This window comes from Albidovulum inexpectatum (genome assembly GCF_002927635.1).
Taxonomy (GTDB): Bacteria; Pseudomonadota; Alphaproteobacteria; order Rhodobacterales; family Rhodobacteraceae; genus Albidovulum; species Albidovulum inexpectatum.
Window position 1 is genome coordinate 167,303 of the sequence record NZ_PRDS01000001.1, and the last position, 57,671, is coordinate 224,973.

Annotated in this window: 49 protein-coding genes, 2 tRNA genes and 3 pseudogenes (2 of these 54 running past the window's edge); 29 read left to right on the forward strand and 25 right to left on the reverse strand. The window is 65.4% G+C overall.

Translation table 11 applies throughout. The features are described from left to right. Together LV82_RS00890 and LV82_RS00895 are read right to left on the reverse strand one after the other, a co-directional pair. Positions 1-1,279, reverse strand: partial view of a sensor histidine kinase gene (locus tag LV82_RS00890; protein WP_104068829.1) — the 5' portion only. The gene continues 452 nt to the left of window position 1, outside the view; the window shows 1,279 of its 1,731 coding nt (coding positions 1-1,279); its start codon is at positions 1,277-1,279; the stop codon falls past the left edge of the window. Further along, a complete protein-coding gene (locus tag LV82_RS00895) occupies positions 1,276-1,977 on the reverse strand; it encodes a response regulator transcription factor (RefSeq protein ID WP_104069263.1) in 702 nt (233 codons plus the stop codon). The genes LV82_RS00890 and LV82_RS00895 overlap by 4 nt, the downstream gene beginning before the upstream one ends. 419 nt (positions 1,978-2,396) lie before the next feature. Between LV82_RS00895 and LV82_RS00900 the strand changes: the two genes are divergently transcribed. Continuing rightward, positions 2,397-3,995 (forward strand): phosphoenolpyruvate carboxykinase, encoded by a 1,599-nt coding sequence (locus tag LV82_RS00900; RefSeq protein WP_104068830.1) that lies wholly within the window; start codon positions 2,397-2,399, stop codon positions 3,993-3,995. A 51-nt stretch (positions 3,996-4,046) separates the two neighbouring features. Here LV82_RS00900 and LV82_RS00905 read toward each other — a convergent pair whose 3' ends face one another. Further along, the gene (locus LV82_RS00905) at positions 4,047-4,805 is read right to left on the reverse strand and encodes a sulfite exporter TauE/SafE family protein (RefSeq protein WP_104068831.1); all 759 of its coding nucleotides are present in this window, start codon (positions 4,803-4,805) and stop codon (positions 4,047-4,049) included. A gap of 164 nt (positions 4,806-4,969) precedes the next feature. Between LV82_RS00905 and LV82_RS00910 the strand changes: the two genes are divergently transcribed. Together LV82_RS00910 and LV82_RS00915 are read left to right on the forward strand one after the other, a co-directional pair. Continuing rightward, on the forward strand, positions 4,970-6,664 hold the full coding sequence (locus tag LV82_RS00910) for an acyl-CoA dehydrogenase family protein (protein WP_170063325.1): 1,695 nt from the start codon (positions 4,970-4,972) through the stop codon (positions 6,662-6,664). A 54-nt stretch (positions 6,665-6,718) separates the two neighbouring features. After that, positions 6,719-6,961, forward strand: a pseudogene (locus tag LV82_RS00915) (transposase); the annotation flags it as partial. A gap of 56 nt (positions 6,962-7,017) precedes the next feature. On the opposite strand, the pseudogene LV82_RS00920 reads toward LV82_RS00915, so the two are convergent. Further along, positions 7,018-7,290, reverse strand: a pseudogene (locus tag LV82_RS00920) (transposase); the annotation flags it as partial. 586 nt (positions 7,291-7,876) lie between these two features. Next, positions 7,877-7,966: transfer RNA gene (locus LV82_RS00925), tRNA-Ser, on the reverse strand. Positions 7,967-8,333: 367 nt separating this feature from the next. Here LV82_RS00925 and LV82_RS00930 point away from each other — a divergent pair. Genes LV82_RS00930 through LV82_RS00960 form a run of 7 tightly spaced genes read left to right on the forward strand, consistent with a single transcriptional unit; the run spans position 8,334 to position 14,675 of the window. Continuing rightward, positions 8,334-9,146, forward strand: a complete 813-nt coding sequence (locus LV82_RS00930; RefSeq protein ID WP_245873022.1) for an SPOR domain-containing protein — start codon at positions 8,334-8,336, stop codon at positions 9,144-9,146. A gap of 18 nt (positions 9,147-9,164) precedes the next feature. Further along, the gene (locus LV82_RS00935) at positions 9,165-10,319 is read left to right on the forward strand and encodes a D-alanyl-D-alanine carboxypeptidase family protein (RefSeq protein ID WP_104068833.1); all 1,155 of its coding nucleotides are present in this window, start codon (positions 9,165-9,167) and stop codon (positions 10,317-10,319) included. Positions 10,320-10,342: 23 nt separating this feature from the next. After that, complete coding sequence (tmk, locus tag LV82_RS00940) at positions 10,343-10,954, forward strand: dTMP kinase (RefSeq protein WP_104069265.1); 612 nt, start codon at positions 10,343-10,345, stop codon at positions 10,952-10,954. Further along, positions 10,951-12,075, forward strand: coding sequence for a DNA polymerase III subunit delta' (locus LV82_RS00945; RefSeq protein ID WP_104068834.1), 1,125 nt, complete (start codon positions 10,951-10,953; stop codon positions 12,073-12,075). The genes tmk and LV82_RS00945 overlap by 4 nt, the downstream gene beginning before the upstream one ends. 45 nt (positions 12,076-12,120) lie before the next feature. Further along, positions 12,121-12,927: a TatD family hydrolase gene (locus tag LV82_RS00950; RefSeq protein ID WP_104068835.1), complete on the forward strand. Its 807-nt coding sequence runs from the start codon at positions 12,121-12,123 to the stop codon at positions 12,925-12,927. Between the two features lies 1 nt (position 12,928). Beyond that, positions 12,929-13,729, forward strand: coding sequence for an MBL fold metallo-hydrolase (locus LV82_RS00955; RefSeq protein ID WP_104068836.1), 801 nt, complete (start codon positions 12,929-12,931; stop codon positions 13,727-13,729). Beyond that, a complete protein-coding gene (locus LV82_RS00960) occupies positions 13,698-14,675 on the forward strand; it encodes an AEC family transporter (protein WP_104068837.1) in 978 nt (325 codons plus the stop codon). The genes LV82_RS00955 and LV82_RS00960 overlap by 32 nt, the downstream gene beginning before the upstream one ends. Before the next feature lie 61 nt (positions 14,676-14,736). Here LV82_RS00960 and LV82_RS00965 read toward each other — a convergent pair whose 3' ends face one another. From LV82_RS00965 to LV82_RS01010, 10 genes are all read right to left on the reverse strand, one after another. Then, on the reverse strand, positions 14,737-15,951 hold the full coding sequence (locus LV82_RS00965; protein WP_104068838.1) for an ABC transporter permease: 1,215 nt from the start codon (positions 15,949-15,951) through the stop codon (positions 14,737-14,739). 5 nt (positions 15,952-15,956) lie between these two features. Beyond that, the gene (locus LV82_RS00970; protein WP_104068839.1) at positions 15,957-17,594 is read right to left on the reverse strand and encodes an ABC transporter permease; all 1,638 of its coding nucleotides are present in this window, start codon (positions 17,592-17,594) and stop codon (positions 15,957-15,959) included. A 120-nt stretch (positions 17,595-17,714) separates the two neighbouring features. Beyond that, a complete protein-coding gene (locus LV82_RS00975; protein WP_104068840.1) occupies positions 17,715-18,809 on the reverse strand; it encodes an extracellular solute-binding protein in 1,095 nt (364 codons plus the stop codon). Positions 18,810-18,889: 80 nt separating this feature from the next. After that, the gene (locus LV82_RS00980) at positions 18,890-19,996 is read right to left on the reverse strand and encodes an ABC transporter ATP-binding protein (protein WP_104068841.1); all 1,107 of its coding nucleotides are present in this window, start codon (positions 19,994-19,996) and stop codon (positions 18,890-18,892) included. Between the two features lie 175 nt (positions 19,997-20,171). After that, positions 20,172-20,417 (reverse strand): MoaD/ThiS family protein, encoded by a 246-nt coding sequence (locus LV82_RS00985; protein ID WP_104068842.1) that lies wholly within the window; start codon positions 20,415-20,417, stop codon positions 20,172-20,174. Positions 20,418-20,420: 3 nt separating this feature from the next. Continuing rightward, positions 20,421-22,679 carry a xanthine dehydrogenase family protein molybdopterin-binding subunit gene (locus tag LV82_RS00990; RefSeq protein ID WP_104068843.1) on the reverse strand — a complete coding sequence of 753 codons (2,259 nt, stop codon included), beginning with the start codon at positions 22,677-22,679 and terminating at the stop codon, positions 20,421-20,423. Positions 22,680-22,682: 3 nt separating this feature from the next. Further along, complete coding sequence (locus LV82_RS00995; RefSeq protein ID WP_104068844.1) at positions 22,683-23,159, reverse strand: (2Fe-2S)-binding protein; 477 nt, start codon at positions 23,157-23,159, stop codon at positions 22,683-22,685. Next, on the reverse strand, positions 23,156-24,019 hold the full coding sequence (locus tag LV82_RS01000; RefSeq protein ID WP_104068845.1) for an FAD binding domain-containing protein: 864 nt from the start codon (positions 24,017-24,019) through the stop codon (positions 23,156-23,158). Before LV82_RS01000 ends, LV82_RS00995 begins: the two co-directional genes overlap by 4 nt. 81 nt (positions 24,020-24,100) lie before the next feature. Next, on the reverse strand, positions 24,101-26,131 hold the full coding sequence (locus LV82_RS01005) for an oxidoreductase (RefSeq protein WP_104068846.1): 2,031 nt from the start codon (positions 26,129-26,131) through the stop codon (positions 24,101-24,103). A 90-nt stretch (positions 26,132-26,221) separates the two neighbouring features. Beyond that, positions 26,222-26,458, reverse strand: coding sequence for a sulfurtransferase TusA family protein (locus LV82_RS01010; protein ID WP_104068847.1), 237 nt, complete (start codon positions 26,456-26,458; stop codon positions 26,222-26,224). 156 nt (positions 26,459-26,614) lie between these two features. On the opposite strand from LV82_RS01010, the gene LV82_RS01015 reads away from it, so the two are divergent. Beyond that, complete coding sequence (locus LV82_RS01015) at positions 26,615-28,297, forward strand: NAD(P)H-dependent oxidoreductase subunit E (protein ID WP_104068848.1); 1,683 nt, start codon at positions 26,615-26,617, stop codon at positions 28,295-28,297. Between the two features lies 1 nt (position 28,298). Next, on the forward strand, positions 28,299-31,082 hold the full coding sequence (fdhF, locus tag LV82_RS01020; RefSeq protein WP_104068849.1) for a formate dehydrogenase subunit alpha: 2,784 nt from the start codon (positions 28,299-28,301) through the stop codon (positions 31,080-31,082). 3 nt (positions 31,083-31,085) lie between these two features. Here fdhF and LV82_RS01025 read toward each other — a convergent pair whose 3' ends face one another. The 5 genes from LV82_RS01025 to LV82_RS01045 are packed head-to-tail and all read right to left on the reverse strand — an operon-like array spanning position 31,086 to position 35,784. Continuing rightward, entirely contained in the window at positions 31,086-31,511 is a 426-nt protein-coding gene (locus LV82_RS01025) for a hypothetical protein (protein WP_104068850.1), read from the reverse strand. Further along, positions 31,508-33,586, reverse strand: a complete 2,079-nt coding sequence (locus LV82_RS01030) for a glycosyltransferase family protein (protein ID WP_104068851.1) — start codon at positions 33,584-33,586, stop codon at positions 31,508-31,510. The genes LV82_RS01025 and LV82_RS01030 overlap by 4 nt, the downstream gene beginning before the upstream one ends. Further along, the gene (locus LV82_RS01035) at positions 33,583-34,677 is read right to left on the reverse strand and encodes a glycosyltransferase family protein (RefSeq protein ID WP_104068852.1); all 1,095 of its coding nucleotides are present in this window, start codon (positions 34,675-34,677) and stop codon (positions 33,583-33,585) included. Before LV82_RS01035 ends, LV82_RS01030 begins: the two co-directional genes overlap by 4 nt. Further along, positions 34,677-34,988 (reverse strand): hypothetical protein, encoded by a 312-nt coding sequence (locus LV82_RS01040; protein ID WP_104068853.1) that lies wholly within the window; start codon positions 34,986-34,988, stop codon positions 34,677-34,679. The genes LV82_RS01035 and LV82_RS01040 overlap by 1 nt, the downstream gene beginning before the upstream one ends. A gap of 22 nt (positions 34,989-35,010) precedes the next feature. Beyond that, a complete protein-coding gene (locus LV82_RS01045) occupies positions 35,011-35,784 on the reverse strand; it encodes a hypothetical protein (protein WP_146065111.1) in 774 nt (257 codons plus the stop codon). A 495-nt stretch (positions 35,785-36,279) separates the two neighbouring features. Here LV82_RS01045 and LV82_RS01050 point away from each other — a divergent pair, with 495 nt between their 5' ends. The 4 genes and pseudogenes from LV82_RS01050 to LV82_RS01065 form a co-directional block, all read left to right on the forward strand. After that, on the forward strand, positions 36,280-37,347 hold the full coding sequence (locus LV82_RS01050; RefSeq protein WP_170063326.1) for an efflux RND transporter periplasmic adaptor subunit: 1,068 nt from the start codon (positions 36,280-36,282) through the stop codon (positions 37,345-37,347). Continuing rightward, complete coding sequence (locus LV82_RS01055) at positions 37,344-38,408, forward strand: efflux RND transporter periplasmic adaptor subunit (protein ID WP_104068856.1); 1,065 nt, start codon at positions 37,344-37,346, stop codon at positions 38,406-38,408. The genes LV82_RS01050 and LV82_RS01055 overlap by 4 nt, the downstream gene beginning before the upstream one ends. Then, positions 38,405-41,443, forward strand: coding sequence for an efflux RND transporter permease subunit (locus LV82_RS01060; RefSeq protein ID WP_104068857.1), 3,039 nt, complete (start codon positions 38,405-38,407; stop codon positions 41,441-41,443). Before LV82_RS01055 ends, LV82_RS01060 begins: the two co-directional genes overlap by 4 nt. A gap of 77 nt (positions 41,444-41,520) precedes the next feature. Further along, positions 41,521-42,012: pseudogene (locus LV82_RS01065) on the forward strand (IS5 family transposase); the annotation flags it as partial. An 8-nt stretch (positions 42,013-42,020) separates the two neighbouring features. Here the strand turns inward: LV82_RS01065 and recO are convergent. After that, positions 42,021-42,773 (reverse strand): DNA repair protein RecO, encoded by a 753-nt coding sequence (gene recO / locus LV82_RS01070; protein WP_211289154.1) that lies wholly within the window; start codon positions 42,771-42,773, stop codon positions 42,021-42,023. A 110-nt stretch (positions 42,774-42,883) separates the two neighbouring features. Here recO and LV82_RS01075 point away from each other — a divergent pair, with 110 nt between their 5' ends. From LV82_RS01075 to LV82_RS01110, 8 genes are all read left to right on the forward strand, one after another. Further along, positions 42,884-43,567: a haloacid dehalogenase type II gene (locus LV82_RS01075; RefSeq protein ID WP_104068859.1), complete on the forward strand. Its 684-nt coding sequence runs from the start codon at positions 42,884-42,886 to the stop codon at positions 43,565-43,567. Further along, complete coding sequence (locus LV82_RS01080) at positions 43,564-44,403, forward strand: alpha/beta fold hydrolase (protein ID WP_104068860.1); 840 nt, start codon at positions 43,564-43,566, stop codon at positions 44,401-44,403. The genes LV82_RS01075 and LV82_RS01080 overlap by 4 nt, the downstream gene beginning before the upstream one ends. Next, entirely contained in the window at positions 44,388-45,359 is a 972-nt protein-coding gene (locus LV82_RS01085) for a threonine ammonia-lyase (RefSeq protein ID WP_104068861.1), read from the forward strand. The genes LV82_RS01080 and LV82_RS01085 overlap by 16 nt, the downstream gene beginning before the upstream one ends. A gap of 68 nt (positions 45,360-45,427) precedes the next feature. Next, positions 45,428-46,216: a 3-oxoadipate enol-lactonase gene (gene pcaD, locus LV82_RS01090; RefSeq protein ID WP_104068862.1), complete on the forward strand. Its 789-nt coding sequence runs from the start codon at positions 45,428-45,430 to the stop codon at positions 46,214-46,216. Then, positions 46,209-46,928, forward strand: a complete 720-nt coding sequence (locus LV82_RS01095) for an alpha/beta fold hydrolase (RefSeq protein WP_104068863.1) — start codon at positions 46,209-46,211, stop codon at positions 46,926-46,928. Before pcaD ends, LV82_RS01095 begins: the two co-directional genes overlap by 8 nt. Then, on the forward strand, positions 46,925-48,166 hold the full coding sequence (locus tag LV82_RS01100) for a TCR/Tet family MFS transporter (protein WP_104068864.1): 1,242 nt from the start codon (positions 46,925-46,927) through the stop codon (positions 48,164-48,166). The genes LV82_RS01095 and LV82_RS01100 overlap by 4 nt, the downstream gene beginning before the upstream one ends. Positions 48,167-48,189: 23 nt before the next feature. Continuing rightward, positions 48,190-49,275: a zinc-binding dehydrogenase gene (locus LV82_RS01105; RefSeq protein WP_104068865.1), complete on the forward strand. Its 1,086-nt coding sequence runs from the start codon at positions 48,190-48,192 to the stop codon at positions 49,273-49,275. Between the two features lie 21 nt (positions 49,276-49,296). Continuing rightward, positions 49,297-50,541, forward strand: a complete 1,245-nt coding sequence (locus LV82_RS01110) for a mandelate racemase/muconate lactonizing enzyme family protein (RefSeq protein ID WP_104068866.1) — start codon at positions 49,297-49,299, stop codon at positions 50,539-50,541. An 11-nt stretch (positions 50,542-50,552) separates the two neighbouring features. Here the strand turns inward: LV82_RS01110 and LV82_RS01115 are convergent. The 3 genes from LV82_RS01115 to LV82_RS01125 form a co-directional block, all read right to left on the reverse strand. Next, a tRNA-Arg gene (locus tag LV82_RS01115) sits at positions 50,553-50,629 on the reverse strand. A gap of 47 nt (positions 50,630-50,676) precedes the next feature. After that, the gene (locus LV82_RS01120; protein WP_104068867.1) at positions 50,677-51,156 is read right to left on the reverse strand and encodes a GNAT family N-acetyltransferase; all 480 of its coding nucleotides are present in this window, start codon (positions 51,154-51,156) and stop codon (positions 50,677-50,679) included. 25 nt (positions 51,157-51,181) lie between these two features. Next, entirely contained in the window at positions 51,182-51,493 is a 312-nt protein-coding gene (locus LV82_RS01125) for an ETC complex I subunit (protein WP_104068868.1), read from the reverse strand. A 346-nt stretch (positions 51,494-51,839) separates the two neighbouring features. Between LV82_RS01125 and uvrB the strand changes: the two genes are divergently transcribed. The 5 genes from uvrB to LV82_RS01150 all read left to right on the forward strand — a co-directional run bounded on the left by uvrB (position 51,840) and on the right by LV82_RS01150 (position 56,962). Beyond that, positions 51,840-54,020, forward strand: a complete 2,181-nt coding sequence (gene uvrB / locus LV82_RS01130; protein ID WP_104068869.1) for an excinuclease ABC subunit UvrB — start codon at positions 51,840-51,842, stop codon at positions 54,018-54,020. Positions 54,021-54,036: 16 nt separating this feature from the next. Further along, positions 54,037-54,249 (forward strand): DUF2905 domain-containing protein, encoded by a 213-nt coding sequence (locus LV82_RS01135; RefSeq protein WP_104068870.1) that lies wholly within the window; start codon positions 54,037-54,039, stop codon positions 54,247-54,249. A gap of 135 nt (positions 54,250-54,384) precedes the next feature. Beyond that, the gene (locus tag LV82_RS01140; protein ID WP_104068871.1) at positions 54,385-54,771 is read left to right on the forward strand and encodes an SPW repeat protein; all 387 of its coding nucleotides are present in this window, start codon (positions 54,385-54,387) and stop codon (positions 54,769-54,771) included. Between the two features lie 135 nt (positions 54,772-54,906). Beyond that, positions 54,907-56,556: a Y-family DNA polymerase gene (locus tag LV82_RS01145; RefSeq protein WP_104068872.1), complete on the forward strand. Its 1,650-nt coding sequence runs from the start codon at positions 54,907-54,909 to the stop codon at positions 56,554-56,556. A 58-nt stretch (positions 56,557-56,614) separates the two neighbouring features. Then, positions 56,615-56,962, forward strand: a complete 348-nt coding sequence (locus LV82_RS01150) for a DUF2794 domain-containing protein (RefSeq protein ID WP_104068873.1) — start codon at positions 56,615-56,617, stop codon at positions 56,960-56,962. Between the two features lie 3 nt (positions 56,963-56,965). Here the strand turns inward: LV82_RS01150 and LV82_RS01155 are convergent, their stop codons facing one another. Further along, on the reverse strand, positions 56,966-57,671 hold the 3' portion of the coding sequence (locus LV82_RS01155; protein WP_245873023.1) for a C40 family peptidase. 137 nt of this gene lie beyond the right edge of the window; 706 of the gene's 843 nt are visible here — the last part of the coding sequence; the start codon falls outside the window, past its right edge; it ends in the stop codon at positions 56,966-56,968.

A 57,671-nucleotide genomic window follows, 5' to 3' on the forward strand; every position in this document is an offset into this window, starting at 1 on the left:
GCATCTTGAGAAGATCGAATTCCTCCTCTTCCTCGCGCACCAGTTCGCTGTCCAGACGCGACGCGTTCGAGATATCGCTGACCAGCCGGTCCAGCCGGCGAATGTCATGCTCGATCACTTCCAGCAGGCGCTCGCGCTGATCGTCCCGCTTCGCGACGCGCAGCGTGCCAACGGCCGAGCGCAGCGAGGCAAGCGGGTTCTTGATTTCGTGCGCGACGTCGGCCGCGAATTGCTCGTTGGCCTCGATCCGTTCATAGAGAGCCGCGACCATGCCGCGCATGGCGCCTGACAGACGGCCGATCTCGTCGGGTCGGGCAGTCAGATCGGGGATGCGCACGCGGCTGGGACTCATCTTGCGGGCATGACGGTCGCGACCCAGCTCGGCCGCCGCGGCAAGGTCGGACAGCGGATTGGCAATCGTCGAAGCCAGCACAAGGCTGAGCCCGATCGAGACGATGATCGCGATGACGAACATCTGCAGGATCTGCTCGCGCTCGACCCGAACGAGCTGGTCGATCTCGCCCGCGACCGAGGTCACGGCCACCGCGCCGATAACCTTGCCGTCATGCATGATCGGCGTGGCCGCCGTGAACAGGGCCCGGCCCTGAGCGTCCCGACCGCTACGAATATGGGTCTGGCCCGACAGGGCGCCCGGCACGACCTGCCGCGCGAGGTCTTCGGGGCTCATGCCCTGCGCATTGTCGGTCCTTGGTGCCAGCAGCGCGGCGATCCCCTCCCATACGCCGTTCAGGATGTCGGTGATGACGGTCGATCTTTCGTCGATGGCAAGATCCGGAATCGGGGCAGAGGGCGGAGGCGCCATCCCGACCGTCGAGGCGACGAGATTGCCGTTTGCATCGAAGACAAGCAGTTCGGCGCCATCGGCCCGCTCGATCTGCCGGACAGTGCCAAGCGTGTCGATCCCGTCGCTTGCCGCAAGGTTGACCACCGCCCCGCGCGGCAATTGCGCCTCGAAGATATCGGCAATCAGTCGGGCCTCGGTCACAAGGCCCTTCTCTCGCTGCAGGACAAGACTGTCGCGAAACGGATTCAGGTACAGCACGCCCGCGACCAGAACGACCATCGCCATCAGGTTGAAGGTGATGATCTTGCGGGCCAGCGGAGAGCGGTTCAGCGTGATCAGGCCGCGCCGGGACCGGCCTTCCTGCAATTCGGCATCGACATATTCGTCGGGCTGGGTCCAGTCCTCGCCCAGGACGACGTCGGCGCCGCGTCGCTCACCCCTTCGCCGAAGACTGAAACCGGAAATCACGCTCATTCTTCGTTATAGCGGTACCCGATGCCATACAGCGTCTCGATGGCCGAGAAATTCTCGTCCACGCTGCGCATCTTCTTGCGCAGGCGCTTGATATGGCTGTCGATGGTCCGGTCATCCACATAGACCTGGTCGTCATAGGCGACATCCATCAGCTGATCGCGCGTCTTGACGAAGCCGGGTCGCTGGGCCAGCGCCTGCAACAACAGGAATTCCGTCACGGTCAGGGCAACGTCCTTGCCCTTCCATGTCACCGAATGGCGCAGCGGATCCATGGTCAGCGATCCGCGCACCATGATCTTGCTTTCCTCGGTCGTCCCGACCTCGCCGCTGGCGATCGCCTCCTGCCTACGCAGCAGAGCGCGGATGCGTTCCACCAGCAAGCGCTGGGAAAAGGGTTTCTTGACGTAATCGTCCGCGCCCATGCGCAGGCCAAGGACCTCGTCGATCTCGTCATCCTTGGATGTCAGGAAGATGATCGGAATCGACGTTTTTTGCCGCAGGCGCTGCAGCAGGTCCATGCCGTCCATGCGCGGCATCTTGATATCCAGCACAGCCATGTCGGGCATGCGCTTGTTGAACGCCTCCAGCGCCGACTGGCCGTCATTGTAGGTCTCGACCTCGAAGCCCTCGGCCTCGAGCGTCATCGACACCGAGGTGAGAATGTTCCTGTCATCGTCGACCAGTGCAATACGCGCCATGATCGGTTCCCTTGCTGTATCCGGATCGGTAAACAATTCATGGCGATTTTCTGCCGTCGCAACAATCTTGGCAACCACATTATTGCCCGGCTGCGAAACGCGCGAATCAGCGTTCCCCGAAAGTCGCACCGCACCAGCCGCGCCCGAAGGGCGATGCCGCGCACCGAAGCGGCGGTCTCGCTCTGCACTGCCGCATATCGGAAACCCATGTTTGCGCTAAAGGCCAAATGATAACGCTAACCGTGACAAAGCGTTCTGTTCCAATGATTTTCCTGCGTGTTATAGCGAAAGGGCCAACCCATCGGGGGCTGGCGGGCGACATCCCGCATTCGCTGCGGCGCAATCCTTGTGCCGGGGCGGATCGGGTGATGCCCGGAACGGCAACACTTGCGCCAAATGACGGCACCGGGAGCATCTAAATGACGGACGGACGCGTGAACCCCTCGCAAAGGCTGGAGCATCAGGGCATTTCGGGGCTCGGCAACGTCTATTACAACATGATCGAACCCAAGCTGGTCGAAGAAACCATCCGCCGCGGAGAGGCCCGGCTGGGCCGTGGCGGGGCGGTGCTGGTCACGACCGGCGCGCATACGGGCCGTTCGCCCAAGGACAAGTTCGTGGTCCGCACACCATCGGTCGAAGACACGATCTGGTGGGAAAACAATGCCCCCATGGCACCCGATGCCTTTGACCGGCTTCACCGGGACATGCTGGACCACATGAAGGGGCGCGACTACTTCGTGCAGGATCTCTATGCCGGCGCCGACCCGGAACACCGGCTGGATGTCCGGGTCGTGACTGAACTGGCCTGGCACGGGCTGTTCAGCCGCCACCTGCTGCGCCGCCCTGCGCGCGAAGAGCTGGATGATTTCATTCCCGAATTCACCATCATCAACTGCCCCGGCTTCAAGGCCGATCCGGCGCGTCACGGCTGCCGGTCGGAAACCGTGATCGCAATCAATTTCGACCGCAAGCTGATCCTGATCGGCAACACCGCCTATGCCGGCGAGATCAAGAAATCGGTTTTCACCCTTCTCAACTACATCCTGCCGGGCAAGGGCGTGATGTCGATGCATTGCTCGGCCAACCATGCGATCGGGGACCCCGATGACGTGGCGGTGTTCTTCGGCCTGTCCGGCACCGGCAAGACGACGCTGTCGGCCGACCCCTCGCGCATCCTGATCGGCGATGACGAACATGGCTGGTCCGAAAATGGCACCTTCAACTTCGAAGGCGGCTGCTATGCCAAGACGATCAACCTGAACCCCGAGGCCGAGCCCGAGATCTATGCCACGACCACCCGCTTTGCGACCGTGGTCGAGAACATGGTCTATGACCCCGAGACGCTCGAACTCGACTTCGAGGACAATTCGATCACCGACAACATGCGCTGCGCCTATCCGCTGGACTACATCTCTAACGCCTCGCCCACGGCGCGGGGCGGCCAGCCGCGCAACGTCATCATGCTGACCTGCGACGCCTATGGCGTGCTGCCGCCGATCGCGCGGCTGACACCGGCGCAGGCGATGTATCACTTCCTGTCCGGCTTCACCTCGAAGACACCGGGCACCGAGGTCGGCGTGACCGAGCCGATCCCGACCTTCTCGACCTGCTTCGGCGCGCCCTTCATGCCGCGCCGGCCCGAAGTCTATGGCAAGCTGTTGCAGCAGAAGATCGCGGCGACCGGCGCCTCGTGCTGGCTGGTCAATACCGGCTGGACCGGCGGCGCCTATGGCACGGGCCGCAGGATGCCGATCAAGGCGACGCGCGCGCTGCTGTCGGCCGCACTGGACGGGTCGCTGAACGGCGTGGCATTCCGGCGCGATCCGAATTTCGGCTTCGAGGTGCCGGTCAGCGTGCCGGGCGTGGAGGATGCGCTGCTTGATCCGCGCGGCACCTGGGCAGATCCGGTCGCTTATGACGCGCAGGCGCAAAAGCTGGTGCGCATGTTCGCCGACAACTTCGCGCAATATGTCGATCACATCGACGAAGAGGTGCGCGCGGCCGCGATCGGCTGATACGGGTTCCATCGGTGGCCGGGGGGCGTCCGCCGCTGACCCCGGCCGCATTCAAAAAGTCAGGGCGCGCCGGATCAGGTTCACCCCGGTAAGCGCCAGAACGATCAGCGTCCATTTGCGGAATCGCTCGGCATCCAACCGGTCCTGCAGCGCAAAGCCCAGCCACATGCCCAGGCAGGCCGGAACCGTCAGCACGACGGACAACGGCAAGGTCGTGGCATTTGCTACCCCCGAACGCAGATGCGCCGCCAGCAGCATGACCGACCCCAGAAGATAGACGACCCCTTGCACACGAACGCTTTCGCGCTTGTCCGCCGCGCGCGAAATCAGAAGCGCAATGACCGGCGGCCCCCAGACACCGGCAATTCCCCCGAAGAACCCGCCGACAAGCCCCGCCATGATCTCTGCCCGCCCCCCGCGACGGGCGGGGATACGCAGCTGCAGGCCCGCAAGCTGGCTGAGCGCGAAGGCCACGATCGGTACGCCCAGAAGCAGCAGCATCACGGCCTGAGGCAGAATCGGCACCAATTGCGCCGCCACCACGATCGTGCCGCACAGAACGATCAGCAAGGCACGATAGTCCCGAACCGTTCCCCATGCGGCGGAAAGACCCTGGCGCAGGGCCTGTATCAGGTTGGTGACCAAGGCCGGCAGGATCAATCCCGCAAGGGCCTGTTCGGCCGGAAGAAAGGATGCAAGGCCCGAAATCATGATCATCGGCATGGCAAAGCCGACCGCGCCCTTCACCACACCGGCAAAAAGGGCGACGCCACCGGCCGCGACCAGAATCCAGATTTCCGGCAGATACATGGGCAAGACCTCCTGCCCAACGGCTACAATCCGCGCGAAACCTGCGCCAGAGCGAAATTGCGTGCGACATTTTCGAACATTCAAAATTGTCCTAACGAATTATTATTGCGCTGCGACCGCAAAGGGGCTACCACGATGCAGACGCAGAAAGCAGGAGAAGCTCGATGGCGCATGACGGCACGCATGAAGGAAACACCCAGATGACGCGACCGGCCGGAACGCAATTGCCCGACCTTCTGACCCTTGCGCGGCAGGCGGTCGCGCAGATCGATGAGCTGATCACCGGCGCGGCGGGCGATCTGCGTGCGCGCCTTGCGCCGAACGGCCGCATCGATGCCGCCCTTCTGGAGCACGAGCAACACGCGGCGCATTCGCTGTCCTGGCTGGCGACCTATGTCGAATCCCTGCGCCAGATGCTGGCCTGGGCCGAGCGGCTGGAAGCAGCGGGCAAGCTTGGCGAGATCGAATCGCTGATCCTGCAGATTGGCTTTGGCGAATATCTGGCCCAGATCGCCGGCGGCATTCCGATGAGCCAGAACGAATTCGCCCGCCTGTCCGATCTGGGCCTGTCCTGGACGCCCGAAGGCGCGGCCCGCACGCTGATTGAAGGCGGCAACACGCCGGCCGCGCGCGCCCGCCTTGTCGACCTGATGCGCGATGCGCGAGGACGCGCGACATTCGGCGCAACGGGTCTTGATGACGAGCTGGAGATGATCTGCGACCAGTTCCGCCGCTACGCCGACGAACGGATCGTGCCGAATGCCCATGGCTGGCATCTCGCGGACGAGCTGATCCCGATGGAGATCATCGAAGAGCTGGCCGAACTGGGCGTGTTCGGCCTGACCATCCCCGAGGAATATGGCGGGCTGGGCCTGTCGAAGGCGTCGATGGTCGTCGTGTCCGAGGAACTTTCGCGCGGCTATATCGGCGTGGGCAGCCTCGGGACGCGCTCCGAGATCGCGGCAGAGCTGATCCTTTGCGGCGGCACGCCCGAACAGAAGGCCCATTGGCTGCCGCGCATCGCCAGCGGAGAGATCCTGCCAACGGCCGTGTTCACCGAACCCAATACCGGCTCGGATCTGGGGTCACTGCGCACGCGCGCCACGCGCGTCGGCGAGGATTGGGAGATCACCGGCAACAAGACCTGGATCACCCATGCCGCCCGCGCCCATGTGATGACCCTTCTTGCGCGCACCGATCCCGATACGACCGACTGGCGCGGCCTGTCCATGTTCCTGGCCGAAAAGACGCCAGGCACAGAATCCGACCCGTTCCCCGATCCCGGCATCACGGGCGGAGAGATCGAGGTTTTGGGCTATCGCGGCATGAAGGAGTACGAGCTGGCCTTCGACCGGTTCCGCGTGTCCGGGGCGAACCTGTTGGGCGGCCAGACGGGTCAGGGCTTCAAGCAGTTGATGCAGACCTTCGAGGCCGCGCGCATCCAGACCGCGGCGCGCGCCATCGGCGTTGCCCAGTCGGCACTGGAAATCGGTCTGCAATATGCCGAAGAGCGCCAGCAATTCGGCAAGCCCCTGATCGCCTTCCCGCGCGTGGCGGACAAGCTGGCGATGATGGCCGTTGAAATCATGATCGCGCGGCAGCTGACCTATCACAGCGCGTGGGCCAAGGATCATGGCCATCGCTGCGATCTCGAGGCCGGAATGGCCAAGCTTCTGGGCGCGCGCGTGGCCTGGGCCGCGGCCGACAATGCGTTGCAGATCCATGGCGGAAACGGCTTTGCCCTGGAATATCAGATCAGCCGCATCCTGTGCGACGCACGAATCCTGAACATCTTCGAAGGCGCGGCCGAGATACAGGCACAGGTCATTGCCCGGCGCCTGCTGGACAACGCGGCTTAGATGTTTGATCCCACGGTTTGATGTGATCCTTTCGTTGGAATGGAAGGAAGCATTATGGGACAAACTCGTCACAGCAGCGCGACGACAACGCACGCTGTCAGAGCGGCAATACAGGGATCGCATGCCTCGATCGCGGAGTTGAGTCGGGAGCTTGGAATCAATCCCAAGACGGTCGCGAAGTGGCGCAAACGGCAGTCTGTCGAGGATCGAAAGACCGATCCGACGAAGCCACGCTCGACTGTTCTCAGCGAAGAAGAAGAGGCCATGATCGTCGCGTTCCAGCGGCACACGCTTCTGCTCTGGGAGTGTCCTGAACTTTGTGTATCTGGCCCGGCCCATGCGGTTTCAGATATTCAAGCGTCGAAGCGCTCGCCGAACATTATGGCGAACTGGTTTCGGGCTGCAAACCATTTCCGGACGTTCCGACCATCTTTCTAGAATTTGCGGATGGCGAGGCAGATCAGCTTGGTCGCGGCCTCGTCCGTCGGGAAGGAGCCGCGCGTCTTGAAGGATTTGCGGATCACGCGGTTCAGGTTCTCTATGGCATTTGTGGTATAGATGATATTCCGGATCGCCGGATCGAAGCCGAAGAACGGGATCACATCCTGCCAGGCCCGGCGCCAGGCCGGGGCGCTAAAGGCCGGGCGCCCGCTCTCGGGGGCCGCCAAGGCCGAAGGCGTCTCCAAGTCGTTCCTGCGCACCCGCGCGTAGCGCGCCTTCCTCTCGCCAAGGATCCAGGCGGCGATCCTCAAGGGCACCCAGCCGCCGGAGCTCACTCTCGAGTGCCTGACCGCAAAGCCCCTGCCGCTCGACTGGGCCGCGCAGGAGCGGATGTTGGGAGTCTGACGCGCGGCTCCCTGATATCGTCCATCGCTTCCCTGATTGGCTAAGAAGATTCCCTGTTCGTGCAGAGAGATTCCCTGTTCCTGTGCGCAGGGAATTTGGCCGTAGGTCATTGCTCCACCGTGCAGAATCCGCGTGCGCTTGTGGCGAAACCCGCGATTCCGCGCGAAATTCCCTGTAAATCGACCAAGAACAGGGAAATCCCGCCCGAAACCGAACCCCTCTGTCAGGACCTCTGAGACTTCGGGGCAGTTCGGACGTGAAGCAGGTGGGTGAAGCCATCTCTGCGAGGACGGAGTGGGGACAAACCTCGGAAGTAGCAAGGGAAATCCGGCCGAGATCGCGTCGGGGAAAGAGGGCGGATGTAGGTGGCGGAAGCGGTGGGATTCGAACCCACGAACGGGTTTCCCCGTTGCCGGTTTTCAAGACCGGTGCCTTCAACCGCTCGGCCACGCTTCCGTCGGGTCGCGGTTCTACACTGCTCTGCCCCGGTTTGACCAGAGCCTGAGCGCATCCGCCTTGCCGAAATTCGCGCAAAGGCCCTGCGACGGCTTTTCACCGGACAGGCAAGCGGCTAGACTGCGCGCCAACCGTGAACAATCCGTGCGGATGCACGCTTCCGTTCGTGCGGCGGCGCCTCTTTCGAGCGGAACATGGATCATGAAACGCGGCATGCAGTTCGCGGACATTGGGGGCTTTCATGACCGGCCGGGCAGGATCATTCGTGGCTTTGGTGACAGTTGCATTCATTCCGCTTGCGGCGTGCCAGACCAGTTCTGGCAGCAGTTCGGGCCCTGCACTGCAAGCACCGGAAACGGGGCCCATCGTGAAGGAAGTCGAGGCGCCCGAAGTCTTCCAGATGACGGGCAAGGGCCTGTGGGACGGCCGCCCCTCGCTGGGCGGCATCTGGGTTGCGCATTATGACGTCAAGGATCCCGAAAGGGTCATCATCCGGAATATCTCCAACGGCAAATCCGTGACGGGCGCGCTGTTCCGGCGCGAGCGGGTCATGCCAGGCCCCAGCATCCAGATTTCCTCCGACGCGGCCGAGGCCCTGGGCATCCTCGCCGGTCAGCCAACAGAGCTATCCATCGTCGCACTGCGCAAGAAGGAAATCGAGCTGCCACCCCCGCCCGAACCAGCGGCGTCCGATCAATCCCAAGCCGAACCGGCGGGGGCTGATGCTGGCGCGGTGCCTGAAACTCCGCCCGTCGATACGCCCGCTGCATCCGCGCCGACCGCCGAAGCACCAAGGAAATCGTCGGGCGGCTTCTTCGGCCTGTTCCGCAGCAAACCAAAAGCCCCTGCAGCGCCCACCGCAGGCACGACCGCACCCTCTGGCGCAATCGAACAGACACCGCTTGACCCGGTCGAGCCGCAGTCAGCCCCCGCATCCGCGGGCAGCCTTGCACGGCCTCTGATCCAGATCGCGACCTTCACGGCCGAGGAAAATGCCAACAAGGCGGCCGAGAAAGCGCGCAAGGCGGCACTGAATGTTCGCGTGATCCGTGTCGAGGGCTCCGCTCGGCCCTATTGGCGCGTCGTGATCGGCCCGGCCACCAGCATCGAGGAACGCGACGCCATGCTTGCCAAGGCCAAGGAACTGGGCTTTGCCGACGCCTATCCGGTCAGCAGCTAACCAAAGGATCCTGCCCCGATGTTTCGCTTGCTTCTTCCCCTGATCGTCGTGCTGCTTGGCGCGGCACAGGCGCTGGGTTTCGAAACCCGCGCCCGCGCGGCTTGGGTTTATGACATGACGACCGACACGGTGCTTCTGGCCAAGGACGCCGATGTGCCGCTGCCGCCGGCCTCGATGTCCAAGCTGATGACGATAAACATGCTGTTCGAGGCCCTGCGCGACGGGCGCATCAGCCTCGAGGACCGCTTTTCGGTTTCCTCGCGGGCAAAGGCGATGGGCGGTTCGACAATGTTCCTGAATGAAACCGACCGGCCCACCGTCGAGGAACTGATCAAGGGCATCATCGTGCTTTCGGGCAACGATGCCTGCGTCGTCGTGGCCGAGGGCCTGGCCGGGACCGAGGAAAACTTTGCCCGTCAGATGAACGAACGCGCGCGCGCCCTGGGGCTGTCGAATTCGACCTTTGCCAATGCGTCCGGTTGGCCGCACCCCAACCAGAAGATGTCGATGCACGATCTGGGGCGCCTGGCGGTACACCTGATCCGCGACTTCCCGGAATATTACGGCTATTTCTCGCTGACCGAGTTCCCTTTTGACGGCCGCGCGCCGCAGAACCGGTTCAATCGCAATCCGCTCTTGAAGCTGGGAATCGGCGCCGATGGTCTGAAGACCGGCCACACCCAGGAATCGGGCTATGGTCTTGTGGGGTCGGCCGTGCAAAACGGACGGCGGATCGTGTTCGCCATCACCGGGCTCAGCTCCGAACGCGAGCGCGCCGAGGAAGCCGAGCGCATCGTGAACTGGGCCTTTCGCGACTTCGTCCAGAAGACCGTAGCGGAAAAAGGCACCCGCATGGCCGAGGCCGAGGTGTGGCTAGGTGCCGAACGCCGGGTGGGTCTTGTCCTGGAACGCGATCTGACGCTGCTTCTGCCATCGCTTGCTCGCGACAACCTGAAGGCCGAAATCGTCTATGAAAGCCCGGTCGAGGCCCCCATCGCCGAAGGCCAGAAACTGGCCGAGATGCATATCGAACTGCCGGGCATTCCGACCGTCACCATACCCCTGGTCGCGGAAACCGCCGTGGCCAAGGGGGGTGTTGCCAGCCGCCTGCGCACGGCCCTGGGGATTCTGGGTGGTCGCCTGATGACGGAACTGTCCGGTCTGTGGAGCTGAGAAAGGTGACGCGCCGGGGCGGGATGTTCATCACCTTCGAAGGTATCGACGGCTCGGGCAAGTCCACGCAGGCGCGCGCCCTGGCCGAACATCTGCGCCAGCGCGGGCTGGACGTTGTCGCAACGCGCGAACCGGGTGGATCGCCCGGCGCCGAGGAAATCCGGGCACTCCTGCTGCGGGGCAACCCCGATCGGTGGTCCGCCGAGACCGAAATCCTGCTGTTCACGGCTGCCCGACGCGACCATCTGGAACGCCTGATCGAGCCTTCGCTTGCCGCGGGCCGTGTTGTCGTCTGCGACCGCTTTGCCGATTCCACGCGGGTCTATCAGGGCGTGACGCGGGGCGATCTGCGACAGATCGTTGACGAACTGCACCGGCTGATGATCGGGCGCGAACCCGACCTGACCTTCATCATCGACATCGATCCCGAAACGGGCCTGAGCCGGGCGCGCTCACGTCAAGGTGGCGAAGAGCGGTTCGAGGATTTCGGCACCCAGATGCAGGCGCGCATGCGTGCGGGCTTCCTGGATCTCGCGCGGGAGTTTCCCGAACGCTGCCGATTGATCGACGGCAACCGTCCGGCCGATGTGATCGCCGCCGAGATCGCCGCCATCGCCGATGAGGCCCTGGGATGACCACCGACGCGCTTCCCGAACCCGACCGGATCGAGGGCGCGCCGCATCCGCGTGAAACGGCGCGTCTGTTCGGACAACGATCCGCCGAGGAGGCCTTTCTCGACGCCCATCACTCCGGCAGGCTTCACCATGCCTGGCTTCTGACCGGCCCGCGCGGGATCGGCAAGGCCACGCTTGCATGGCGCATCGCGCGTTTCCTTCTGGCAAACGGATCGCCGAGCGATCCCGGCCTGTTCGCCGAGGTCGCGGCGGCAGGCAGTCTTGACGTCGCGCCCGACAATCCCGTGGCGCGGCGCATACTGGCCGGGGCTGAACCAAGGCTGTTCCCGATGCGCCGCGCCTGGGATCCTGACCGCAAGCGCCTGAAATCCGCGATCACCGTCGACGAGGTTCGCAAGCTGGGCGCATTCCTGCATCTGTCGGCCGCGGATGGCGGGCGCCGGGTGGCGATCGTCGATGCCGCGGACGAGATGAACAATGCCGCGGCCAACGCCCTGCTGAAGATGCTTGAAGAGCCGCCGCCAGATGTGACCTTTCTGCTGGTCAGCCATCAGCCGTCGCGGCTCTTGCCGACGATCCGGTCGCGCTGCCGCGAGCTGCGCCTGTCCCCTCTTTCCGCGACCGACCTTGCCGCGGCGATGGAGCAGGCCGGGATTGCACCGCAGGGCGAAGGGGCGCTTGCGGAACTCGCTGCCGGATCGGTGGGCGAAGCAATACGGCTTGTGAACCTCGAAGGTCTGACGCTGTATTCGGCAATCGTCAGCCTGTTCTCGACCTTGCCGCAGCTGGATCGCGGCGCAGCCCTGAAATTCGCGGATATTGCCGCCCAACGGGGTGATGAGGCCCGGATTGACCTGGTCTTCGATCTTCTGACGCTGTTTCTCGCACGCATGGCGCGCGCGGGGACGGGCCGACCCTGCGCCGAGGCCGCGCCGGGCGAGGCCGCGCTGGCCGCGCGCCTTGTCCCTGATGTTGCCGCCGCGCGGCGTTGGGCGGAATTGCAGGCCGAGCTTGGCGCAAGAATTGCCCATGGGCGTGCCGTCAATCTTGATCCGGGCGCGTTGATGCTGGATGCCGTGCTGCGTATCGAACAGGTTGCGCGCGACCGGAATGCCGCGTGACGCGCGGCATTCCCCTTGCCCGAAAAAGGCGGTAAAGGCAGGGGCATGACCACATCTGCACCCATCACCGACAGCCATTGCCACCTGGACTTCCCCGATTTCGCGGGCGAGCTGGACGCCGTGATCGGCCGCGCAAAAGATGCCGGCGTGCATCGCATGGTAACGATCTGCACCCGTCTTGCGGATGAACCGCGTGTGCGCGCCATCGCTGAAGCCCATGACGGCCTATTCTACGCGGCCGGCACCCACCCGATGAGCGTCGCGCGCGAGCCGATGGCAAAGCTGGATGACCTGATCGCCTTGGCCCGCCATCCGAAATTCGTCGGGATCGGAGAAACCGGTCTCGACTATCATTACACCGCCGAAAGCGCCGAAGTGCAGCAGCACTCGCTGCGCATCCATATCGAGGCCGCACGCAGAACGGGCTTGCCGCTGATCATCCACGCGCGCGCGGCCGACGAGGACATGGCGCGGATCTTGACCGAAGAGTGGAAGAACGGCGCCTTCGATTGCGTCATGCACTGCTATTCATCCGGGCCGGAACTGGCGCGCCGGGCGGTCGAGCTGGGCTTCTACCTGTCGATGTCGGGCATCGCCGCCTTTCCGAAAAGTGCCGAGCTGCGCGAAATCTTTGCCGCCGCGCCCCTGGATCGCATCCTGGTCGAGACGGATTCGCCCTATCTGGCCCCCCCGCCCCATCGCGGCAAGCGCAACGAACCGGCGCATGTCGTCCATACGGCCCGCGTCGGCGCGCAGATCTTCGGCCTGGACTACGAGGAATTTGCCGCGCGGACCGAGGAGAATTTCGAACGTCTCTTCCGTCGCGCCGCACAGCCGGAAAGGGCAGGCTGACATGGCGCGCCTCAGGCTCACGATACTGGGTTGTGGCTCGTCCGGGGGCGTGCCCCGCATCGGGGGGCTCTGGGGCGAATGTGACCCGACCAACCCGCGCAACCGGCGGACGCGATGTTCGTTATTGGTCGAGCGTATCTCGGATGAAGGCACGACGCGGGTTCTGATCGACACCTCGCCGGACATGCGCGAGCAATTGCTGCGAGCCGAGGTCGGGTCTCTGGACGCAGTCGTCTACACGCATTCCCATGCCGACCATGTCAACGGGCTGGACGATCTGCGCCAGATCGTCTTCCTGACCGGACGAAGGGTGCAGGTCTGGGCCGACCCGGCCACGCAAGAGGCGCTGATGACGCGGTTCAGCTATGCCTTCGTTCAGCCGGAAGGTTCGTCCTACCCTCCGATCTGCGACATGCACACGATCCGCGGCCCGTTAACCGTGGACGGACCGGGCGGGTCCGTAACACTGGACCCGTTCGAAGTCAGCCATGGCGACATTCCGGCGCTGGGCTTCCGAATTGGCAAGGTCGTCTACCTGCCGGACGTGCTGTCGATCCCCGAGCCGGTCTGGAACAGCCATCTGCGCGATCTGGACTGCTTCATCGTGGATGCGCTTCGACGCAAGCCCCACCCCACCCATGCGCATCTGGCCCTGGCGCTGGAATGGATCGAGAGGGCCAGGCCCAGGCTTGGGGTCCTGACCAACATGCATATCGATCTGGACCACGCCCAGGTCGAAGCGGAAACCCCCGACCATGTCCGCGCAGCGCATGACGGCATGGTGCTGGAATTCGACGGTTAGCCCCGTGGTCTTGCCATTCGAGGCATTGCTGGACGTCACGCTGCCGGTATTCCTGGTCATCGGGTTCGGCTATGCGGCAGTCCGTTCGGGCGTGTTTCCCGATGCAAGCGTCGATGGCTTGATGCGGTTTGCGCAGGGGATCGCAATTCCATTCCTGCTGTTCCGCGCAATATCGACGCTGGATCTGCAGCAGACCTTCCAATGGCCGCTGCTGCTGTCCTTCTATAGCGGCGCCACGGCGGGTTTCGTGGCAGGCATCGCGGGCGCGCGGCTGCTGTTCCGGCGGCCGTGGGCCGATTCCGTCGCGATCGGCTTCTGCTGCCTGTTCTCGAATTCGGTCTTGCTGGGCCTGCCGATCACCGAGCGCGCCTATGGGTCGGGCGCGCTGGCCACGAACTATGCGATCATCGCCATTCACGCGCCCTTTTGCTATGCGCTGGGCATCACGACGATGGAGGTCGTGCGTCATGGCGGGGGCGGGCTGCTGCGCACGATCCGCGCCGTTCTCATGGCCATGGTTCGAAATGCGCTGATGATCGGTATTGCGGCCGGATTTGCGGTCAATCTTGGCGGCATACAATTGCCGGCCGTCCTAACCGAGGCCGTCGATCTGATCGTTCGGGCAGCCCTGCCGGCCGCGCTGTTCGGCCTGGGCGGCATATTGGTGCGCTATCGGCCCGAAGGCGACATGAAGACCGTTCTGTACATCTCGGCCGTCGGCCTGCTGCTGCATCCGGCCATCACCTGGTCATTGGGGGCAAACCTCTCGCTTGACCAGGGCCAGATGCGCTCGGCCGTTGTCACCGCGGCAATGGCGCCGGGCGTGAACGCCTATCTGTTCGCAAACATGTATGGCGTGGCGAAACGTGTCGCGGCCACATCCGTGCTTGTGGCCACCGCCCTGTCGATCCTGACTGCTACCTTCTGGCTATCGATCCTGGGATAGACTGCACGGAAAATCGGGGCGCGATCATCCGCACCCCGTTTCGACCCAAATGGCACATGCGTCAGCTGGGCGTGATGCCCCTCAGTCGCTCGGACCGGCGACGAAGGAACTCGACCGTCGTCAGCAGAAGGATCGAGAAGAACACCAGGACCGTCGCCACGGCCAGTATCGTGGGCGAAATCTGTTCGCGCAGACCGGTGAACATCTGCCACGGCAGGGTTTTCTGCGCGGCCGAACCGACGAACAGAACCACGACCACTTCGTCAAACGAGGTAATGAAGGCAAACAGCGCGCCCGAAATGACGCCCGGCAGGATCAGGGGCATCTGGACCTTGAAGAAGGTCCGCACCGGCCCGGCACCCAGGCTGGCCGCCGCCCGCGTCAACGACCGGTCGAAGCCGACCAGCGTCGCCGTCACGGTGATGATGACGAACGGAATGCCAAGCGCCGCATGGGCCAGAACGACCTTGATATAGCCCACCAGATCGCGCGACATGCCAAGGCTGCCTTCCATCCAGTTGCCAAGCTTCGAATAAAAGAAGAACATGCCGGTGGCCGATATGATCAGCGGCACGATCATCGGCGAAATCAGGATCGCCATGATCGCGCGCCGCCCGGGCACATGGCTCTGGCTAAGCCCGATTGCGGCCAGCGTGCCAAAGGACACGGCCAGGATCGTGGCCAGGGGCGCGATCGTGAAGGAATTCCTCAGCGGCCGCGTCCAGTCGGGATTGGTGAAGAAGTCCTGATAGTGCTTCAGCGAATAGCCCGCGGGATCCAGCGCCAGCATCTCTGGCGTGAAGGTAAAGAAATCCTGCGCGTTGAAGCTGAGCGGGATGACCACCACGATCGGCGCGATCAGGAAGAAGAAGATCAGGCCGCAGATCAGGTGAAAGCTGTTGTGCCACAGCACCTCGCCCATCGTGGCGTAAGAGGGCAGCCCGGCGCGGTACAATCCAAGCCCGACCCAATAGGCAAACCAGCTCAGGATCAGGCCGACAAAGGCGCCGAACACAAACCCGGCGAAACCGGCGATCAGGAACCCCACGACCGCGGTGGCGGCCGCCCCGATCAGCCTGCCGGTCCGGCGCGAGCCGACATGCTGAACAAGGACATAGGCCAGCGCGCCGGCAAACAGCGCACCCAGCAAAAGACCGGTGAACGGGGCGCCATTGGTGGACCCGACCATATATCCCAGCAGGGCTCCGGCCGCGGCATTGACCGGGACGGTAAAGCTCCAGATACCGGGGATCGGCAGGATTCTTTTCTTGGCCATTGTCGTCACCCCAGCTTCACATTGTCGATGCCGACGATCTTGTCATAGGTGTAGTAGAGCACCAGAACGGCCGCGAGCAGGATCGATCCCAGGGCCGCAGCCAGCCCCCAGTTCAGCGATGTCGATATGTGGTAGGCAATCCGGTTCGAGATGAACACGCCCTGCGTGCCACCGACCAGTTCCGGCGTGATGTAATAGCCGATCGCCAGAATGAAGACCAGGATCGAGCCCGCGCCGATACCCGGCACCGATTGCGGGAAATACACACGCCAGAACGCGGTCCAGGGCGTCGCGCCCAGCGATTTCGCGGCACGCAGATAGGTCGGCGGGATCGTTTTCATGACCGAAAACAGCGGCAGGATCATGAAGGGCAACAGGATATGCGTCATCGCGACGATGGTGCCGAACTTGTTGTTGATCATGACCAGCCGGTTGGCATCGTCGATCAGCCCCAGCCAGACCAGCACGTCATTGATGACACCTTGCTGCTGCAACAGGATCTTCCAGGCGGATGTCCGAACCAGCAGAGACGTCCAGAAGGGCAGCAGGACAAGGATCATCAGCAGGTTCGACTTCGAGGAAGGCAGGTTCGCCAACAGCCACGCCACCGGATAGCCCAGTGCCAGACAGCAGAAGGTGATCAGCAGCGACATCCACAATGTGCGCCAGAACAGCTTCAGGTAGATCCGTTCGTTTTCCGGCGCGGGCTCGATCCCGTGCGGGGTCAGTTCCAGATCCACCGCGTTCAGGAAATAGGCCGGCGTATAGCGCGGGCTGTAAAGCTTGATGACCTCCCAGGTGCCGATTTCGCCCCATGCCTTGTCCATCTGGATGAAGGCGTCACGATAGGAATAGGGCTCGAAGGACGAAATCGCGGCCGCGGCCTGCTGAACCAGTGGCGCTGCGGGTCCGTCGATCGCCGCGATGTCTTCAGGGCTGGCCTGCCCAAGGTCCTGCGCCAGTGCCGTGAAGAGCACGGGCCAGGGCTTTTCGGCCGAAACGGCCTTTCTGCCGGTTCCCTGGACGTCGCGCGCAAAGGCCAGATAGACCTCTCCGGTACGCGGCAAGGCATTTGCGGCAGACTTGCGCAGCCTGAAACGCGGCTCGGGTCCCTGGTCACGGCTCCATCCCCGGGCCTGTTCCAGCCACTCGTCCGATCCCATCAGCGCGGCCCAGGTTTCGCCGGATTTCCATGCAGGGTGCAACGCAACGAAGCGTTTCTGGAACTCCTTGCCGATGTCGTCGACCTTGCGGCCGGACTGACGGAACAGGGAGGATATGCCCGGGCTCTCATAATTCAGGCGCGATCCAAGCTTGGTGTGGATCTTCAGCTCGGCGGCGGTCTGCAGATCGACGGCCAGCCCGGCAAAGACCGGCTCTCCGGGCAATTCGCCCGTCTCGGGGTCCCAGCTCTTCAAGGCCCGGACCGTATTGGGCAGCGTGTCGGCAACGATCTGGTTTTCGACCGAACGGAACAGCATGTCCGCGATCGGCGCGATGAACGTGACAAGAATGAAGATCAAGAGCGGCGCAATCAGCATCAGCGCCCGCAGCTTCTGGCGCCTCAGGGCGCGTGCCAGGCTTTTCTTCAGCGGTGTGCCATCTGCGGCCCGCATCGGGCCGGTCTGGGTGGTATCGCTCATCGTTCCCCCACGCAGGTCTTGGGCGCCCAATCACGGCACGGGCGCGAGCTGCCCGTGTCGTGGATCGTCAAGGTGGAGGGAGCCATCATGGCTCCCCCCGGAAAATCCGGTCAGGCCGGATTATTGCGCCAGCCACGACTGGAAGCGCGCATCCAGATCGTCGCGGTGATCCGCCCACCAGGTGTAGTCATAGTAGTGCGGATTGTAGGCGTTGGCCGGATCGGTCGGCATCCACGGCGCCATGTCGATCCCCAGTTCGGCATGCTTGCCGACCAGCGGCGCCGAGGATTTCCGCGCCGGGCCATAGGCGATGTACTTCGCCTGGTCGGCCAGACGCTGCGTATCCGTCGCGAAGCGCAGGAAGTCCATGACGACGGCTTCCTTCTCGGGGTCAAGCCCGGCCGGAACGATCCAGCCGTCGATGTCGAACGACTGCATGTCCCACAGGATCGCGATCGGCTGCTTCTGCTCGACGATGGCCGAGAACAGGCGGCCGTTGAAGGTCGAACCCATGACGACTTCGCCATCGGCCAGAAGTTGCGGCGTTTCGGCGCCGGCGGTCCACCAGACGACCTGATCCTTGATCGTGTCCAGCTTCTTCAGGGCGCGCTCGACACCTTCGTCGGTCGAAAGCACGTCATAGATGTCTTCCTTGGCCACGCCGTCGCAGTAGAGCGCCCATTCCAGGTTGTCGATCGGACGCTTCTGCAGCGCGCGCTTGCCCGGATATTTCTCGAGATCGAAGAGATCGCAGATCGAGCTGGGCGGCGTGTCACCCACCATGTCGGTGCGATAGCCGATCGTCGTCGAATAGACGATCTGCGGCACGAAGCATTCGTTGTTCAGCGTGGCGCCGAAATCTTCCGAGGCAGGCGTGCCATCCGGCGCGGGCGCCAGTTCGTTGTCAAAATCGATCTCGCGGGCCAGACCTTCGTCGCACAGGCGGATAGAATCCGACACGGTGACATCGACCAGATCCCAGGTCAGGTTGCCGGCCTCGTTCATGGCGCGCAGCTTGGCCACGGCTTCGGCCGAGCTTTCGTCCCAGATGATGTTCACGTCCGGATGCATCGCCATGTAGGGCTCGGCATAGGCCTTCAGCTGCGAATTCTGATAGGCCCCGCCCCAGGACACGACCGTCAGGTCGATGGCCGAGGCAGCGCCCGCCGCCACCGTAAGGGCGGTAGAGGCAAGAAGGATCGAAGAAATGCGCATATTTGCGGTCTCCCAGTTGTTTCCCGTTTCTGAAATGTTGACCGGCACCACGGGAACGGCGCCAGGCCAATTCTTGGCGCTCAGGCGTCGAGCGCGCGGCAATCCTGCGGCAGCCAGCCGATCTCGATCTCGGTGCCGGGCTGCAGCCGGACCTGGTCGGGGGCGTTCCGGGTCTTGACGATGAAGTTGTCATTCCCCGCCACACGCAGGCGCGTGCGGAAGATGTCGCCCATATAGATGAACTCCAGAACCTGTGCCTTCAGCGTATGGGCACCGGGCTGCAGACGGGCCTTGTTCGTTTCGACCCTCTCGGGGCGGATCGACACGCGCGTGCGGTCCCCCGGCTTCGAAACGTTCACGGGCCGGGCGTCGATCAGCTCGCCATGATCCAGCTGGACCAGACAGGTATCGCCCTTGATTTCCTTCACCGTGCCCAGCAGCGTGTTGTTCTCTCCGATGAACTGCGCAACGAAGCTGTTCATCGGCTCTTCATACAGGACAGCCGGCGGCGCGAGCTGTTGAATGCGGCCATCGTTGAAGACGGCGATATTGTCCGACATGGTCAGCGCCTCGGTCTGGTCGTGCGTGACATAGACCGTGGTGATGCCCAGCTCGTGCGCAAGGCGCGTGATCTCGAACTGCATGTGTTCGCGCAGCTGCTTGTCCAGCGCGCCCAGCGGTTCGTCCATCAGGACCAGCTCGGGCTCGAAGACCAGCGCGCGCGCCAGAGCGATCCGCTGCTGCTGACCACCCGACAATTGCGCCGGCCGGCGGCCAGCGAAATCGCCCATCTGAACCATGTCCAGGGCGCGTTTGACCTTTTCTTCACGCTCGGACTTGCCGATACCGCGAACCTCCAGCGGGAATGCCAGGTTCTCGGCCACGGTCATGTGCGGGAACAGGGCGTAGTTCTGAAAGACCATCCCGATTCCGCGCTTGTGCGGCGGGATGTTGTTGATCGGGCGGCCTGCCAGGCGGATCTCGCCGCTGGTGGCCGTCTCGAACCCGGCAAGCATCATCAGGCAGGTCGTCTTGCCCGACCCCGACGGACCCAGCATGGTCAGGAATTCGCCCTTGCGGATCGACAGGTTCAGATCTTTGACGACAAGCGTCTCGCCATCATAGCTCTTCTGGACGCGGTCAAACTCGACGAATGCGGCGTCTGCGCCGGTCTTGTCATCGAACAAGTTGGGTCCCCCTGTTGCGTTCTTGTGAAATCTTTACGGACCGAAAATGACTAAACAGAATTGGCCCGCGGATTTCAACCAGTTGTTACGGCGCGTCATCTCTTGCGCATTGGCGCCCATCGCCACGTTTCCACTATTCGGAATCCGACGCTTTGCGCACGAATCCGACGCGGCCCTAGCCTCCCGTCATGTAAGGCATCAACACGACCTCGGCGTCCGGTGGTATCGGCTGGAACCATGCCTCGCGATAGATCACGCCGTTGATTGCCACCGACACGCCGCGCCGGATCTGCGGTTCAAGCCCCGGATAGGCTTCGACCGCCCGGTCCAGAAGCTCCTTGAAGGTCCGGGCGTCAAGTTCGATCTCGGTCCTGCCGCCCGTGGCCTGCCGCAGCGAGCCCCAAAGCAGCACCTTCACCATGGATCAGGCTCCATCCGTCGCCCGCGACCTGCGAATGGCGGCAAGAACACGCGGCGGCGACAGCGGCAGTTCGGTCATCCGAACGCCGGTCGCGCGCGAAACCGCGTTCGAAACGGCGGCAAGCGGCGGCACGATGCCGGTCTCGCCAACGCCGCGGACACCATAGGGATGGCCGGGGTTGGGAATCTCCAGGATCACCGGCTCGATCGGCGGCAGGTCCGAGGCGACCGGCACCCGGTAATCCAGGAACCCCGGATTCTGCAGCCGCCCGTCCGCGCCATAGATGTATTCCTCATTCAACGCCCAGCCGATGCCCTGCGCCGCGCCGCCCTGCATCTGGCCTTCGACATAGTCGGGATGCACCGCCTTGCCCGCGTCCTGGAATACGGTATAGCGCAGAACCCTGGTCGCGCCCGTCTCGGGATCAACCTCGACATCGCAGATGTGAACGCCAAAGCTGACCCCGGCCCCGTCGGCATTGACCTCGTGGTGCCCGGCGATCGGCCCGCCCGTGCGAAAGCTGTTGGCCGCGATCTCGGCCAGTGTCATGGGCGGGAACTTTCCGGCATTCGGCCCTGCCGGGACCGCCGCGCCGTCCTTCCATTCGACGGCCTCGGGATCGATGCCCCAGATCCTGGCCGCGCGTTCGCACATCACGCGGATTGCCGCGCGCGCCGCCTTGATCGTGGCCAGTCCCACGGCAAAGGTCACGCGGCTGCCATCCGTGACATCGTTGTAGCCCAGCGAAGCCGTGTCCGCGACGATGGTGCGCACGCGGTCATAGGGAATTCCCAGCTCTTCGGCCGCCATCAGGCTGATCGAGGCCCGCGACCCGCCGATATCCGGATTGCCCTCGGTCACGCTGACCGTTCCATCGGGGTTGATGTTCAGCGTCACACAGGTATTGCCGCCGAAATTGAACCAGAAGCCGCAGGAAATGCCCCTGCCCTGATTGGGCCCCAGCGGGGCCGCGTAGTGGGGATGGGCCTTCGCGGCCTCCAGCGTCGCGACCAGCCCGATATCGGGGAAGGTCGGCCCGTAGGAAGATTTCGTGCCCTTGCGCGCGGCGTTCTTCAGCCGGACCTCCAGCGGGTCCAGTCCGAAATGCTGGCACAATTCGTCCACCACGCTTTCGACGGCATAGATCGCCACGGGCGCGCCCGGCGCGCGATAGGCTGCCTCCTTGGGGCGGTTGGTCAGCACGTTCCAGCCCTGCGAGCGCACGGCCTGAAGATCATAGCAGGCAAAGGCCGCCTGCGCGCCCATCTCGACGGTGCCGCAGGGAAAGGCGCCGCCGGAATAGTACAGCCTTGCCTCGGCCGCCGTGATCCGCCCGTCACGGGTCATCCCGATGCGGATGCGCGAGCGGCTGTGCACCGTCGGGCCGGTGGCGCGAAACACCTCCTCGCGGCTCATCACGATCTTGACCGGCCGCCCCGCCTTCTTCGACAGCATCAGCGCGACGGGCTCGATGAAGACGGTTGTCTTGCCGCCAAAGCCGCCGCCGATCTCGGACGCGGTCACGCGCAGCTGGCTGGCCTCCATTCCCATGATCGCGGCGCAGACGCTGCGCACCATGTATTGGCCCTGCGTGCAACACCACAGATCGGCCTTGCCATCGGCCGTGACAGCGGCAAGACAGGCATGCGGTTCGATATAGCCCTGATGGGTCGCCGCCGTGCGGAATTCGCGCTCGACGATGTGGTCAGCCGCGGCAAAGCCGGCCTCCAGATCGCCGTGGCCGAACTCGCAATAGCTCGTGACATTCGCGGACATGCCGGGAGGAACGGTTTCCTGCACCCGCCCTTCCTGCACCACCGGCGCATCGGGCTTCATCGCGTCTTCAAGTTCCGTCACATGGGGCAGAACCTCGTATTCCACTCGGATCAGCTTCAGCGCCTTGCGCGCAACGCGCGGGTCCGAGGCAGCAAGCGCGGCCACCGCATGGCCGTCATACAGGACCTTGTCGCGCGCCATGCAATTGTCGCGGATGTCGCGGATGGATTCGTCCTCGACCTCTCCGAAATCCGCCCCGGTCACGATGGCCTTCACGCCATCCAGCTTCAGCGCCTCGGACACGTCGATCGACCGGATCCGGGCATGGGCGTGCGGACTGCGCAGGATTGCCCCCCACAGCATTCCCGGTGCGGTCATGTCGGCGCCATAAAGCGCCCGTCCCGTGACCTTGTCCACGCCATCGGGGCGCGGCACGCGGCGACCGACCTGACGGAATTCGCGGCGATGATATTCGTCGAAGGACATGGTTCAGCCCTCCCTCATTTCGGCGGCAGCAGCCTGAACGGCGCGCACGATCTTGTCATATCCGGTGCAGCGGCAGAGGTTGCCCGCAAGCCAGTAGCGCACCTCCTCGTCACTGGGCGCGGGGTTCCGCTTCAGCAATTCGCGCGCGGCAATCAGGATGCCTGGCGTGCAGATCCCGCATTGCAGCGCGGCGTGGTCGATGAATGCGCGTTGCAACGGATGCAGGGATTCGCCCTCGGCCATGCCCTCGATTGTCTCGATCTCGGCGCCTTCGGCCTCGGCCGCTAGCACAAGGCACGAACAGACCAGACGCCCATTCAGCACCACCGAACAGGCCCCGCAATCGCCCGTGCCGCAGCCCTCCTTCGACCCGGTCAGGCCCAGGCGGTTGCGCAGGGCGTCCAGCAGCGTCTCTTCGGGCGCGCACAGGAATTCGGTCGCATCGCCATTGATGCGGGTCGCTACGTGAATACGGCTCATGACTGTCCTCCCGCCCGTTGCAGGGCAATGCGCGCGGCGCGTTTGGCAAGGGTGCCCGCGACGGACCGGCGGAACTCCACGGTGCCACGCTTGTCATCGATCGGGCGGCAGATCGCGCGGCAGGCCTCGGCCATGCGCTCCAGCACGTCGTCTTCGCCCTGCGTTCCGGTCAGGATCGCGGCAGCCTCCTCGGCCACCAGCACCGTCGGCGCAACCGCGCCCAGAGCCACGCGCGCCCGGACGATCCGGCCATGGGCATCCAGCTCGACGCTGACCGCAGCCGAGGCCACGGCGATGTCCATCTCGGTGCGCGGGATGAAGCGCAGATAGGCATCGCCCGAGCGCCGCGGGCGCGCGGGCAGGAACAGCGAGGTCACGATCTCGCCCTTCTTCAGCGTGGTCTTGCCGGGGCCGGCGGGGATCTCGGCCACGGGACAGTCGCGCGTGCCATCCGGGCCGTGGATGCGGGCAACCGCCTCGGCCGCGACAAGCGCGGGCACTGAATCGGCCGCGGGCGAACCGTTGCACAGATTGCCAACCATGGTGGCACGCCCCTGAACCTGGGTCGAACCGATCAGGTTCGCGGCTTCGACCACACCGGCCCACGAGGCGCGCAAGTCACGATCTTCGCCCAGCGCCGCATTGGGAACCGCGGCGCCGATCCGCCAGCCGCCATCTTCCCGGGTGATCCGGTCAAGGCCGGGAATGCGCTTGATGTCCACGATCAGGTCGGGCTCCACCGCGCCCGAACGCATCTGGACCAGAACATCCGTGCCGCCGGCCAGGATGCGGGTCGGCCCCTTTTCGGCCAGAAGCGCGGCAACGGCGTCATCGGCCGTCCTTGGCGCAAGATATCGCATGTCGAGATCCTCCGTCCGCGGGACGCGCACGCCCCGTTCTTTGCGCCACCATAGCCTCGCCACACGAAAACGAAAGGGGGGTCACAGATCCTTCAACAGGCGCAGCGCATCGTGGACGGCGGCATGAATGTTGCGCGCCGCCACCGCATCACCGATTCGAAACAGCTGGAAGCCCCGATCGGGCAGCGGCTGCGGCAGGCCCGCGACCAGAGCGTCGTAGTCCACCGCGCCGCCATTTCCCGAATGCGGCCTGAGGGCCAGATACAGGTCGTCCAGCGGAGCCGTGCCGTGATTGACCACGACCTGATCGACTTCGCGCGCCTGCCCGAAGGCGCCGTAATCCGACCCCAGCGTCGCGCGCAGTCCGTTCCCCGCGCGTTCGACACGTTCCAGCGTCCGCGTCACGGTGAAAGTGACCTCACGCGGCTGCAATGCCCGCATGTAGGGCACCAGGTTCATGCCCATCACCTCGGGGGCGAAGCTTCGGTCGCGCGTGACCACTTCGACGCGGGCACCGGCATCGGCTGCGATCTCGGCCGCCATCAGCGCCGCATGGTCGCCCGCATCGTCCCAGATCAGCACGTTCGCCCCCGGTCGGACATCGCCCGAAATCAGGTCCCAGGCCGTGACGACCAGATCCCCGCCCGACTGCAGCGCTGGGATCTGCGCCAGACCGCCCGTCGCGACGATGACGACATCGGGGTCCAGCGCCAGAACGTCCTCGGCCTCGACCCAGCAATTGAAGCGAAAGACCACGTCATGAGCGGCACAGCGCGCCATGCGCCAGTCGACGATGCCCTGCATCTCGCGCCGCCTGGGGTTCCGGACGATCAGCCGCACCTGGCCGCCGGGTTCGGGCTGGGCCTCGAGCACGGTCACCGCATGGCCGCGTTCGGCGGCCACGCGCGCGGCCTCCAGCCCGCCCGGCCCCGCTCCCACGACGACGACACGCCGCGCCCGCGCCGCCGGCGCGACCACATGCGGCAGGCTCAGCTCGCGCCCGGTCGCCGCATTGTGGATGCACAGCGCCTCGCCGCCCTGATAGATCCGGTCCAGGCAATAGGTCGCGCCGATACAGGGACGGATGTCATCCTCGCGGCCGGCCATGATGCGCGCCACGATATGCGGCTCGGCGATATGGGCGCGGGTCATGCCAACCATGTCCAGCTGCCCCGTGGCCACCGCGTGACGCGCCGTCGCCACGTCGGGGATGCGCGCGGCATGAAAGGTCGGCAGACCGATTTCGGCCCGGATACGGCCCGCGAAATCCAGATGTGGCGCATGGGCCATGCCCTGGACCGGGATCACGTCGGTCAGGGCGGCATCGGTTTCCACGCGCCCGCGGATCACGTTCAGGAAATCGACCATCCCCGAATCGCGCAGGCGCCGGCCGATTTCCAGCCCGTCCTCGACGCTGATGCCGTTCGGCGCCCGGTCGTCGGCGGTATAGCGCACGCCGACGATGAATTCGGGGCCGACGCGTTCGCGCACGGCGGCCAGCACGTCCAGGCTGAACTTCATCCGCGCGGTCAGATCGCCGTTCCACGGCGCGTCCAGCGCGTTCTGGCGCGGCGACCAGAAGGCATCGATCAGATGGCCATAGGCCTCGATCTCGATCCCGTCGAGACCCGCCGCCTTCATCCGTTCGGCCGCATCGGCATAGTCGCGGATGATGCGGGCGATGTCCCAGTCTTCCAGCACCTTGGGAAAGGCGCGATGGGCCGGCTCGCGCAGCCCCGATGGCGCCACGACCGGCAGCCAGTCGCCCCGGTCCCAGCGCGTGCGCCAGCCCAGATGGGTCAGCTGGATCATGACGGCGCAGCCATGATCGTGACATTCCTCCGCCAGCCGGGCCAGCCAGGGCACGACCTCGTCCTTCCAGGCCAGGACATTGTTGAAGGCCGGCGGGCTGTCGCGGCTGACGATGGCCGACCCGGCCGTCATGGTCAGCGCGACGCCGCCGCGCGCGCGCTCGACGTGATAGGCACGGTATCGATCCTTGGGCAGGCCGTCCTCGGGATAGGCGGGCTCGTGCGCCGTGGTCATGATGCGGTTCTTCAGAACCAGATGTTTCAGCCGATACGGCTGCAGCAACGGATCGCGTGACGTCATGGACTCCTCCCCCTGCCCTTGCGGCAAGGTTAGGCGGGCTTTCGGCCCCGGGTCAGCCTGAAAGCGACATGTCCATGCCGCGAACCCGCCCTAACCGGGCGTCCGGCGGCGGATCAGGTAGATCTGGGCGCCATCCTCTTCGGTCGCGGACATCAATTCGTGCCCCGATTCGGCGCAGAAATGGGGCACATCGACCACGGCGGCCGGGTCGGTCGTGATCAGCCGCAGGACCGCGCCGGGCGCCATCCCGGCCAGACGCTTGCGCGCCTTCAGCACCGGCAGCGGGCACAGAAGGCCCCTCGCGTCGATTTCCTCGTCCCATGTCATGGCGCATCAGTTAGCCAAAGCGGCGCAAACTGTCCATTGCGCGCGGCCGGTCCGTGACATGAAATTGAGCCATACGGGCTCACATCGGCCGGCGCGCTCTGCTAGGCTGTGACGGGACCCGCAGGGGCAGATACAACAGGACACGGATCCAAGACGATGGCACTGGACGGACGCGACGACAAAGGGGGCCGGCGCAAACGCGGGCGTCCGACACCCAAGGGCCGTCAGCTGGACGACGCCGCCTGGGCCGAGATCCGGGCGCTTCTGGGCGACCGGCCGCGGCGGCGCGACCTGCTGATCGAATATCTGCACCTGATCCAGGACGAATACGGCCACCTGTCGGCCCTACATCTGCGCGCGCTGGCCGAAGAGATGAACCTGCCCATGGCCGAGATCTGGGAGGTCGCCTCGTTCTATGCCCATTTCGTCCTCGTGCGCGAAGGCGAGGCACCGCCGCCTGCCCTGACGATCCGCGTCTGCGATTCCCTCTCCTGCGAGCTGGCCGGAGCCGAGGATCTGCGCAAGGCGCTGGAACGCGGGATGGACCCGTCCCAGGTCCGGGTCATACGCGCCCCCTGCATGGGGCGGTGCGACACGGCGCCAGCGGTCGAGATCGGCCATCGCCATGTCGATCACGCCACGCCCGAAGCGATTGCCGAAGTCGTGGCCTCGGGCGATTTCCACCCGCGCATCCCGGATTACCAAGGCTTCGACGCCTACCGCGCCGAGGGCGGCTATCGGGTTCTGCTGGAACTGCGCGCGGGCGGCGACTGGAAGGCGGTGCAGGAAAAGATCCTGTCCGCGGGGCTGCGTGGTCTTGGCGGCGCGGGCTTTCCCTCGGGCAAGAAGTGGGAATTCGTACGCGCCAATCCGGGGCCGCGCTATCTTGCCGTAAATGGCGACGAAGGCGAACCGGGCACGTTCAAGGACCGCTACTATCTCGAGCGCACGCCGCATCTGATGCTGGAAGGCATGCTGATCGCCGCCTGGGCGGTCGAGGCCGAACGCTGCTTCATCTACATGCGCGACGAATATCCCGCCGTGCTGGAGATCCTGCGTCGCGAGATCGCCGCGCTCGAGGCCGCGGGCATCGTTCCGCCCGGCCATGTCGAGCTGCGGCGCGGCGCGGGCGCCTATATCTGCGGCGAGGAAAGCGCGATGCTGGAATCGATCGAGGGCAAGCGCGGCCTGCCGCGGCTGCGCCCGCCCTATGTAGCGCAGGTGGGCCTGTGGGGCCAGCCGACGCTGGTTCACAATGTCGAAACATTGCATTGGGTCGCCCGAATCTGCCGCGAAGGACCCGAGATCCTGAACTCGGTCGAACGGAACGGTCGCCGGGGGCTGCGCAGCTATTCGGTCTCGGGACGCGTGGCGCGCCCGGGCGTCTATCTTCTGCCCGCCGGATCGACGATCCGCGACATCATCGACGCCGCCGGGGGCATGGCACCGGGCCACGAATTCAAGGCCTATCAGCCGGGCGGCCCGTCATCGGGCATCCTGCCGGCCAGCCTGGATGACGTGCCGCTCGACTTCGACACGCTTCAGCCCCATGGCAGCTTCATCGGCTCGGCCGCGGTGGTCGTGCTGTCCGACAAGGACTCGGTCCGCGCGGCCGCGCTGAACATGCTGCGCTTCTTTGAATCCGAAAGCTGCGGTCAGTGCACCCCCTGCCGCGTGGGATGCGAAAAGGCCGTAAAGCTGATGCAGGCCGAAAGCTGGGATCGCGAAACGCTTGGGGATCTGGCCCAGGTGATGGCCGATGCCTCGATCTGCGGGCTGGGTCAGGCGGCGCCCAATCCGATCCTGCTGACAATGAAACACTTCCCGGACGAGGTCTGACATGGCCGACGCGATCACCTTCACCCTTGACGGCCGCAAGGTCACGGCCCGGCCCGGCGAGACGATCTGGCAGGTCGCGAAACGCGAAGGCACGCTGATCCCGCATCTGTGCCATCGTGACCACGAAGGCTATCGCCCCGACGGGAATTGCCGCGCCTGCATGGTCGAAATCGAGGGCGAGCGCGTTCTGGCCCCTTCCTGCTGCCGGGCTCCGGCCGAAGGCATGGTGGTCAGGACCGAAAGCAGCCGCGCCCGCAAGGCGCGCGAGATGGTGATCGAGCTTCTGCTGGCCGACCAGCCCGACCGGGATCACGCGCATGACCGGTCGTCGCATCTGTGGCGCATGGCCGAGGCGACCGGAATCAGCCACAGCCGCTTTCCCGCGATCGAGCCCGAACGCGTCCCCCTGCTGGATGCCAGCCACGTGGCCATGCGCGTCAATCTGGACGCCTGCATCCAGTGCGGGCTGTGCGTGCGCGCCTGCCGCGAGGTGCAGGTCAACGACGTGATCGGCATGGCCGGGCGGGGGCACGATTCCTTCCCCGTCTTCGACTTTGCCGACCCGATGGGCGGATCGACCTGCGTGGCCTGCGGCGAATGCGTCCAGGCCTGCCCGACCGGGGCGCTGATGCCCGCCAGCATCGTGGACGACTCCCAGCACGGCGACAGGGGCGCATATGACCGCACGGTGCGCACGGTCTGTCCCTTCTGCGGGGTCGGCTGCCAGGTGGATCTGAAGATCCGCGACGACCGCATCGCCTGGGTCGAGGGCGCGGACGGCCCGGCCAATGAAGGGAGGCTTTGCGTCAAGGGCCGCTTCGGGTTCGACTATATCCACAGCCCGCAGCGTCTGACGAAGCCGCTGATCCGGCGCGAAGGCGCGCCCAAGGGGCTGAATGTCGATCCGGCCAACCCCCTGACCCATTTCCGCGAGGCGACATGGGAAGAGGCGCTGGATGCGGCCGCCGGCGGATTGCGGCGGATTGCCGATGAACATGGTCCGCGCGCCGTCGCGGGCTTTGGCAGCGCCAAGTGTTCGAATGAAGAGGCCTATCTGTTCCAGCGGCTGATCCGGCAGGGTTTCGGCCATAACAACGTGGACCATTGCACGCGGCTATGCCACGCATCCTCGGTCGCGGCGCTGATCGAGAATATCGGATCGGGCGCGGTCACGGCGACGTTCAACGAGATCGAGAATGCCGACGTGGCCATCGTGATCGGCGCGAACCCGATCGAGAACCACCCCGTGGCGGCAACCTATTTCAAGCAGTTCGCCAAGCGCGGCGGCAAGCTGATCGTGATGGATCCGCGCGGTGTCGGGCTGCGTCGCCATGCGACCCACATGCTGAAATTCCGCCCCGGCACGGATGTCGCGATGCTGAACGCCATCATGGCCGCGATCGTCGAGGAAGGTCTTTACGACCGCCAGTATATCGAGACCTGGACCGAGAACTGGGAGGCCGAGAAGGCGCATCTGGCCCGCTTCTCGCCCGAGGCGATGGCGCCGATCTGCGGTATCCCGGCCGAGACCCTGCGCGCGGTTGCACGCGACTTCGCCACTGCGCGCGCGGGCATGATCTTCTGGGGCATGGGGGTCAGCCAGCACGTGCATGGCACCGACAATGCGCGATGCCTGATCAGTCTTGCCCTGATGTGTGGCCATGTGGGGCGGCCCGGCACCGGCCTGCACCCGCTGCGCGGTCAGAACAACGTCCAGGGCGCCTCGGACGCAGGCCTGATCCCGATGTTCCTGCCCGACTATCAAAGCGTGACGGATGATGCCGCGCGGGCACATTTCGCCGAAATCTGGCAATCGGGCGACTTCTCGGCCGAAAAGGGCCTGACGGTAACCGAGATCCTGGATGCCGTGCATGCCGGCGACATCCGCGCCATGTATATTCTGGGCGAGAACCCTGCCATGTCGGACCCCGACCTGAACCACGCGCGCGCCGCATTGGCCAGCCTCGAACACCTGGTCGTGCAGGACATCTTCCTGACCGAAACCGCGATGTATGCCGATGTGGTGCTGCCCGCCGCGGCCTTCTATGAAAAGTCCGGGACGGTCACCAACACCAACCGCCAGGTCCAGATGGGCCGCCCCGCCGTGCCGCCGCCGGGCGAAGCGCGCGAAGATTGGGCGATCATCGTCGATATCGCCCGCAGGCTGGGGCTGAACTGGTCCTATGCGCATCCGCGTGAGATCTTTGACGAGATGAAGCGCGGGATGAAATCGCTCGACAACATCACCTGGGACCGCCTTGAACGCGAAGGCGCGGTGACCTATCCTTCGCTGTCGCCCGAAGATCCGGGCCAGTCGATCGTCTTCGGCTCGGGCTTCCCCAGACAGGGCGGACGGGCCAGCTTCACCCCCGCCGACATCGTCCCCCCTGCCGAACGGCCGGACGCCGACTTCCCGATGATCCTGACCACGGGGCGTCAGCTGGAACATTGGCACACGGGCGCAATGACGCGCCGCGCCAGCGTTCTGGACGCGGTCGAACCCGAGGCCAATTGCTCGCTGCACCCGGCAACGCTGAAGCGGCTGGGGGTCAGGCCGGGCGAGCGGGTGCGGCTGACGACGCGACGCGGCAGTATCGAGCTGATGGCCCGCGCCGATCGCGCGGTGGCCGAGGACATGGTCTTTCTGCCCTTTGCCTATGTCGAGGCGGCGGCGAATCTGCTGACCAATCCCGCGCTGGATCCTTATGGCAAGATCCCCGAATTCAAGTTCGCCGCCGTGCGCGTCGAGCCTGCCGGCGGATCGTCCGACATTGCGGCAGAGTAGCGATCAGCCAAAGGCCGCAAGGTCAACCGCGTCGACGATGAGGGCAAGATCCCAATAGGCCGACATCTCGGCCTCCCAGCGGGCGCGATCCCCGGCCGCGCCCGCGATGTAGCGTTCGACGCGCAGCCCGAACCGCTCGAAACCCGACCTGGGCAGCGAGGTCAGTATGACCGGCTCGACCCCGCGTTCGATCGCGGCGGCGGCAAGACGCATGGCCACCCGCGCCGGATCGGGAAGATTATCATCCACGCGCACACCGATCCGGGCCGGGCCATCCGGGTCGCGCGACCAAAGTCGCGGGGACGGAGGCACATCGCCCCCCGCCCAGCCTTCCGGCGCGGGCGGAAGATCGTCCGTCACCTCATCCAGAAGCAAGGGCTCGGGCTCGCCGATCCGGGCAATGACCTCCAGCCAGATATCGTTATTCATGCCCACCCCCCCGCTTCGGCATCATCCCCGCAGACAATGCGCGCGGCGTCCCGCGTTCCCGGCGCCGGAAGCGTGACCGATGCCAGCGCCTGGGCCAGGCGGCCCGCCGTTTCACCGCGCAGGAACGTTACAAGCTCGCGCTCGAGCTGCAGGAATTCGTCCGCCCCGACGGTGACGGCCAGGCCGCGATCCGCAGCGGCCCGGGTGCGGCGTTCCTGATCATCCATGAACGGCGCCATCTGCGGAATGAAGATCGCCGGCACGCGGTGGTACAAAAGCTCATGGAACGAATTGTAGCCCGCGGCGGAAACGACGGCATCGGCAATGCGGCAAAGCGCCAGCGCATGGCGTGTCTGAACAACGCGCGTCGATGGCCAGCGTGACAGGCCCGGTGGTACCGCCCCGCCCGGCCAGATGATGGCCAGGTGCAGGCAGCCAGGCTGGCCATCGCACAGGGCGGCGATCAGCTGAAGCTGCGCGGAACGATCCGCCGCAACCCCCGCACCCAGCATCGACACCACCAGCTGATCGAAGCCGCGCCCGAGCTGTCGCGACAGTTCGGACCTTCGGGTCTCGCGTTCGTCCGCACCCATCGGGTCGGCCAAGTCGACGATCGGCCCCACGCGATGAACCCGCTGCAAACCGGTGACGGGGGCGTTCAGTTCGTCGAATGCCTCACTTGGAACGATGACTGCGCGAAAGTCGCTGGCGCGGTCCGCGCTTGCCGGGGTCCCGGCACCCGGCTGGAACAGGCCCCGCCGGATCCATACGGCGTCCAGATCGCGTTCATGGATCACCCGATGCACGGAATCGAACACATAGCCGCCGTCGAAGACCAGACGATCCCCGCGGCGAAGCACACGCCGCAGGCGCAGCCAGGTCAGGATGTCGTTCGCATGCTCCTGCGGCTGTCGGTCACTGCGCTGAACCAGCGGCAGACAAGGAAATCCGCTCTGACGGACAAGATCGACGCAGCTGGGGAACGCCGCAAAGACGGGTTGCTCGCCGCGTTGCACTTCCCCGGCCACCAGGACGGCGCGGCGTGCATGGCCAAGCCCGACCCCGTTGGTCGGGAAGAACAGCGTGCGGCGCGGCTGGTCCGTGACGGAATCCCGTCGTGCGGGCTCAAGGCCCAGCGCGCGCTCCAGATGCTTCAGGTCGCGCCGCACGAGCCAGTCGTCCTGCAGGTTGCGGCGGCCGATCTCGGCCAGGTTTGGCAGGACCAGGCGCCGCAGATGGGCGTCCAGCGCCGCAAGGGCAGCAGGCACGCGCACTATGGGGGCCCCCGCGCCTGCGAGTATCCCCGGACCGGTTGCATCCAGAACGACACCGCCCCGCCCGAGGACCTCGATTGCAAGCGTGGCCATCCGCTCGCCGGGCACGGCATCGCCCAGAAAGGCAACGGCATCCAGCCGGCGCGCCAGCGCGGTGGGCATCAGTTCGGAAAAGTTCAGCACCCGCAAACCGGACCAGGCTGACTGCATGATCTGGGTCTTGGCCTGACCGGGGGCGATCACGACCAGGGAATAGTCCGGCATTGCGTCCATGACCGCCAGATCGGGCAGAAGAATTGACGGATCCTCGAAGCATTCCTGCGTCAGCACAAGCGCCAAGCGTGGCGGCCGGGCCGGATCGCGATGGGCGATCCGGGTGCAGAGTGGCGTCATGGCGCGGTCAGGAAAGCCCGGGCCGATCAGCTCGTTCAGGTCTATGATATCGGGCTCGCGACAGGCGGCGAAGGCAAGCCGGGACTGGGCCGATATGCGCGCCTGAACGTCGCCGAACCGTCCCAGCGCCGTCATCCGCGCGTCAGGCGCAAGATCCAGGGTACGCAGACGCAGAAGAATTTCGTCGGTCAGGGTCTCGGCACCCAGCATCAGAAGATGGTCCAGCGCAAGCCCGGACAGATCGGCCGCAAAGGGCGCGGCTTCGTAGGCGTGATGGCGGCCCAGGTCCGGCGGCAGGGTCCGATCGTCCAGGACTACCCGATGCCCCAGCCGGGACAGCTGATCGGCAACGATCAGCTTGGCATCCATGCCGCGCTCGGAGATCTCGCCGGCCTCGATCAGGATCATGAGACGCGCTCCAGCCGCGTCGGGAACAGATCGGGAAACAGGCGTTCCAGCAAGGCGCGGAACTGACCCGCCCCATGGCGCGCGATGATCTCCTGCCCCTCCGCGACCTGCGCGCGATACAGGCCCGGATCCGCGATCATGCGCGCGATGATGCCATCAACCCCCGCGGGGGTGGTGGCGACAACCGCGCCCTGGAACGTCATGGCCGTCTGCGGGTCGGACAGGACGACCTTGCCCGCCGCCACGCCTTCGGCCAGAACCCGGCCATAGCTTTCGCGCCACATCGGAGAGGTGAAATAGGGCAGAAAGTCGATCATCTCGAAATAGCGCGACAGATCGAGCCCGCCAAAGGGATACAGACGCCAATGGGTGGGCAATTCGGGCAACCGCATCAGCAGATCGGCACCAAGGATGACATTGCTCTCGGCATGAGCCGGAAAGCAAAGCTCGAGATCGCGCAGGGGCGGAAACTTTTCCAGCCCCGGGCGCGAGTGCCGCCCGCGTCGGTCCCTTGGCCGATCGGTTGCAGGCCGCAGCGGCGCGTCGCAGATATTGAACCAGTCTTCGGGCAGCAGGTCCCATCCGGCGGGCAGGTCGTTCGTCCTGGCCCAGCTCTGGATACTGGCACGGTTCACGGCAGAGATGGGCGCCAGCGACTTGCGCGCGCAAAGGCTGGCGCGGTCGATCTGGCCCAGGCATTTGGCAACGTCAAAGGAGGGAGCATCCCCGGGGCGCAGGAAGTTTTCATGCGTCACGACTACAAGATGGCGCGCGATGATCTGAAATCCGGCCTGGTCCTGGAATTTCAGACAGGCGGGATTGTGAAGGATGACCAGATCGCCCCGGATCGTTTCACCCTCTGCGGCCAGCGCGATGCCCAGGCTTGCAAGGCACTCGGCCAGGCGCGGGGAAACCGGCCTGTCGCGGAACATCCGGCTGTGCACCGGATGCACCCGCACTGACGCCATCCCCGCGACGGCGCCCAGTTCGGCGGCAACGGCCGAGGATGTTCCACCAGGAAACCGCGGGTCTATCGCATAGGCGATCCGCGTCTGTCTTGCCGGCCCCTGTGCCATGGCACGTTGCAACATCAATAGATCCGGCGCGCGGCAGCACCGAATGCCGGCGCCGTGACCGAACCCGTCGGCCCGGCAAAGTTGAACCCGGTCGCCCCCCGGCTGATGGCCTGAGTAAAGACGCGCAACTCACGCGCCAGGGAATCGTCGCCTTCCAGGATCTCGGGATGTTCGGCGAGAAAGCGCCACAGCGCGCCATAGTCGCGCTGGATCAGGTAGGTTTCGATCTGGCGCAGCTGCTCGAGCGTATACGCAGCCTGTGCGCTGCCCGAGCCGGCACACATCAACAGGGCGGTCAGAATTGCGATCAGCTTGGGATTGGGCATCGTTCGTCCTCACAAGTTTGAATCAGGGGTTCAGCGCATCGCGAAGCTGCTGCAGGATGCTGCGCCGCAGACGCTGAGCCTCTTGCTGAACAAGGTCGGGCCGCGGGGTTGTGCGTTTCGTGCGGCCCGGCGCACGGCGGATCTGGGGTGCGCCCCGCCCCGCCAGCCAGACCTCGATCGTTCCCTGGGGCGGGCTTGGGGTGAAATCGGTGAAATCACGCAGATCGGCGCCGATGCGCTCGGCAAGGATCCGCGCGGCCTGCGCATCGCCCTGGTGGAAATAGCGGACATTGCTGCGCGAAATGGCAAAGGCAACCTTCGTCGGATCGGGGGGGCGAAAACCCGACTGGGCAAGATTGGTCACGACTTCGGCAATGCGGTCGCCCGAGACGTCCTGCGGCGCGTTCAACAGGACGCGAAGATCTTTCAGGGCAGGCCCGGGCGGCAGAGAGGCCCCGACCTCGGGGAGGTCATCGCGCTCCGGCAAGGACGGGACTACAGGTGGTTGCAACGCCGCCTGACGATCCGCCTGTTGTGCCACATGCGGCACATTGCCCGCGTCCATGTCGCCATGGCCAAGGGAAATGGGCGGCGTCTGGTCCACGCTGACACCGCCTGTCGGGGACATGTCCCGGTCCGGGGGAACGGCAAGTACGGCCACCATCGGAATCAGTGTGGCGGGATCCGAGAATGGCTGAAGCGGGGGCGCATGCGCAGCGGGTTCGGCACGCGGTCGGACCACCTGCATGGCAACCGCAAGCGGCGCGATCAGCGTATCGGGAAGGCTCTGCGGCACGGAGTCGGCCGCCCGGGGCACGAGCAGAACCGGCCGCTCGGCACGCAGGAACGTTTCCCCCGCAAAAACAGAAGAGGCCGACAAAACGGCCACCGCGACCGCAACAGGAAAACGCGCCTTCGCACAGATCCGCCGCGCGGCCGAAGCCGTAATCACTTGGCGCAAGATGATCTTGCCTGACGGCCGGCAAGGCTGCGCGCGACGGCCCCGTGTCAAATTGGGCACGATTGAATAATACATGCTCGCCCTCTTTCGAAATGCCGAAGGGCACGAAGTTCAAATGCGCAAGGAGCGAAAGAATGCGAAATCATGACGAGTTGCCGCCCCAAGCGCATTCAGGATACACGCGAATCGGGAATCTCACAAATGGTCGGGTCCGTGGCGGCCTTGTCGGCGCGCCCCCGATCCCTTACTTCTGAAACGTTCAGTTCAAGATGGCGCCCGGCGGCCAGTGTTGTCGGGATGTGCCGGTTCGCTGCGGACGGGAATTGCGACATGAAACTGCCGATTTATGCTCTCGCCCTTGTCGCGGCGCTGTCAACGCCGCTAAGGGCCGCGCCGCCGCTTGCCGTCGAAATCGTGACCGCCGAGGCATTGCCCGTGGAACGCAGCTATTCGCTGACGGGCGAGGCACGGGCCCGCGACTCGCTGTCGGCGTCGTTCCCCACCGGCGGGCGCATCGCCGAGATCCTGGTCGATGTGGGCGACAAGGTCGATGAAGGCGCCATTCTGGCGCGGCTCGAGTCGGTTCAGCAGGAACAGGCCCTGGTTGCCGCCGAGGCGGGCCTGTCCACGGCAAGGGCCGACTACCGCCAGGCGGTCGAGGATCTGCGCCGTCAGGAGGCACTGCTGGAACGCGGCGCCACGACCCGGATTGCCCGGGATCAGGCCGAGGACGCCCTGCGCATTGCCGAGGGCGCCCTGGCCCAGGCCGAAGCTCAGCTGGATCGCGCGCGCAAGGCCTTGGAGGATACCGTGCTGCGCTCACCGGGTCCTGCGACGGTCACGGCCCGCTGGGCCGAGCCGGGAGAGGTCATCGGCGCAGCCCAACCGGTGCTGGAACTGGCGATCGGGGACGGGATGGAGGCGCGCTTTGACGTGCCCGAAATCATGCTTACCGAAGGTCCCACACCAGGTCCTTCGACCAAATCCGTCATTCTGACCGAGATTGACGGCCCCGAAACCGAATTCACGGGCCATCTGACCGAGGTTTCCCCCGTCATCGATCCGCACACCGGAACGGTCGTCGTGATCGTGGAGATCGACAATCCTCCGCCGACGCTTTCCTATGGAGACCCGGTCCGGGGGACCGTCACGATCACGGGAGACAGCCGCATCGCGATTCCGTGGCAGGCCCTGACGGCCACGGCGGAAGGCCCGGCGGTATGGACCGTGAACCCCGATACCATGCAGGTATCGCTGACCCCGATCACGGTCGAACGCTATGAGAACGGCCTGGTCTATGTCGGTGCCGGATTGCAGGAGGGGGCAATGGTCGTGGGACGCGGAGCGCAGCTTCTTTATCCCGGGCGTCAGGTCACCGCGGCGGAGGCGGGCCAATGAAGGCGATACCGATTTTCCTGGCGGGACTGCTGGCCGCTCAACCCGTGCTGGCGGAACAGACGGCGCCAGCCGATCACCCGCGCCCGGTCGTTTCGGTACTGGCGCAGACGCGCGCCGAATTGCCTTCGGGTTATATCGGTACGGTCGCGGCAAGGATTGTCAGCGATCTTGGCTTTCCGCTGGCCGGAACGCTGGCCGAGCGGCCGGTCGAGATCGGCGATGTCGTCGCCCGGGGCGATCTGATCGCGCGGCTCGATCCCGAAGAGCTGGAGGCCGACCTGCGCTCGGCCGAGGCGGGTGTGATCGTCGCGCGGGCGCAGCTGCGATCGGCCCAGGACGCGGTCGAGCGCGCGCGCAAACTGCTGGAACGCGGTGTCGGGGCAAAGACGCGCCTCGAGGATGCCGAACGCGCCCTGGTCGCGGCGCAGGCACGGATGGACCAGGCGATCGCCACCCGCAACCGGGCGTCGGACCTGCTGAACCTGGCCACGCTGCGCGCGCCGCAGGACGGGGTGGTGACGGCGGTCCTGGTCGAACCGGGCGCTGCCGTCTCGGCGGGCCAGCCTGTTGTCTCGCTTGCGGGCACCGGCGAACGGGAAATCGTCATCGACGTGACCGAACAGGACGCGGCATCCATCGCCAGCGACGCCGAATTCGTCGCGCGCCTTGTCGTCAATCCCGAAATCGAAACCGTGGCAACACTGGATCGGATCGACCCGGTTGCGGCACAGACGACCCGTACGCGCCGCGTACACCTGCGCCTGAGAGAGCCGGACCCGGCATTCCGGCTGGGGGCGCTTGTGCAGGTCAGTGCCCGGGCGCGAGATGAAGGGCGTATCATCCTGCCCCGCACGGCGGTGCTGGAAACCGCCGATGGCGCCGCCGTCTGGGTGGTGGACCGGTCAGATGACCGGGTGCACCTGACCCCGGTCACCATCGCTGCATCGGGCGACGATTTCGTCGTGATCGAGACAGGCCTTGCCCCCGGGGCCGAGGTCGTCACAAAGGGCATCCATTCGCTGAAGGACGGGCAGATCGTCGGCCCGAGTTACCGGAAATGAAACGCTTCAATCTCTCTGACTGGGCGCTGCAGCACCGGTCCTTCGTCTGGTTCCTGATGATCGTCTCGCTGGTCGGCGGGATCATGGCCTATGTGCAGATCGGACGCGAGGAAGATCCCCAGTTCGCCATCAAGACCATGATCATCACCGCCGCCCTGCCCGGCGCGACGGTGCAGGAAACGCTGACCCAGGTCACCGAGCGCATCGAGAAGAAGCTCGAGGAACTGGGCGAGCTGGACCATACGCGATCGGTCACCCGTCCCGGCGTGGCAATCGTCTATGTCGAGCTTCTGCCCACCACCCGGTCGGGCGAGTTGCCGCGCATCTGGCAGAAGGTGCGCAACATGATGGCCGATATCCGGGCGGACTTCCCGGCCGAATTCGCGGGCTTCCAGTTCAACGACAATTTCGGCGACGTGTTCGGCAATCTCTATGCCTTCACCGCCGACGGCTTTACCCCCCGCGAACTGCGCGACGAGGTCGAACGGGTCCGCCGCGCCGTTCAGGCCCTGCCCGATGCCGGCAAGGTCGAGATCTTCGGCACCCGCGACGAGGTGATCTATCTGGAATTCTCGACCGAACGCCTTGCGGCGCTGGGGCTGAACCAGCAGGCGGTACAGGCGACGCTGGCCTCGCAGAACGCGATCCTGCCGTCGGGAGTGATCGAATCTGGCCCCGAACGCATTCTGGTGCGTCTGGGCGGACAGTTCTCGGGCACCGAGAGTCTCGAGCAGATCAACCTGCGCGTCGGCGACCGCTTCTTCCGGCTGGCCGATGTCGCGACCATCCGGCGCGGCTATGAAGACCCGCCGGCCGAGATGTTCCGCTATCGTGGTCAGGATGCGATCGGACTGGCCGTCGGCATGAAGGCCGGCGCGAACATCCTGGAATTCGGCAAGGAACTGGACCGCGTGATGGCCGAGGCTCAGGCCAGCCTGCCCATCGGCATCGAGATCCACCAGATCGCCAATCAGCCCCATGTCGTGGACGAGGCGGTGGGCCATTTCCTGCAGGCCTTGCTGGAGGCCGTGCTGATCGTGCTTGCGGTCAGCTTCGTCAGCCTGGGCGTGCGGGCAGGGCTGGTGGTCAGCATGACGATCCCGATGGTGCTGGGGATCACCTTTGTCATCATGCATTATTCGGGCTTCACGCTGCAGCGGATCTCGCTGGGCGCCCTGATCATCGCGCTGGGCCTTCTGGTCGATGACGCGATGATCGCGATCGAAACCATGATCGCCCGGCTGGAAAAGGGCGAAAGCCTGAACCGCGCGGCCTCCTATGCCTGGACATCGATCGCCTGGCCGATGCTGACCGGAACGCTGGTGACTGTGGCGGGCTTCATCCCGATCGGTCTGAACAACTCGGCGGCGGGCGAGTTCACCTTCTCGCTCTTCGTGGTGATCGCGGTTTCGCTGCTGATCTCGTGGATCGTCGCGGTGCTGTTCGCGCCGCTTCTGGGCGTCACCTTCCTGCCCGAGAAACTGAAACACGCCCATGCCGAGCCGGGCCGCCTGCGCCGCGCCTTCCACCGGGTGCTGCGCTGGGCCATGATTCACCGCTGGGCCACGATCGGCCTGACGGTCGCGGCCTTTGCCCTTTCGGTCTGGGGAATGCGGTTCGTCGAACAGCAATTCTTCCCCAATTCCGACCGGCCCGAATTGCTGGTCGATGTCGCCCTGCCCCAGAACGCCACGATCGACGAGACCTCGGCCCAGATGGCGCGGCTGGAAAGCTACCTGCAGGACAACCCGCATGTCGAATACTGGGCGGCTTATGTCGGGCGCAGCGCACCGCGCTTCCTGCTGGCCTATGATGTACTGACGCCGGGGCCGAATGTCGGGCAGATCGTGATCCAGACCCCTTCGGTCGAGGACCGAAACGCCCTGCAGGCGCAGTTGCGCGACGTCGCGGCGCGCGAATTTCCGGGCGTGGATGTCTTCGTGAAGTTCCTCGAGATCGGGCCGCCCGTCGGCCGCCCCGTGCAATACCGCATCTCGGGGCCGGATATCGACGTGCTTCGCGACCGGGCGCGGGATCTTGCCGCGGTGGTCGCCACCGATCCGCGGCTGCGCGACATCGTGATGGACTGGAACGAACCCGCGCGCGTGATCCGCGTGGACATCCTGCATGACCGGGCGCGTCAGCTGGGCATCGCCACGACCGATATCGCCAACGCGCTGTACACCATCTTCGACGGCGCCACGGTGACCGAGCTGCGCGACGCCACCTATCTGATCGACATCCGCGCCCGCGGGGACGAGCAATCGCGCGGCTCGATCGAAGCGCTGGAAAGTCTGCAACTTGCGACCGGATCCGGGCGGGCGATCCCGCTGCGCTCGGTCGCAACCTTCGGCTACGAGACCGAACAGCCGGTGATCAACCAGCGCAACCGGATGCCCACGATCACCGTCAAGGCCGCGATCGAGGGCAAGGCGCAGCCCGCCACCATCGTCAAGGCGCTGGAGGATGACATCGCGGCCTTCGCGGCCACGCTGCCCTTTGGATACCACGTCGAGGTCGGCGGTTCGGTCGCCGAAAGCGCCAAGAGCCAGGCGCCGATCGCGGCGGTCGTGCCGCTGATGGTGCTGATCATGCTGACGCTGATCATGATCCAGATGCAAAGCTTCCGGCTGACCTTTGTGGTGCTTTGCGTGGCGCCGCTGGGGCTGATCGGCGTGGTCGCGGCACTTGTACCATCCCGCGCGCCTCTGGGCTTTGTCGCGATCCTTGGGGTTCTGGCGCTGGTGGGCATCCTGATCCGCAACTCGGTGATCCTGGTGGACGAAATCGAGGCGCTGAAGGCGAAAGGCGTTGCCACCTGGGATGCCGTGTTTCAGGCGACCGATACCCGCGCGCGCCCGATCCTGCTGACCGCGGCGGCGGCGAGCCTTGCCCTGATCCCGATCTCGCGTCAGATCTTCTGGGGGCCGATGGCCTACGCGATGATGGGTGGCATCATCGCGGGCACGGTGATCACGCTCGTCTTCGCACCCGCGCTGTATGTCGCGGTCTTCCGGGTGCGCCCGCAGGCATGACGCCTAGGTCACACACTCATGAATTGCTAGCGGCGTTTGAGGAATGCTGATTCACTTCTGGGAAAGAGGAGAGCAGCATGTCTCAACGTCGCTACGATCTGACCGACTTCGAATGGTCGATCATCGAGCCGCTTCTGCCGAACAAGCCGCGCGGGGTGCCGCGGGTCGATGACCGGCGTGTCCTGAATGGCATCTATTGGCGACTGCGGACCGGATCGCCCTGGGCCGATATTCCCGAGCGCTACGGCCCCTATACGACCTGCTACAATCGATTTGTGCGATGGACGAAGCTGGGAGTCTGGGATCGGATATTCGAGGCGGTATCCGCAGCTTATGAGGGGTCGGAACAGTCGGTGGACAGTTCTTCCATCCGCGTTCACCAGCACGGGGCCAACGCAAAAAGGGGGGCCAGGCGCCCGCCGGCGCTGGACCGCGAAACCTACAAGCGGCGCAACCGGATCGAACGATTTTTCTCCAAGCTCAAGCACTACCGGGCCATCGCAACCCGATACGAAAAACACGACGCCAATTTCCTCGCCCTCATCAAACTCGCCGCAACACGCTTCTGGTTGCGCGTTCATGAGTCGGTGTCCTGGGCCGACGGAAGACCCGGGGCCCGGGACAGCCGGGCGATCAGGCGCGCGCGGGCTTCGGGCAAGGGGCGATGCAGGTCGCGCAGCAGGCGGTGTTCGAGAAACCAGCCAGTTGTCTGAAGCGCCGCGACCAGCTCGGCATTGTCGCGCGGCACGCCGCCGCGCAGGCAAGGCGGAAGCTGCAGCAGCCGGTCCGCCCATTCGGCCCCGGCCGCCCGTGACACGGCGCGCCCCGATCGCGGACTGACCCAGGCAAGATCCTGGTCGCTGCCCGTGACCGCGCAGGCCGACAGGTCCAGCCCGTAGCCCAGATCGTCAAGCAGCAACATTTCCCACCGCAGATAGGCCGCGCGCCAATCCTGCCCGGCAGCCATCGCATCCAGCAACGCGACCGTCCCGGCATAAAGCCTCCTGTGCGGCTCTCGCTCGGGCAGGGTCACGTGCAGCAAGGCGCAAACCGAATTCAGTCCCGCAAGGGCATCGGCGTCGGACAGGATCGCCGCCCGCGATCGGACAGGTTCGACCGCGAAGGTGCCGATATGCTCCTCCAGCCGGCCGCGCCACGTGACATCGACCTGCGAACCGGGCTGCAGGACACCGGCCATCCTGCGCGATGTCGCCCCGCGCACCACGCCCGCGTGACGCCCGTGGTCATGGGCAAAGACCTCGACGATCGCCGAGTTCTCGCCATGCCGGCGCAAGGTCAGGAGAAGTCCGTGATCCCGCCATTCCATCACATCACCTGTCCGTCCGCCTGCACATTCACGACGTCGCGCGCGCGTTCCGCCACCTCTTGCCCCGCCCGACTTGCTGCGCCACTGTGCAGGCAAAGCACCGGGGAGAGGCCATGACAATATCCGTCTGCATCTTCGACGCCTATGGCACACTTTTCGACGTATCCGCCGCCGCGCGCGAGGCCGCCGCAGAGCCCGGATGCGAATCCCTGGCCAGGCTTTGGCCCACCCTGTCGGATCGCTGGCGCGCCAAGCAACTGGAATACAGCTGGCTGCGCGCGATCATGGGGGAACACACGGATTTCTGGCAGGTGACGCAGGACGCGCTGGACTGGGCGATGGAATCGCTCGACCTTGCGGATAACTCGCTGCGCGCGCGTCTTCTGGATCTTTATCGCCGATTGTCGTCCTATCCCGAAGTGCCCGCGATGCTGACGCGCCTGCGTGACGCAGGCCTGCCCGCCGCCATCCTGTCGAACGGATCGCCTGGCATGCTGGGCGACGCCGTGCAGTCGGCGGGGATCGGCGATCTTCTTGCCGATGTCCTGTCCGTCGAAAGCGTGGGCGTCTTCAAGCCCGACGCGCGTGTCTATGGCCTGGTGATCGACCGGTTCGGATGCCCGCGCGACCAGGTATTGTTCGTGTCGTCGAATGGCTGGGATGCGGCCGGCGCCGCGCATTATGGCTTTCGGACGGCCTGGGTGAACCGCGCGGGCGCCCCCGTCGATCGTCTGCCCGCCCGGCCGGAACATGTCCTGTCCGACCTGTCCACGATCCCCGACCTCGCCCTGACATGACTTTGCATTACTTCACCGCTTCGGACGGCGCGCGTCTTGCCTGGCGCGACGATGGCGCGGGGCCGCCGGTCCTGTGCCTTGCCGGGTTGACCCGTTCGGGGCGCGACTTCGATTTCCTTGTGCCGCATCTGGTACATCGTTTCCGCATGATACGGCCCGATTATCGGGGGCGGGGCGATTCCGAATGGACCGGTGGGGCGACCTATACGGTCGAGCGCGAGGCGCGCGACGTGCTGGAGCTGATGGACCACCTTGGTATCGATCGCGCGGCGATCATCGGCACATCGCGCGGCGGATTGATCGGCATGGCGCTGGCGGCCGGGGCACATGGCCGGATGGCCGGTCTGTGCCTGAACGACATCGGCCCGGTAATCGAACGCGCGGGACTTGAACGCATCAAGGACTATGTCGGCCGCAACCCGGCCGCGCGCAGCCTGGACGAAATTGCCCGGAAACTGCCCGCCGCGATGCCGGAATTCCGCAATGTCCCACCCGAGCGTTGGCGCGCCTTTGCCGAACGGCAATACGAAGAGACGCCACAGGGCTTGCGCATCCGATATGACCCCGAACTGCGCCAATCGTTCCTTCAGGCGTTTTCCGCCCCCCCGGCGGACCTGTGGCCCCTGTTCGATGCCTGCGCGGGCCTGCCGCTGGCATTGATCCGGGGAGCCAATTCCGACCTTCTTTCCCCCGAAACGGTGGCCGCGATGCGCGCGCGCAGGCCCGACATGATCGTGGCAGAGGTGCCCGACCGCGGGCATGTGCCCTTTCTGGACGAACCCGAGGCGCTGGCCGCCATCGATGCCTGGCTGGAGGCAACATGGACATCGGCATGATCGAAGCCGCCGCCGGACGGTTGCAGGGCGTTGCGCTGCGCACGCCGCTGTTGAACTCGCCCTTTCTGGACCGGATCGCGGGCCGGCGGGTTTGGGTCAAGGCGGAATGCCTGCAACATACCGGCTCCTTCAAGCTGCGGGGCGGATGGTCGGCGGTGTCGGCGCTGCCGATACCGCAGCGTGCGCGGGGCGTCATCGCCATATCCTCGGGCAACCATGCCCAGGGCGTGGCCTTTGCCGCCAGCCGTCATGCCGCGCCCTGTGTGATCGTCATGCCCTCGGACGCGCCGCGATTGAAAATCGACAATACCCGCGCCTATGGGGCCGAGGTCGTGCTGTATGACCGTGCAACCGGCGACCGCGAAGCGATCGGCGCGGCTCTGGCCGAAGAGCGCGGCCTGACCATGATCCGCCCCTATGACGAACCGCAGGTCATCGCCGGTCAGGGCACGGTGGGGCTCGAGATCGCCGCGCAGGCAGCCGAGCATGGCGTGAGCCGGGCGCAGGTGCTGGTGCCCTGCGGCGGCGGCGGGCTGACGTCGGGAATCGCGCTTGCGCTGGAGGCACGGGCGCCGGGCCTGAAGGCGCGCCCGGTCGAGCCCGTCGGATTCGACGATGCAAGACGATCGCTTGCCTCTGGCCGGATCGAACGGAACACGCGCACGACCGGGTCGATCTGCGATTCCATCGTGACGCCAGCACCAGGCGAGCTGACCTTTCCGATCATGGCACGATTGTGCGCGCCCGGCCTGGCGATCACCGATGACGAGGCAATGGCCGCGATGGCCCTGGCCTTTGCACGCCTTCACGTCGTGATCGAGCCGGGCGGAGCGGCGGCCCTTGCCGCCGCGCTGTTCCACCCCGACGAGATCGAGGGCGACGACGTCATCGTCGTCGCCTCGGGCGGCAATGTCGATCCCGCGCTGTTCAGTCGCGCGCTCGAACGTTTCGGCTGATCCCCCTTGCCCCGCCCGGAACGTCGGCGCAGCCTGACAAGGACAATCTCATCCCAAGGAAACACCGCATGAACGTCCTGGATCTTGGAGACATCCACCTGCATTGGCGCGAAGACGGCGATCCGCACGGGGCGCCGGTCGTCTTTGCCAACTCGCTGGGTACCGATCTGCGCATGTGGGACCGGCTGATCCCGCATCTGCCGCGTGGACTGCGCCTGATACGGTACGACAAGCGCGGCCACGGCCTGTCGGCCTGTCCGCCCGCGCCCTATTCGATGGGGGCGCTGGTGCGCGATGCCGAACGGCTGCTGGATGCGCTGGAGATCCGCGACTGCGTCTTCGTTGGCCTGTCGGTCGGCGGCCTGATCGCACAGGGTCTGGCGGTCAAGCGTCTTGACCAGGTCCGCGCGATGGTGTTGTCGAACACCGCAGCCAAGATCGGCACCGCACAGATGTGGGCCGACCGCGTTGCCGCGATCCGCCAAGGTGGACTTGAAGCGATCGCGGACGTGACGATGGAACGATGGTTCTCGCGCCGATTCCGGGAAACGCCGGACGTCAAGCTGTATCGCGCCATGCTGACCCGCCAGCCTGCCGAGGGCTATTGCGGGGTTTGCGCCGCGATTTCGGGCACCGACTTCCTGACCCCGACCTCGGCTCTGACATTGCCCACGCTTGCGATCGCCGGGGCCGAGGATGGCGCGACGCCACCCGACATGGTGCGCGAAACCGCCGAACTGATCCGGGGGGCACGGTTCCACCTGATCCGGGGCGCAGGCCACCTGCCCTGCGTGGAAAAGCCCCAGGAATATGCCGCCGTACTGACGGAGTTCCTGACCGCGATCGGCCATGTCTGAACGTCGCCTGTTGCTGGTCCATGGTTCGTGCCATGGCGCCTGGTGCTGGGACCGGGCGATTCCGGAACTGGCAGCGCGCGGGCTGCAGGCGCGCGCGATCGACCTGCCCGCCCATGGCGCCGATCGCACACCCCCGGCGCAGGCCACACTGGATCTGTATGTCGAGTCGATCCTGAAGGCGATCGACGCGCCCGTGACGCTGGTCGGGCATTCCGCGGCGGGCTATCCGGTCACGATTGCCGCGGAACGCGCACCGCATCTGATCGACCGGCTGGTCTATGTCTGTGCCTATGTGCCGCGCCCGGGCCTGTCGATGATCGACATGCGTCGGGCGGGTCCGCGCCAGCCGCTGGCGGGCATCGCCCGCGCCGCGCCGGATGGCGTGACCTACAGCTTTGACCCCACGCATGTGCCCGGACTGTTCTATCACGACTGCCCGCCCGAGGACGCAAGCCGCGCGTTGGAGCTGTTGTGTCCCGAGCCGATCGCCCCGCAGGCCACGCCCTGCCCACCGCTGGATCGCGTGGACCGGGTCCGAAGGCATTACATCCTGTGCGAGCAGGATCGTGTCATCCCGCCCGAATACCAGGCCGACATGGCCGCCGCTTTCGGCTCGCAGGCAGTGACGTGGATGAACACGGGCCATTCGCCCTTTTTTGCCGATCCGCGGGGACTGGCCGAACAGCTTGCCCAGATCACGGCCGCATTATGAGCGTCTCTGGCCCATCGACAGCATCACAGGCCCCCGCGCGGGTCTTCGTCCTGTTGACGGCCATGATCGACTCGATCGGAATCGGCATCATCTTTCCGGTCATGCCCGACCTGATCGCCGAGGTGACGGGCGGACCGCTGTCCGAGGCCGCGCTCTGGGGCGGTCTGCTGGCGACATCCTTTGCCGTGATGCAGTTCCTGTTCGGCCCTGTCGTCGGCAATCTCTCGGACCGGTTCGGCCGCCGCCCCGTCATGTTGTCGGCGCTGGCCGTCATGACGCTGGATTACGTCATCATGGCGCTTGCGGGAACGGTCTGGCTGTTGCTGTTGGGCCGCGTCGTGGCGGGCATGACGGCGGCCACCTATTCGACAGCGACGGCCTACATGGCCGACATCTCCTCGCGCGCGGATCGGGCGCGGAATTTCGGCCTGATCGGCGCCGCATTCGGGATCGGCTTCATCGCGGGGCCTTTTCTTGGCAGCCTTCTTTCAACCTTTGGCACCCGCGCGCCCTTCTGGGGGGCCGCGGCCATTGCCGGCGCGAATCTTTTGTTTGGGCTGATCGTGCTGCCAGAGTCGCTGTCGGCCGCGAAGCGGCGGGCATTGTCGTGGGCGCGGGCGAATCCGCTGGGCGCCTTCCGGGCGATCGGTCGATTGCCCGGACTGGGGCGGCTTCTGATCGTCTTTCTGATCTACAACATCGCGTTGCATGTCTATGAATCCGTCTGGGCCTTTTATGGCAAGGCGCAATTCGGGTGGGAGCCCTTCACGATCGGCCTGTCGCTGGCCTGCTATGGCGTATTCTTCACGCTTGTACAGGCGTTTGGGATCGGCCCCCTGATACGCCTCACGGGCGACCGCCTGGCGGCCCTGATCGGGCTGGCGATCGAAGCGCTGGCCTGCATGGCCTTCTTCATCATCACCTCGGGGGCCGTCGCCATCGCGATGACCGCCTTCGCGGCTCTTGGCTCGGTCGCCGGCCCGGCCATGCAGGGAATGATGTCGAATGCCACTCCCGACGACCAGCAGGGAGAGCTGCAGGGCGTTCTGGCCTCTCTCACCGCGATCGGAATGATCGTATCGCCCGCGATGATGACGGGAACCTTCGCGGCCTTCACGGCCCCGGGCGCGTCATTTCATGCGCCCGGCGCGCCCTTTGGCCTTGCGGCGCTTCTGCTTGTCGCCTGTGTGACAGTCCTTGTCGCAGGGTCGCGCGCCAACCCACCGCGCGCCTCCTAGCCTGAGCCCGAAAGGAGATGCCAATGCCCCGGATCAAGGCCGCAATCTGCCCCGCAGCCGGCAAGGCGCTGGAAGTCGATACCGTCGAACTGCGCGCGCCCCTGCCCGGAGAAGTCGAGGTCACCATCGAGGCCTGCGCGATCTGCCATTCCGACATCTCCTATATCGACGGTGCCTGGGGTGGCGATTTTCCCGCCGTGTTCGGGCACGAGGCGGCAGGCCGGATTTCCGCCGCGCCCGCCGGGGCATCCCTGCCTCTGGGCGCGCGCGTTCTGGTGACATTGATCCGATCTTGCGGTCGATGCGCCCAATGCGCGGCGGGCCATCCGACGCGATGTGCAGCGCCGCCCACGGTTCCCCCCGTCCTGTCGCGCGACGGACAGGTGATCGGACAAGGCATGAACTGCGCGGCATTCGCCGAGCGCGTGGTCGTGCACGAAAGCCAGGTCGTGCCCCTGCCCGAGGGCATTGACCCGGCCAGCGGTTCACTTCTGTCCTGCGGCGTCATCACCGGGCTGGGCGCGGCCATCAACACGGCGCGGGTCCGGCCCGGCGAAGTCGTCGTGGTGATCGGAGCCGGCGGCGTCGGCCTGAACGCGATCCAGGGCGCGCGACTGGCCGGCGCGGCGCGCGTCATCGCCGTGGACCTGAGCCCCGAAAAGCTTGAGATCGCCCGCGAATTCGGCGCGACCGACGGTGTTCTGGCCACCGCGCCGAAGCCTTGGACCGCACTTCGCGCGCTGGTCGGACGGGGGGCCGACGCTGTCCTCGTAGCCGTCGGCGCGATACCGGCCTATGAAACCGCCGGACGCTATCTTGCGCCCGGTGGACGCATCGTTGCCGTCGGCATGCCACCATCCGGCGCGCATGCCTCGTATGAACCCGTGATATTCGCGGCGACTGGCCAGGGCATCATGGGCTCTTTCATGGGCGACGTCGTGCTGGCACGCGACATCCCGTGGATCACCGATCTGGTCCGGCAGGGGCGCATCGCGCTGGATCGGCTGATCTCGGGGCGCTGGCGGCTTGACCAGATCAACGAGGCGATCGCCGACACGCGGTCGGGCGGTGCGCGTCGCAACGTGATCCTGTTCGAAGACAGAAACTGACCCAAGCCAACGGAGACGAACATGCGGCTGAAGGATCTGGAGATTTTCGTCGTCGCGCCACCGCCCCCCGGCTGGGGCGGGCGATACTGGATCTTCGTCAAGCTGACGACCGACGACGGGATCTCGGGATATGGCGAGTGCTATGCGTCTTCGGTCGGGCCAGACGCGATGCGGGCCGTGATCGAGGACGTCTTTGCCCGCCACATGCTGGGCGAATCGCCCGAAAATGTCGAACTGATGTTCCGGCGGGCCTATTCGTCCGGTTTCACCCAGCGGCCCGACCTGACGGTGATGGGCGCCTTTTCGGGGCTCGAGATGGCCTGCTGGGACATTGTCGGCAAGGCGCGCAATCGTCCCGTTCACGCGCTGCTTGGCGGCAAGATCAACGAAAGACTGCGCAGCTATACCTATCTGTATCCCGAGCGCGGAAAGGAAACCGGCCAGTTCTGGGTCGATCCGGACCTGACGGCCGAAGCCGCAGCGCGGTTCGTCGGCATGGGGTTCACCGCAGTCAAGTTCGATCCCGCGGGGCCCTACACGATCCGCGGCGGGCATGACCCTTCGGCCAGCGACATCTCGCGTTCGGTCGCCTTCTGCCGCGCGATCCGCGAGGCCGTGGGCGACCGCGCCGACCTGTTGTTCGGCACGCACGGCCAGTTCAACGTCGCTGGCGCGATCCGGCTTGGCCAGGCGATCGAACCCTTTGGGCCGCTATGGTACGAAGAGCCCATTCCGCCCGACAACCTGCTGGATCTTGCGGCGGTGCAGAATGGCGTCCGGATACCGGTTGCAACGGGTGAACGTCTGTGCACCAAGGCCGAATTCGCCACGGTCCTGCGAACGGGCGGGGCGCGCATCCTGCAACCTGCGCTTGGCCGTGCCGGCGGCATTTGGGAAACAAGGAAGATCGCCGCACTGGCCGAATGCTTTACCGCGCAGATCGCGCCGCATCTCTATGCCGGGCCGGTTGAATGGGCGGCGAATATCCAGCTGGGTGCCTCGATACCGAACCTGCTGATGGTCGAGACGATCGAGACCGGCGGCGAGTTTCACCTGCGGCTGATCCGCAATTCGATTCACTGGGAAGATGGCCATGTCATCGTGCCCGACGCGCCCGGCCTTGGGATCGACTTCGACGAGGACCTGGCCCGGGCCCATCCCTATACCGGAAACCGGCTGCATCTGGAAATGCAGGAAGCGCCCTGCGACTATTCCCGCCCCAACTGGTTCGAAGGCGGCGCGCCGGTGACGGAACGACCGGAATGACGCGCGGAGAATGGCGATCCCGGAAGGACTCGAACCCTCAACCTGCTGATTAGAAGTCAGCTGCTCTATCCAGTTGAGCTACGGGACCGCTGGCTTCCCTTTATCCGCAGCGGGCAGGGCCGTGCAAGGCGGATGTCACCGCCCGCCCGGGGCGTGCAGCGCCATGGTCAGGAAAACCGAATTCGGATCCGGCCGATACGGAGCAAAGGCAGGGCATTCGACGAAACCGGCCCCTTCGTACAGCGCCCGGGCCGCCGCAAAGCCCGGCTGGGCGCCGGTTTCGAGGCTCAGGCGCCGAAAGCCTTTCCGACGTGCATGCCCGATCAGGTGATCCAGCATCAGGCGCGCAAGACCCTGGCCGCGATATTCACGCAGGACATGCATCGACTTGATCTCGGCATGGTCGCCCGACAGGGTCTTGACCGCGCCCATGGCAACCGGCCTGTCCGCGACCCGCATTACGAAGAAGTCGATGCCGGAAGCCGCGAGTTCGTCGGCGCCCAGCATGTGGTTGCTTTCGGGGGGCGTGTCGGCATGCATCTCCTCGGCATGCCGCGTCATCAGCAGGCACAGATCGGATGCGCGCGGATCGTCACGCCTGATTTCCGGCGCCATGAGGCCCGGCTTCGCGCTCACAGGTCTAGTGCGTCCAGGGAATGCGGCGGTTGGTGGCGAAGTTCTCGCCATAGCCGCGCGGCCGCAGGTTGGGCTGCCGCTTGTGCGGCTGCACCACGACATAATCGATGCCGTGGGTGCGGGCATAGGTCTCGGCCGCCTCGCGCGAATCGAAGCGCAGCCGTACCTGGGTCTGGGTTTCGCCGCTCATGGTCCAGCCCATCAAGGGGTCCACGGCCCGCGGTTTGGCCGGCATGAATTCGAGAATCCAGTACTTCGACTTGGCCGTACCCGACTGCATTGCATTGCGGGCGGGCTGATAGATGCGTGCGCGCATGGGTCACACTCCGTCTGGTTCGGGGCCCGTTATCGTGAAACGGGGCCGGACGCGCAAGACCAAAGAGTAGAGGGCAAAGTCGCAAGCAGTCTGGCATCCGGTCGCCGCTCTGGAAAAATTCGAGCGCAAGGTGGGTGGTGGTGGGTGGGTGGTGCCTTTGACCGGATGCCAGCCCTGCTTGCACTTGTCACGTTACAGCAGATCAACGCACGGTTCAACCATAAGTTGATGAATGATCGGAAAACATGTGTGGCTTCGCCCTTGCCCCGATATCGGCCCGAGCCCATGATTGCCCGCCTTGAACCCGCGCCCGAAGCCATCATCTTGTGGGACGAAGGAGTCGTCCATGCCGCACAACAATACCAATCTGCCCACCCGTCGCCCCGAGGTTCTGACGCGGCCCAAGCTGGAGGGCGGAAAGCGATTCGTCCTGCAGACCGAATTCAAGCCCGCCGGCGACCAGCCGCAGGCGATCGAGGAACTGGCCGAAGGGATCCTTTCCGGCGAACGCAACCAGGTCCTGCTGGGCGCCACCGGGACGGGCAAGACCTTTACCATGGCCAAGGTAATCGAGGCCACCCAGCGGCCTGCCATCATCCTTGCCCCCAACAAGACGCTGGCGGCGCAGCTCTATGGCGAGTTCAAGGGATTCTTCCCCGACAACGCGGTAGAGTATTTCGTCAGCTATTACGACTATTACCAGCCCGAGGCCTATGTGCCGCGTTCGGACACCTATATCGAGAAGGAAAGCCAGATCAACGAACAGATCGACCGGATGCGCCACTCGGCGACCCGGGCGCTGCTGGAGCGCGATGACGTCATCATCGTCGCATCTGTCTCGTGCATCTACGGCATCGGCTCGGTCGAGACCTATTCGGCGATGACCCAGGATCTGGAGGTCGGCCAGCTGATCGACCTGCGCCGCTTCCTGTCGGATCTCGTGGCCCAGCAATACCGGCGCGCCGATGCCGGCTTTCAGCGCGGTTGTTTCCGCGTCAAGGGCGACACGGTCGATCTGTGGCCCGCGCACCTCGAAGATCGCGCCTGGCGCTTCAGCTTCTTTGGCGAAGAACTGGAATCGATCACCGAGTTCGACCCGCTGACCGGGCATCGCACCGATACGTTCCGCAAGATCCGCATCTATGCCAACAGCCACTACGTGACACCGCGCCCCACGTTGCAGCAGGCGATCAAGGGCATCCGCGCGGAACTCGCCCAGCGCCTGAAACAGCTGACCGACGAGGGCAAGCTGCTGGAGGCACAGCGCCTGGAGCAGCGCACGAATTTCGACCTGGAGATGCTGGAGGCCACCGGCACCTGCAACGGGATCGAGAACTACTCGCGCTACCTGACCGGCCGCGCCCCGGGCGAGCCGCCGCCCACCCTGTTCGAATTCATCCCCGACAACGCAATCGTCTTTGCCGATGAAAGCCATGTGACCATCCCCCAGATCGGCGGCATGTATCGCGGGGACTACCGGCGCAAGTTCACCCTGGCCGAGCATGGTTTCCGCCTGCCCAGCTGCATGGACAACCGGCCGCTGAAATTCGAGGAATGGGATGCAATGCGCCCGCAATCGATATTCGTCTCGGCCACGCCGGGCAAGTGGGAGCTGGAGCAGACCGGTGGCGTCTTCGTCGAGCAGGTGATCCGCCCCACCGGCCTGCTGGATCCCGAAATCGAGGTCCGGCCGGTCGAGACCCAGGTGGACGATCTTCTGGACGAGATCCGCAAGGTCTCGGCCAAGGGGTACCGGACGCTGGTCACGACGCTGACCAAACGCATGGCCGAGGACCTGACCGAATACCTGCACGAGCAGGGCATCAAGGTCCGCTACATGCATTCCGACATCGACACGATCGAACGCATCGAGATCCTGCGCGACCTGCGGCTGGGCGCCTTTGACGTGCTGATCGGCATCAACCTGCTGCGCGAGGGTCTGGATATTCCCGAATGCGGTCTGGTGGCAATCCTTGACGCCGACAAGGAGGGCTTCCTGCGGTCCGAAACCTCGCTGATCCAGACGGTCGGGCGCGCGGCGCGCAACGCCGAGGGCCGCGTCATCATGTATGCGGACCGCATCACCGGCAGCATGGAACGCGCCATTGCCGAGACGAACCGCCGACGCGAAAAGCAGATCGCCTACAACAAGGCGCATGGCATCACGCCCGCGACGGTGAAGAAGAATGTCGAAGACATCCTGGCCGGCCTTTACCAGGGCGACGTTGACATGGCGCGCGTGACGGCCAAGGTCGAAAAGCCGCTGGTCGGCGCGAATCTCGCCGCCCATTTCGAAGCCCTGCGCACGCAGATGCGCAAGGCCGCCGAGAACCTCGAATTCGAGGAAGCCGCCCGGCTGCGTGACGAGATCAAACGGCTGGAAGCGGTGGAACTGGCCGTCGCCGACGACCCTCTGGCCCGGCAATCCGTGGTGGAAGAAGCCGTCGAGGAATCCGTGAAGGTCCGCGGCCGCTCAACCGCCGGACGCCCGGGGCAACGGGGCGGGAAGAAGCGACGGGGAAGATGATGGAGCAAGGTTCACCATGTCCCGCATCCTGATCCTGATCGGAATCCTGTTCATCCTGGCAGGGCTGCTGTGGCCGCTGATCGGCCGGATCGGGCTTGGCCGGCTGCCCGGCGACATCGTGATCGAGCGGGAGAACTTCACGCTCTACATCCCTGTGACCTCGGCGATCCTCGTTTCGGTCGTCCTGTCGTTGGTCGCGGCGATCCTGCGGGCCTTTCTTGGGCGCTAGGGGGTCTTGACACGCGAACGGACAATCCCAAATCGATATCGGGTTGACGCCCGGACTGCCGGGCGATGACCCGGCCCGTCCGGGCCTTCTTGAAGGATGTTTGTCAGGCAGACCGTTCGAAAGGAGGGGTGTGCGATGAGGGACTTCTTCAAGAAAGCAACCGAACGCTGGCAGGACGGTATCAACCTTCTGCTTGGCGTATGGCTGTTCCTGTCTCCGTGGCTTCTGGGCTTTGCCGATATTTCGGCGGCCTTCTGGAACGCGCTGGTTTTTGGCGCGCTGATCGTTGCCTTGGCCGCGCTGGCGATCGTGGAATACCACGACTGGGAGGAATGGGCCGACATGGCCATCGGCCTCTGGGTCGCGGTATCTCCCTGGGTTCTGGGTTTCGCCGCGCTGACATCGGGTGAAGGCGCGGGCGCCTTCGCGGCCACGTGGAACGCGCTGGTGACCGGCGTGCTGACGCTTGGGCTGGCGGCATGGGCCCTGTTCGGGCGTCCTGGCCAGACCCAGTCGGCCTGACAGGAACGGCCTTCGGGGCCAATGGCCCCATCCTTGGCAGCTGGGCGCGCGAGAATGCCGCGCGCCCTTTTCGTCTTCGGCTGACTCGACTCCCTGCCGGCTGCGCAATAATAATGGAACAAAAACGGAACATTTATGCGCAATCGCCGGATCCTGTCCCTGTGGTTTCCCCGCCTTGGCGCCGAGCGGCTGCTGCGCCAGATGCGCACCCTGCCGCCCGAGGCCTTTGCCATCGTGGGCGAACAGGCGGGCCGCCAGACCCTGACCTCGCTGTCGGTCGGGGCTGAATCGCGGGGGCTGTATCGGGGCCAACCCTTGGCCGAGGCGCGCGCGATCTGCCCTGAACTGGTCACACGCCCCCAGAACTTGCAGGCCGAACGCGCCTTTCTGGCCGCGCTTCGCCGCTGGGCCGGACGCTTCAGCCCCTGGATCGGCGAGGAGCCGCCCGATTCGCTGATCGTCGATCTGACCGGTGCGGCCCATCTCTTCGGCGGCGAGGATGGCGTGCTGCAGACCGTCGAAACCGATTGCGCCAGACTCGGCCTGACCGTTCGGGCCGCGATTGCCGACACCGTCGGCGCGGCATGGGCACTGGCCCGCCATGCCGACATGCCCGCCCCGACAGGCCGCAATGGCGATTCAATCGACCAGGAGGCGCGCGCGACACGTTCGCGCGCGGCACGACGTCATTGGCTGAAGGGCGGCGCGCCCCCCTTGCCGGCTGCCCGCGCCATAACCAGCAGCCGCATTGCCGCGCCGGGCCAGACCCGGCAGGCACTGGCGCCCCTGCCGCTTGCCGCGTTGCGCCTGCCCCCGAATATCGTCGATGGCCTTGCACGGCTGGGCCTGCGCCATGTGGGCGATCTTCTGGGCATGGCGCGCGCACCCCTGGCCCGGCGCTTTGGTCCGGCGCTGATCAGACGGCTGGACCAGGCGCTGGGCCTCGAGCCCGAGCCGATCTCTCCGGCACGGCAGCCGCTGCATTTCGCCGTCCGCCTGACCTTCCCCGATCCGATCGGCCTGCCCGAAGACATCACGGCAGGCCTCGACCGGCTGCTGCCTGCACTGTGCCGGCGCCTGCAGGATCAGGGCCATGGGGCACGGCGGCTGCGGCTGCAACTGTTCCGAACCGACCGCAGCGTTCAGGAACTGACCTTTGGCCTTGCGCGCCCTTCGGCCGATCCCATGCTGATGCGCTCGGTCCTGAATGTACGGATCGCGAGCATCGCGCCGGGTTTCGGAATCGATGTAATGCGGCTCGAAGCCGCCGAAACCGAACCGTACCAGCCGCGCCAGCATCGCGGCCCGCTGGCCGGCACGGACGGCCCCGCCCCCGCCGCACAGGCCGAGGCGATGTCGCTGCTGATCTCGCGCCTGGGCGCGCGGATCGGGATGGAGGCGATCACCCGCCTCGCCCCCGCAGACAGCCATATTCCCGAAAAGTCGGCCCTGATCCTGCCCGCGGCCTGGTCCGAGCCGGCAGACCATTGGCCACACCCGCATGCCCCCCGCCCGGCCGTCCTTTTCCGGCCCGAGCCTGTTCAGGCCGCGGATATCCCCGGCGTACCAAGGCAGTTTCGCTGGCGCCGGCAAGACCTTGTCACGGCCTCGGCCACGGGGCCTGAACGGATCGCGCCGGAATGGTGGCTGGACGATCCCGAATGGCGCTCAGGCACGCGCGATTACTGGCGGGTCGAGACGACAAGCGGGATCAGGCTGTGGCTGTTCTTCGCCCATGGCGCCGATATCGCGGGCGGCTGGTTCTGCCACGGTGTCTTTGCCTGACGGGCGCGCGGACAGCCTTCCCTTGATCAATCGCACCGGGCATCGCTAACATCCTGTCATGACGGCACAGCCCCCGACCCCCATGAATCCCCGCACCGGCGCAAAGGCGCAGGTTGCCTTTGACCGCAAGGAGCTGGGCATCATCCTGGGCCTTTACGGGCGCATGGTCGCGGCGGGGGAATGGCGCGACTACGCGATGTCGTTCCTCAGCGATGTCGCGATCTTTTCGGTCTTTCGCCGCGCGGCGGAACATCCGATCTACCGGATCGAGAAGCGTCCGGACCTACGATTGCGCCAGGGGCAATATTCAGTCGTCGGCGCGGATGGGCGCATCCTGCGGCGTGGCCATGACCTGTCCACCGTTCTGCGAGTCCTTGAACGCAAACTGATCCGCCCGATCGACTGAGCCTCAGGACGACAGGCCGGACAGACGGCGCCGGGAGGTCGGGCGGCCCTCGCCCTGCGCCTCGATCCGCGCGATGGCCTCGTCGATCCCTTCATGCGTGACCGCCATGCGATGGGCATTGGCATGGATCAGAAGCGTCCCGGACACCGCCATTGCGACATGCCCCTTCCAGAAGATCAGATCGCCGCGCGTCATGGGCACATCTTCGGGCAGCGGATCGCCCAGCATCTGCTGCAGATCGCTGTCGCCCGGACAGGCGATCCCGCATGCGGTCAATGCAGCCTGCACAAGTCCCGAACAATCGATCCCCTGGCGGGAATTGCCCCCCCAAAGATATGGGGTACCAAGGAAACTCGCGGCCACCCGGACAGGGTCGTCCGCCCAAGCCCCCAATTCACGCAGATGCTGTGCCGGAACGAACAATCCGTCCAAGCTGCGGGCAAAACCGCCCTCGCGCCCCGTGATCTGCAGCCGCGCGCCCAGACTGATGCAGGCGACCTCACGCCGCTTCATGTCGGGGGACGGGTAAAGATGCGTCGCGGGCGCCGACACCCAATGGGTCGGTCGCCAGGCCGGACCAAGGGCGGATTCGGCGACATAGCCGCAATACCCGTCCCGATCCGAACGGACGAATGCGTGCCCGCCCGCGCGGTCGAGCACCAGAACGCCCTCCCCCCACAAGAGCTGCCGGTCACGCGGTCCGCCGGGC

Excerpts from the sequence above, each read along its gene's own strand:
- LV82_RS00900 (WP_104068830.1), top strand. The coding sequence starts at position 2,397 with ATGACGGACGGACGCGTGAACCCCTCGCAAAGGCTGGAGCATCAGGGC.
- LV82_RS01005 (WP_104068846.1), bottom strand. The coding sequence starts at position 26,131 with ATGACGTCACGCGATCCGTTGCTGCAGCCGTATCGGCTGAAACATCTG.
- LV82_RS00990 (WP_104068843.1), bottom strand. The coding sequence starts at position 22,679 with ATGTCCTTCGACGAATATCATCGCCGCGAATTCCGTCAGGTCGGTCGC.
- LV82_RS00905 (WP_104068831.1), bottom strand. The coding sequence starts at position 4,805 with ATGTATCTGCCGGAAATCTGGATTCTGGTCGCGGCCGGTGGCGTCGCC.
- uvrB (WP_104068869.1), top strand. The coding sequence starts at position 51,840 with ATGCCGCACAACAATACCAATCTGCCCACCCGTCGCCCCGAGGTTCTG.
- tmk (WP_104069265.1), top strand. The coding sequence starts at position 10,343 with ATGTTCATCACCTTCGAAGGTATCGACGGCTCGGGCAAGTCCACGCAG.
- LV82_RS00970 (WP_104068839.1), bottom strand. The coding sequence starts at position 17,594 with ATGAGCGATACCACCCAGACCGGCCCGATGCGGGCCGCAGATGGCACA.
- LV82_RS01150 (WP_104068873.1), top strand. The coding sequence starts at position 56,615 with ATGACGGCACAGCCCCCGACCCCCATGAATCCCCGCACCGGCGCAAAG.
- LV82_RS00960 (WP_104068837.1), top strand. The coding sequence starts at position 13,698 with ATGACGGCATGGTGCTGGAATTCGACGGTTAGCCCCGTGGTCTTGCCA.
- LV82_RS01030 (WP_104068851.1), bottom strand. The coding sequence starts at position 33,586 with ATGATCCTGATCGAGGCCGGCGAGATCTCCGAGCGCGGCATGGATGCC.
- LV82_RS01060 (WP_104068857.1), top strand. The coding sequence starts at position 38,405 with ATGAAACGCTTCAATCTCTCTGACTGGGCGCTGCAGCACCGGTCCTTC.
- LV82_RS00910 (WP_170063325.1), top strand. The coding sequence starts at position 4,970 with ATGGCGCATGACGGCACGCATGAAGGAAACACCCAGATGACGCGACCG.
- LV82_RS01080 (WP_104068860.1), top strand. The coding sequence starts at position 43,564 with ATGACTTTGCATTACTTCACCGCTTCGGACGGCGCGCGTCTTGCCTGG.
- LV82_RS00895 (WP_104069263.1), bottom strand. The coding sequence starts at position 1,977 with ATGGCGCGTATTGCACTGGTCGACGATGACAGGAACATTCTCACCTCG.
- LV82_RS01135 (WP_104068870.1), top strand. The coding sequence starts at position 54,037 with ATGTCCCGCATCCTGATCCTGATCGGAATCCTGTTCATCCTGGCAGGG.
- LV82_RS01105 (WP_104068865.1), top strand. The coding sequence starts at position 48,190 with ATGCCCCGGATCAAGGCCGCAATCTGCCCCGCAGCCGGCAAGGCGCTG.
- LV82_RS01140 (WP_104068871.1), top strand. The coding sequence starts at position 54,385 with ATGAGGGACTTCTTCAAGAAAGCAACCGAACGCTGGCAGGACGGTATC.
- LV82_RS00975 (WP_104068840.1), bottom strand. The coding sequence starts at position 18,809 with ATGCGCATTTCTTCGATCCTTCTTGCCTCTACCGCCCTTACGGTGGCG.
- fdhF (WP_104068849.1), top strand. The coding sequence starts at position 28,299 with ATGGCCGACGCGATCACCTTCACCCTTGACGGCCGCAAGGTCACGGCC.
- LV82_RS01100 (WP_104068864.1), top strand. The coding sequence starts at position 46,925 with ATGAGCGTCTCTGGCCCATCGACAGCATCACAGGCCCCCGCGCGGGTC.
- LV82_RS01010 (WP_104068847.1), bottom strand. The coding sequence starts at position 26,458 with ATGACATGGGACGAGGAAATCGACGCGAGGGGCCTTCTGTGCCCGCTG.
- LV82_RS00995 (WP_104068844.1), bottom strand. The coding sequence starts at position 23,159 with ATGAGCCGTATTCACGTAGCGACCCGCATCAATGGCGATGCGACCGAA.
- LV82_RS01035 (WP_104068852.1), bottom strand. The coding sequence starts at position 34,677 with ATGTTGCAACGTGCCATGGCACAGGGGCCGGCAAGACAGACGCGGATC.
- LV82_RS01025 (WP_104068850.1), bottom strand. The coding sequence starts at position 31,511 with ATGAATAACGATATCTGGCTGGAGGTCATTGCCCGGATCGGCGAGCCC.
- LV82_RS00985 (WP_104068842.1), bottom strand. The coding sequence starts at position 20,417 with ATGGTGAAGGTGCTGCTTTGGGGCTCGCTGCGGCAGGCCACGGGCGGC.
- LV82_RS01055 (WP_104068856.1), top strand. The coding sequence starts at position 37,344 with ATGAAGGCGATACCGATTTTCCTGGCGGGACTGCTGGCCGCTCAACCC.
- LV82_RS01085 (WP_104068861.1), top strand. The coding sequence starts at position 44,388 with ATGGACATCGGCATGATCGAAGCCGCCGCCGGACGGTTGCAGGGCGTT.
- pcaD (WP_104068862.1), top strand. The coding sequence starts at position 45,428 with ATGAACGTCCTGGATCTTGGAGACATCCACCTGCATTGGCGCGAAGAC.
- LV82_RS01040 (WP_104068853.1), bottom strand. The coding sequence starts at position 34,988 with ATGCCCAATCCCAAGCTGATCGCAATTCTGACCGCCCTGTTGATGTGT.
- LV82_RS01075 (WP_104068859.1), top strand. The coding sequence starts at position 42,884 with ATGACAATATCCGTCTGCATCTTCGACGCCTATGGCACACTTTTCGAC.
- LV82_RS00965 (WP_104068838.1), bottom strand. The coding sequence starts at position 15,951 with ATGGCCAAGAAAAGAATCCTGCCGATCCCCGGTATCTGGAGCTTTACC.
- LV82_RS01095 (WP_104068863.1), top strand. The coding sequence starts at position 46,209 with ATGTCTGAACGTCGCCTGTTGCTGGTCCATGGTTCGTGCCATGGCGCC.
- LV82_RS01120 (WP_104068867.1), bottom strand. The coding sequence starts at position 51,156 with ATGGCGCCGGAAATCAGGCGTGACGATCCGCGCGCATCCGATCTGTGC.
- LV82_RS01125 (WP_104068868.1), bottom strand. The coding sequence starts at position 51,493 with ATGCGCGCACGCATCTATCAGCCCGCCCGCAATGCAATGCAGTCGGGT.
- LV82_RS01145 (WP_104068872.1), top strand. The coding sequence starts at position 54,907 with ATGCGCAATCGCCGGATCCTGTCCCTGTGGTTTCCCCGCCTTGGCGCC.
- LV82_RS00955 (WP_104068836.1), top strand. The coding sequence starts at position 12,929 with ATGGCGCGCCTCAGGCTCACGATACTGGGTTGTGGCTCGTCCGGGGGC.
- LV82_RS01015 (WP_104068848.1), top strand. The coding sequence starts at position 26,615 with ATGGCACTGGACGGACGCGACGACAAAGGGGGCCGGCGCAAACGCGGG.
- LV82_RS01050 (WP_170063326.1), top strand. The coding sequence starts at position 36,280 with ATGAAACTGCCGATTTATGCTCTCGCCCTTGTCGCGGCGCTGTCAACG.
- LV82_RS00935 (WP_104068833.1), top strand. The coding sequence starts at position 9,165 with ATGTTTCGCTTGCTTCTTCCCCTGATCGTCGTGCTGCTTGGCGCGGCA.
- LV82_RS00945 (WP_104068834.1), top strand. The coding sequence starts at position 10,951 with ATGACCACCGACGCGCTTCCCGAACCCGACCGGATCGAGGGCGCGCCG.
- LV82_RS00950 (WP_104068835.1), top strand. The coding sequence starts at position 12,121 with ATGACCACATCTGCACCCATCACCGACAGCCATTGCCACCTGGACTTC.
- LV82_RS01110 (WP_104068866.1), top strand. The coding sequence starts at position 49,297 with ATGCGGCTGAAGGATCTGGAGATTTTCGTCGTCGCGCCACCGCCCCCC.
- LV82_RS01000 (WP_104068845.1), bottom strand. The coding sequence starts at position 24,019 with ATGCGATATCTTGCGCCAAGGACGGCCGATGACGCCGTTGCCGCGCTT.